This window comes from Sulfitobacter sp. 1A13679, assembly GCF_043557115.1.
Lineage (GTDB): Bacteria > Pseudomonadota > Alphaproteobacteria > Rhodobacterales > Rhodobacteraceae > Sulfitobacter > Sulfitobacter faviae.
This window is the reverse complement of record NZ_JBIFFO010000002.1, coordinates 218,936-269,765: the sequence shown is the minus strand read 5'-3', so window position 1 is coordinate 269,765 and position 50,830 is coordinate 218,936. Positions and strand designations below refer to the sequence as shown.

The window sequence follows — 50,830 nt, the reverse complement described above, 5'->3', positions numbered from 1 at the left end:
GAAGTGGCGCAGCTGCGTCGTGAATTGGCGATGTCGGGCGGGGGCGCGTCTGCGCCCGAAGCGCGCGAGGTGAACGGCGTAAAATTCGTAGGCCAAGTGCTGAGCGGTATCACGGGCAAAGACCTGCCGGGTCTGGTGGATGAACATAAGGCCAAGCTCGGCTCGGGCGCGGTTTTGTTGATCGCCGACACCGGCGGCAAGGCCGCAGTCGCGGGCGGTGTGACGAAGGATTTGACAGATCGCCTCTCGGCGGTCGACATGGTGAAAGCGGCGGTGGCCGAGCTGGGCGGTAAGGGCGGCGGTGGCCGTCCCGACATGGCGCAGGGCGGCGGCGCTTCGGCGGAGAATGCCGAGGCGGCGATTGCCGCGGCTGAGAACGTCTTGAAAGGATAAGGCCCATGGGCGCACTTTGGATTGCACATGTCACCGTCACCGATGAGGAGGCGTATAAGAAATACGCCGCCGGCGCCACCGAGGCCATTGCGGCACATGGCGGTAAGTTCATCGCCCGCGGCGGGCGGTTCGTTCAGCTTGAGGGTAAAGAGCGGCCGCGCAACGTGGTGGCGCGTTTCCCCGATGTCGAAACGGCCGAAAAATGTTATCATTCCGATGCTTATCAAGCGGCGTTGAGCCATGCGCGCGGGGCGTCAGAGCGCGAATTGATGATTGTCGAAACCGACGAATGATCCTAAGACGCCCCGCCTGAACGACAGGCGGGGCGTCTTGCATTGCCGGGGCGGAACCTTCTAACGGTAAGGCGGTTGATCTCTCATGAACTTCGACCGACTATCCGCTTTCGCCCAATGGTGCCGCCGCCATGTGGAGGTGACGACACTGGCCCTGATGGGGCTTTCGATCACAGCCGTTTGGACCTTGGCCGAACTGACCGAAGAGGTCGTCGAAGGCAGCACCAGCAGCCTTGACCGTAACATCCTATTGTTCTTGCGCACGCCCGGCGACCTTTCCGATCCCATCGGCCCGTGGTGGGTGGAGGAAATTGGCCGCGATTTGACGGCGTTGGGCGGGGTCGCGGTGCTAGTACTGACGACCGTCGTCGTCTCGCTCTTTTTCCTGCTGCAACGGCGGTGGTCGACAGCGCTTTACATCCTCGCAACCGTTGGCGGGGGCATCGTGCTGAGCAGCATCGCCAAGGAGTTTTTCGACCGTCCGCGCCCTGACCTCGTGCCGCATGGCTCACTCGTGCATACGGCAAGCTTCCCCTCGGGGCATTCGATGATGGCGGCGGTGGCCTATCTCACCCTTGGCGCGATGGTGGCGCGGGCGCAGAAACGCTGGGCGCTCAAGGTCTATACGCTGGCGGTTGCCGTCCTGCTCACGCTGCTCGTTGGGATCAGCCGGGTCTATATGGGGGTGCATTGGCCGACGGATGTGGCGGCGGGCTGGCTTGGCGGCGGGGCTTGGGCCATCCTTTGCCTGATTGCGGCGCTGAGTTTGGCGAGGCGTGGGCATATCGATCGCGAGGAAAGCGATACTTAACGCCGCGAGGCTTCCGAGGCGCGGATATTAAAACGGCAGCGCATCGTGAAATGCGCTGCCGTTTTGTTTTGATTTGCCGTAGCTTAGCTAGCTTTTGCCATCCGCTTGCGCTCATGCGGATCGAGGTAACGCTTGCGCAGGCGCACGGCGTTCGGGGTCACTTCGACCAGCTCGTCGTCGTCGATATAGGCAATCGCCTCTTCAAGGCTCAGCGTCATCGGCGGGGTCAGGCGCACTGCGTCATCGGTGCCCGAAGCGCGCACGTTGGTCAGCTTCTTGCCCTTCAGCGGGTTCACTTCCAGATCGTTGTCGCGGCTGTGCTCGCCGATGATCATGCCGGTGTAGACGTCCGCCTGCGCGCCGATCATCATCTTGCCCCGCTCTTCGAGGTTCCACAGCGCGTAGGCGACCGAGGTGCCGTTCTCCATGGAGATCAGCACGCCCGCGCGACGGCCCGGGATCGGACCCTTATGCGGCGCCCAGCCGTGGAACACGCGGTTCAACACGCCGGTGCCGCGGGTGTCGGTCAGGAACTCGCCGTGATAGCCGATGAGCCCGCGCGAGGGGACATGGGCGATGATCCGGGTCTTGCCGGCGCCCGCGGGTTTCATCTCGACCAGCTCGCCCTTGCGGGTGCCGGTGATTTTCTCGATCACCGCGCCGGAATATTCGTCATCCACGTCGATGGTGGCTTCTTCGATCGGCTCATGGCGCACGCCGTCGATCTCTTGGAACAGCACCTGCGGGCGGGAGATCGACAGCTCGAACCCCTCACGGCGCATGTTCTCGATCAACACGCCCATCTGCAATTCGCCGCGGCCCGCGACTTCGAAAGCCTCGCCGCCCGGCGTGTCGGAGATTTTGATCGCCACGTTGCTTTCCGCCTCTTTCAGCAGACGCTCGCGGATCACGCGGGATTGCACCTTCTTGCCGTCACGGCCTGCAAGTGGGCTGTCGTTGATGCCGAAGGTGACGGTGATGGTGGGCGGGTCGATCGGCTGCGCCGGGATCGCTTCGTTCACCGAAGGATCGGCCAGCGTATCGGCCACGGTGGCCTTGGCCATGCCCGCGATGGAGACGATGTCACCTGCTTCGGCCACGTCGATGGCGGTCTGCTCTAGCCCGCGGAAGGCGAGGATTTTGGTGGCGCGGAAGGTCTCGATCTGGGTGCCGTCGCGCGACATCGCCTTGACGGTCTGGCCCGCTTTTAGGGTGCCGGTTTCGACACGACCGGTCAGCAGGCGGCCCAGGAACGGGTCGCCGCCGAGCGTGGTGGCCAGCATCGTGAAGGGCTTGTCGGCGTTCTCGATCTGCTTGGGCGCGGGGACGTGATCAAGGATCAGGTCAAACAGCGCAGAGAGGTCTTTGCGCGGCCCGTCAAGTTCGGCATCCGCCCAGCCGGAGCGGCCCGAGGCATACATATGCGGGAATTCGAGCTGTTCGTCGGTGGCGTCGAGGCTGGCGAAAAGGTCGAAACATTCGTCCAGCGCCCGGTCAGGCTCGGCATCCGGCTTGTCGACCTTGTTCAGCACGACGATCGGGCGCAGGCCCAGTTTCAGCGCCTTGGAGGTCACGAATTTGGTCTGAGGCATCGGGCCTTCGGCGGCGTCCACCAGAAGGACCACACCGTCGACCATCGACAGGATGCGCTCAACCTCGCCGCCGAAGTCGGCGTGGCCCGGCGTGTCGACGATGTTGATGCGGGTGTCGTTCCAGACGACGGAGGTTGGCTTGGCGAAGATGGTAATGCCGCGCTCACGTTCCAGATCGTTGCTGTCCATGGCGCGCTCGGTGGTCGCCTGGTTTTCACGGTAGGTGCCGGATTGTTTCAGAAGCTCGTCCACCAGCGTCGTCTTGCCGTGGTCGACGTGGGCGATGATTGCGATGTTGCGCAGGTCCATTAAGTCAGCCTTTGGATAGGGGAGGGACGCGCCAACCTGAAGCTGCGCGTATAATTGCGCCGCCCATACCGCGCCCCGGCTGCAATTGCTAGCCCTAATGCCGTGACGCCCCCCTTACTGCGCGAAGCTGTGCCACTGGTGCAGCCTTAGTGGGTGGCGCTGTTCGAAAAGAGGTGGATGACCAGAATGCCGCTGATAATCAGCACAAGCCCCAGAACCGCGGGCAGATCGAGCCGCTGACCGAAGAGGACGAAGCCGATAATCGCGATCAGCACGATGCCCAGACCGGCCCAAAAGGCATAGACGATCCCAACTGGCATGACCTTCAGCGCCAGCGACATGCAGTAGAAAGAGATCATGTAAAAGACCACCACCGCCACCGAAGGCCAGAGCCGCGTAAACTGGTGTGACGCCTGCACCGCGGTCGTGCCAAGGGTTTCCGCCACCACGGCGATGATAAGCCACAGGTAATGCATCTCGGTCTTCCTTAGAGCGGGAGTTCGGTGGTTTCCTTGATCTCCTCCATCACGAAACTGGCCGAGACATCCGATAGCGGCACCCGGCGGATCAGGTCCTGATAGAGGCGATCATATCCCGCCATATCCCGAACGCGCGCCCGGATCAAATAGTCCAGATCACCGGTCATCCGGTAGACGCCGAGGATCTCGGGCATGGCTTTCGTGGCGCGCGAGAACTTCTCGAGCCAGTCGGGCGCATGGGCGTTGGTGCGGACTTGGATAAAGACGCTGAGACCAAGGTCGAGTTTCGCCGCGTCCAAGAGCGTGACCCGGTTCTTGATCACGCCTGCGTTCTCCAGCGCCCGGATGCGGCGCCAGCAGGCATTGCGCGACAGGTGGACCGCCGCGCCAAGCGCCTCAAGGGATTGGCTGGCATCGCGTTGCAGTTCGACCAATATGCGGCGGTCTATCTCATCAAGTGTTATCATGGCGGTAGTTTGGTGGGAAATCTTCTCACGCACAAGCGGTTGTCGGGCGTGATTTGAGACAACGTCACAAGCAGGCTCGGCTAGGGTGGGGGAAAGGCAGAGACAGGAGTTTCCCATGATCGCACGCATCTTCCTCGACCATCCCGCCAAGGTGGATGAGACGTTTCTGGAGCATATGGCCTTCGCGCTGAAGTTTTCGGGGCTGCTGTTCGCAGCGGCGGGCGCGGCGCTGGTGCATGCGCTGATCCCGTGCCTGTTTGAGAAGACGGCGAGTGGGATTATCGCGAAGCTTTACGCGCGGACGCATAATCGCGGGCAGTGAGGGCCAGCGCGGTTCCAATTTCGCAATGAGGGCCAGCGCCTGCCCGCGGGTGGGCGATCTTACGTGGCCTCGTGCCACTTTATGGTTCAACTGTGGTGTGCGTTTTCATGGTCGCACTTAGCCTCACCAAATCGCCTACCCGGTCGCACCGAAGGTGCGCCCCCTTTATAGCGGCACGCCTCCGGCGTGACGGGCGGGCAGGCGATGGCCCGGCGCCTACGGCTTGATTCCGGGCCGGGTGGCAGGCGTGACCGAAAAATAGAAAAGGGCCGCATCGTGCGGCCCTCTGTCATTCCAAACATCCGACAGGCTTAGCCCGCCAGCGCCTTGTTCAGGTTCTCATCCACCTTCTCCAAGAACCCCATCGTCGTCAGCCAGCCCTGATCCGGCCCCACCAGCAGGGCAAGGTCCTTGGTCATGAAACCTGATTCCACCGTATCCACCACGACCTTCTCCAGCGTCTCGGCGAAGTTGTTCAGCGCGGTGTTCTCGTCCAGCTTGCCCCGGTGCTTCAGCCCGCCGGTCCAAGCGTAGATCGAGGCAATGGAGTTCGTCGACGTCTCCTCGCCCTTCTGGTGCTGGCGGTAGTGGCGCGTCACGGTGCCATGGGCGGCCTCGGCCTCCACGATCTTGCCGTCGGGCGTCATCAGCTGCGAGGTCATCAGCCCCAGCGAGCCGAAACCCTGCGCCACGGTGTCCGACTGCACGTCGCCGTCGTAGTTCTTGCAGGCCCAGACATAGCCGCCCGACCATTTCATCGCCGAGGCGACCATGTCGTCGATCAGGCGGTGCTCGTACCAGATGTTCTTCTTCTTGAAGTCCTCGGCGAATTCCGCGTCGAAGATCTCTTGGAACAGGTCTTTGAAACGCCCGTCATAGGCCTTCAGGATCGTGTTCTTGGTCGAGAGATAGACCGGCCAGCCACGGTTCAGACCGTAGTTGAAAGACGCGCGCGCGAAATCGCGGATCGAATCGTCGAGGTTGTACATCGCCATGGTGACACCGGCGGAGGGCGCGTCGAAGACCTCCTTCTCGATGGTCTCGCCATCATCGCCGACGAATTTGATTGTCAGCTTGCCCTTCCCAGGGAAGCGGAAGTCGGTGGCGCGGTACTGGTCGCCGAAGGCATGGCGGCCAACGACGATCGGCTGCGTCCAGCCCGGCACAAGACGCGGTACGTTGCGGCAGATGATCGGCTCGCGGAAGATCACGCCGCCGAGGATGTTACGGATGGTGCCGTTGGGGCTGCGGTACATGCGTTTGAGGCCGAACTCCTCGACCCGCGCCTCGTCAGGCGTGATGGTGGCGCATTTCACGCCGACGCCATGTTCGCGGATCGCATGGGCCGCGTCGACGGTGATCTGGTCGTCGGTCTCGTCCCGCACTTCGATGCCGAGGTCGTAATACTTCAGGTCAACGTCAAGATAGGGCGTGATTAACTTCTTTTTAATGAAATCCCAGATGATCCGGGTCATCTCATCGCCGTCGAGTTCGACGATGGGGTTTTCTACCTTGATCTTCGACATGACGAATTCCTCTGTTTCAGGGTGCGTTTGGCCGTGCTTTAGCCTATTCGGGGCCAAAGAGAAAGATCGTATACAATGGTATGCCGAAGGCTGCGGTCAGGCGCCGACCCCGGCGAAAAAGCTGCTGATGCGGGCGCGGGCATAGGACCAAAGGGCAGGGGCACCGATGGCGATCTTGCGGCCCACCTTCTCTTCGATTTGCGCCTCTGAGACGTTATAGTCAGTCCAACTGCCGCCGCCGGAGGCGAGGTTCTGCATCGGCGGCTGGAACCGGTCGAGCGATTTGGCAAAACGGGCCGTCGGGCTTTCGGCGGCCTCGAACTCTTCCCAGATGCTGCGCAGATCGTCCCGCAGATCGTCCGGCAATAGGCCAAAGATGCGGTCGGCGGCGATTTGTTCCTGCGCTTCCATCTCAGCGGCGTCGTAATCGCCAAAGATTGGATTGTCGCCCGCGTCGATCTCGACAAGGTCGTGCAGGATCAGCATCTTGATGACGCGGTTGATGTCGACCTCCGGCCCGGCTTGATCGGCCAGCACCAGTGCATAGAGCGTCAGATGCCACGAATGTTCGGCAGAGTTTTCCGCACGGCTGGCATCGCATAGGGTGGTGCCGCGCAGCACGGTTTTCAGCTTGTCGGCCTCATTCAGAAAGGCAATCTGCTTGTCCAGCCGCTCTGTCATGCGCCGCCCTTCCCGCGATGGTCGCGCAGCTTGCGCGCCAGAAAAGCGCGGGCCTTGTCATTGGCCATCCGGGTGCGAACGGCGGTGAGGAAGGCTTCTTCCAGCGTTTGCGACGAGGCACCCAGCACCTCGCCGACTTCCATGAACAAGCGGTCTTCGCCTGTCTCGGCCTGTACGGCGAGACATTCCTCGGCCAATTTATTGGCCAGTTGGGTAACGACCGCGTCCGCCATCAGCGTGTGGATTCCGTCAGGCGGCGTTTGACATAGTCGCTGGTCGAGGTGATCAGCGTGTCCATATGCGGCTCTTCAAAGAAATGCCCGGCGCCTTCGATCTCCTGATGGGTGATCGTGATGCCCTTTTGCTCGTGCAACTTGCTGACGAGGTTCGTGGTATCCGCGGGCGGCGCCACGCGGTCGGCGGTGCCGTTGATCACCAGACCCGAGGCCGGGCAGGGTGCAAGGAAGGAAAAGTCGTACATATTCGCAGGCGGAGAGACCGAGATGAAGCCCGTGATCTCAGGCCGACGCATCAGCAGTTGCATCCCGATCCATGCGCCAAAGGAGAACCCCGCAACCCAGCAGTGCTTGGAGTTGTTGTTCATCGATTGCAGGTAATCGAGCGCAGAGGCCGCATCAGACAATTCGCCGATGCCCTGATCGTATTCGCCCTGGCTGCGGCCCACGCCACGGAAGTTGAAGCGCAACACGGTGAAACCCATGTTGTAGAACGCATAGTGCAGGTTATAGACGACCTTATGATTCATCGTCCCGCCGAACTGCGGATGCGGATGCAGCACGATGGCAATCGGGGCGTCACGTTCTTTTTGGGGGTGGTAGCGGCCTTCAAGGCGGCCTTCGGGTCCGGGAAAAATAACCTCGGGCATGGGTATCCCTGTCTAGGGGTTCAAAGATCGCCGCGAATAGTTGACGAATTCGCTAGGCCACCTTAGAACGGTTCTAATCTGGTTCCGCGCAGTGTCGCGTGGATCAGTCTTTGGACTTAGGCATTTAAGCCGCCCACGTCAATCAAATGGCGCGGCGGGTGAGGGTGAGACGATGAAGCTATCTACCAAAGGGCGCTACGCGATGGTCGCTTTGGCCGATATTGCCCTGCAACCCGAGGGCACCTTGGTGTCTCTGGGCGACATTGCCGAGCGGCAGTCGGTCTCTTTGCCCTATTTGGAGCAGTTGTTCGTCAAGCTGCGCCGGGCCGAATTGGTGACCTCTGTCCGGGGCCCGGGCGGCGGGTATCGTTTGGCGCGTCCGGCGGCGGATATTCGCGTCGTCGATGTGCTGGCGGCGGTGGATGAGACGGTGGATGCGATGCATAAGGGGGCGGGCGCCTCGGGCGGGCTGTCGGGCAGCCGGGCACAATCGCTGACAAACCGGCTCTGGCAGGGGCTGAGCGCGCATGTTTATGTTTTCCTCCACCAGACGCGCCTCTCGGATGTGGTTGAGAATGAGCTGGCCCCCTGTCCGGCGGTGCCCACCCTCTTTGCCGTGGTGGATGAGTCGTGAGGGTGGTTTTGGGCAGCGGGCGCGCTTTGGCGGCTGTGGTCTGCGCGGGTGGTGATGTGGGATTTCGGGGGCGCTGCCCCCGGACCCCCGCGGTATTTGGAAAAGGATGAAGGATGCGGGTCTACCTTGACCATAACGCGACCACGCCGCTGCGGGCGGAGGCGCGCGCGGCGATGATCGCGGCGATGGACCTGCCCGGCAACCCGTCCTCGGTCCATGCTGAGGGCCGTGCGGCCAAGGCTGTGGTCGAACGGGCGCGGGTGCAGGTGGCGGGGCTTGTGGGCTGTGATCCGGTCGATGTGATTTTTACCTCCGGTGCGACTGAAGCGGCGGCGCTTGCGGCGGCGATGGGGGCGCGGGTTGTGACCTCAGCGGTGGAACATGACGCGGTTCTGTCTTGGGGGCAGGCGGCGCGTTTGGGTGTCGACGCGGAGGGTGTTTGGGACGGTGACTTGACCGCCGCGGCGGGGGCCGATGTGGTGGCCCTACAGGCCGCGAACAGCGAGACGGGTGTTTTGCAGCAGACCATGCCTTTGGCGCAGCAATGTTGGGCGATGGAGAGCACGCCCTATGTGCTGGTCGATGTGGTCCAGGCGCTCGGCAAGACCCGATTCAAGATGCCGACCTCGGGCGCGGATTTCATCCTTGTCTCCGCACATAAGCTGGGCGGGCCCAAGGGGATCGGCGCCTTGATCGTCAAACGCGGCATTGATCTGGCCGAACATGCGCTTTTGCGCGGCGGCGGGCAGGAGATGGGCCGCCGTTCGGGGACCGAGAATATCCCTGCCATCGCAGGGTTCGGCGCGGCGGCTGAGGCGGCGGCGGCGGATCTGGCTGCGGGGCGTTGGGAAGAGGTGGCAGAACAGCGTGATTTGCTGGAAGCGACCCTTGCGGATGTCGCAAGTCTGACTATTTTTGTAGGGAAAGGCGCTCAGCGCCTGCCCAACACCTCTTGTATCATCACGCCCGGCTGGAAGGGCGAGACCCAAGTGATGCAGATGGACCTTGCCGGTTTTGCCATTTCGGCGGGGTCGGCTTGTTCCAGCGGCAAGGTGCGCGCCAGTGCCGTATTGCGCGCCATGGGCTTTGATGAAACACAGGCCGCCAGCGCGATCCGGGTGTCGCTGGGCCTCGACACCACCCGGGAAGATATCCTGCGGTTCGCCACAAGCTGGACCGCCAAATTGAAAAAGCACGAAACGCGGACCGCCTGAGCGCCGCGACGGAAAGGAACTGAAACCTTGGAAAATATGACCCTGAAAGAGAATGACGGCGTCAAGGAAGGCGTTGACCAGGAAACCGTGGATGCCGTGCGCGAAGTCGGCGGCAAGTATAAATACGGCTGGTCCACCGATATCGAGATGGAATACGCGCCCAAAGGGCTGACGCCGGAGATCGTGAAGCTGATCTCGGAGAAGAACAACGAGCCTGAGTGGATGACCGAATGGCGGCTTGAGGCTTACAACCGTTGGCTCAGCAAGGAAGAGCCGGATTGGGCGATGGTGGATTATCCTGAAATCGACTTTCAGGAACAATATTACTATGCCCGTCCGAAGAGCATGGCCGAGAAGCCCAAGTCGCTCGACGAGGTCGATCCGAAGCTGCTGGCGACCTATGAAAAGCTCGGCATCCCGCTGAAGGAGCAAATGATCCTTGCCGGTGTCGAAGGGGCTGAGGATGCGCCTGCAGAGGGCCGCAAGGTGGCAGTGGACGCGGTGTTCGATTCAGTCTCCGTCGGCACCACCTTCCAGGAAGAGTTGAAGAAGGCCGGCGTGATCTTTTGCTCGATCTCCGAGGCGATCCGCGAATACCCTGATCTGGTGAAGAAGTACCTCGGCTCGGTCGTGCCAGTGTCGGACAACTTCTACGCGACACTGAACTCCGCGGTCTTCTCTGACGGGTCCTTCGTCTATGTCCCGCCGGGCGTGCGCTGCCCGATGGAACTGTCGACCTATTTCCGCATCAACGCCGAGAACACCGGCCAGTTCGAACGGACGCTGATCATCGCCGACAAGGGCTCCTACGTTAGCTACCTCGAAGGCTGCACCGCGCCGCAGCGTGACGAGAGCCAGCTGCACGCTGCCGTGGTCGAGATCATCATCGAAGAAGATGCCGAAGTGAAATACTCCACCGTTCAGAACTGGTACCCCGGTGATGAGAACGGCAAGGGCGGCATCTACAACTTCGTGACCAAACGCGCCGACTGCCGTGGCGACCGGGCTAAAGTGATGTGGACACAGGTCGAGACCGGCTCTGCCGTGACGTGGAAATATCCCTCCTGCATCCTGCGCGGTGACGACAGTCAGGGCGAGTTCTACTCCATCGCCATCGCCAACAACATGCAGCAGGCCGACACCGGCACCAAGATGGTGCACCTGGGCAAGCGCACCAAGTCGCGCATCGTGTCCAAGGGCATCTCGGCCGGCAAGGCGCAGAACACTTACCGTGGCCTCGTGTCTATGCACCCTAAGGCCAAGGAATCGCGCAACTATACGCAGTGTGACAGCCTGCTGATCGGCTCGGAATGTGGGGCCCATACGGTGCCTTACATCGAGGTGAAGAATAACAGCAGCCGGGTGGAGCATGAGGCGACGACCTCCAAAGTGGACGACGACCAGATGTTCTATTGCCGCTCGCGCGGCATGGACGAGGAGGAGGCCGTGGCGCTGGTGGTGAACGGATTCTGCAAGGACGTGCTGCAAGCGCTGCCGATGGAGTTCGCCATGGAAGCGCAGGCGCTGGTCGCGATCTCGCTGGAAGGTTCCGTCGGCTGATGAGCCTTGACGCGGCGCATATACCGCTCCGCCTGCATTGGTGGAAGGCGCAGCCGAATTTCGGCGATGCGCTGAGCCCGCTGATCCTGAGCCATGTCTCGGGGCGGCGGGTGGAGCATGCGTCGGTCGGTGAGGCGGACGTCTTTGCGCTCGGTTCGCTTTTGCAGATCGTGCGGCGGAACTTCGACAGCCCGCGTGCGGGCGCGAAACCGGTGGTCTGGGGCAGCGGGCTGCTACGGCCCGCCGGGGGGCGTGCGTTCTTGAAGAACATCGAGATCGCGCTGTTGCGGGGGCCGGTCACGGCGGCGCTTCTGGGGATCGAGACCGAGGCCTTCGGCGACCCGGGGCTGCTGGTGAACGAGGTGCTGCCGAGCGATGTGCCACGGGGCGATAAGATCGGCATCGTGCCGCACCACACGCTGGCGGACGACCCGGAACTGTTAGAGATTGCGGCCTCAGACAGCGCATACGTGCTGATCGACCCGCGCGGACCGGTGGAACAGGTTTGCGCCGCCATCGCCTCCTGCGCCCATGTCTTCGCCTCGTCGCTGCATGGGCTGATCACGGCGGATGCTTACGGCGTGGCCAATACTTGGGTCGCGCCCGAGGGGCAGGGACGGCTGAAGTTCCACGACTATGCCGCGTCGGTCGGTCGCGACATGCGCGCGCCGATTGCTTTGGACGAGATCCGCCAAGCGCCGAAACCCGATGCGCCGCTGGCCTATCAGGACGGCATCACCGCCTGCCGCGCAGCGCTGAACGAGAGTTTTCCTGCCGCGCTCTGCGCCCGTCAGGGGGCGGCATGAACTTTAACACGCAGGGGCAAGCCCCTGATGAAAAACTGAAATAATTTGAATTGCGGCGCGAAGGCGTCAGAAGGAGAGCCAAATGCTGAGCATCAAGAACCTGCACGTGAAACTGGAAGAAGAGGACAAGCAGATCCTCAAAGGCGTCGATCTGGAAGTCGAAGCTGGCAAGGTGCACGCCATCATGGGGCCGAACGGCTCGGGCAAGTCGACGCTGAGCTACGTGCTCTCGGGCAAGGACGGCTACGAGGTTACCGAAGGTTCGGCCACGCTCGAAGGCGAAGACATCCTCGAACTGGAGCCCGAAGAGCGCGCCGCGGCCGGCCTCTTCCTTGCCTTCCAGTACCCGGTCGAAATCCCTGGCGTCGGCAATATGACCTTCCTGCGCACCGCCGTGAACGCACAGCGCAAGGCGCGTGGCGAAGAGGAAATCTCGGCCGCTGACTTCCTCAAGGAAATCCGCGCCAAGGCGAAGGACCTCAAGATCGACGCCGAGATGCTGAAGCGCCCGGTGAACATGGGCTTTTCCGGCGGTGAGAAGAAGCGCAACGAAATTCTGCAGATGGCGATGCTCGAGCCCAAGATGTGCATCCTCGACGAGACCGACTCGGGCCTCGACGTGGACGCGATGAAACTGGTGGCCGAAGGCGTGAACGCCCTGCGCACCGAGGGCCGTGGTTTCCTCGTCATCACGCACTACCAGCGTCTTCTTGACCACATCAAACCCGACGTCGTGCACATCATGCATGATGGCCGCATCATCAAGACCGGTGGGCCTGAGCTGGCGCTCGAAGTCGAGAACAACGGTTACGCAGACATCCTTGCCGAGGTGGCATAATGGCTGAAGCACAACTGAAAGAAACCCCGACCGAGGCGATGATCGCAGCGCTCGACATGCCGCAGGGTGGCTGGAGCCGTGCGGCGCGCGAGGATGCGCTGGCGCGGGTGCGCGCCATGGGCCTGCCGCAGCGCCGCGATGAATATTGGAAGTTCACCCGCCCCGACACGCTGACCCAGGCCGAGGCGCAGCCCGCTGCGATCTTTGATCACGGCGATGCGCCGTTGTTCGACGGCACCGAGCGTCTGCGTATCGTCTTCGTCGATGGCGTGTTCGACGCCGACGCCTCGGATGATCTCACGCTCGAAGGCGTCAGCATCGAACGGCTGGCCGCGGCGGACAGCGACCTGCACTGGGCGCGCGATCTTTACGGGACGCTGGAGAAGAACGGCCAGACCCCGGTGCAGCGCCCGCTCGCCGCGCTGAACACCGCCTTTGCGACCGATGGCGTCTTGATCCATGTGACCGGCACGCCGAGCAAGCCAATCAATCTGGTTTATACCCATAAATCAGAGACTTCTGACGCGATGTTGCACCATGTGGTGAAGCTCGACAAAGGTGCCGAAGTCACGCTTTTGGAGAACGGCCCCGCCGCGGCGCGCTTCAACACCGTGATGGAGGTTGAGGTGGCCGACACTGCGCGCTTCCACCATGTGCGCGCACAGGGCCGCGACCACGAGCGCCGTGCCGCGACCCATGTCTTTACCCGTTTGGGCACCGAGTCGCTGTTCAAGAGCTTCACCGTCACCGTGAACGGCGCGCTGACGCGCAACGAATGCGTGATCGAACTCACGGGCGACGATGCCTCGGCTCATGTCGCGGGCGCCTGCGTCGGCGATGGTGATTTCCACCATGACGACACGGTTTTCATCACCCATGATGCCGAGAACTGCGAAAGCCGTCAGGTATTCAAGAAGGTCCTGCGCAACGGCGCGACCGGCGTGTTCCAAGGCAAGATCCTCGTCAAGGAAGGCGCGCAGAAGACCGATGGCTACCAGATCAGCCAGTCGCTTCTTCTGGACGGCGACAGCCAGTTCCTCGCCAAGCCTGAGCTTGAGATCTACGCCGACGACGTGGCCTGTTCGCATGGCTCCACCTCCGGCGCGATCGACGAGGAGGCGCTGTTCTACCTGCGCGCGCGCGGCGTGTCCCATGCCGAGGCGACCGACCTGCTGACGCTCGCCTTCCTCGCCGAAGCAGTGGAGGAGATCGAGGCCGAGGAACTGCGGGAGGAAATCACCGGGCGTCTCAGCTCGTGGTTGGAGCGTCGTAGCGCCTGATGGCTGTTACCAGCGATATCGTTGCGACCTACCGCGGCCCCGGCAAAGTGATGTCGGGGCTGCTTGCGCAGGGCCGCAACGAGGTGCGCGTGCTGATGTTCGCGCTGATGGCGGGGCTGCTGATCTTCGTGGCCCTGTCGCCGTATCAAGCCCGCGCGGCGCATCTCGATCCGGACGGGCCGCTCGCGGTGCGCCAGTATTGGAGCGCGTTTTTCTGGATCTTCGTGATGCCCCTGCTGCTCTATGGCTTGGCCGCGATGGTCTGGGGGATTAGCCGTGTCGCGGGGCAACGGCTCAGCGGTTATGCGGTGCGGCTGACCTTGGTTTGGTCGCTCCTTGCCTCTGCACCGATCCTTCTGTTGCTGGGGCTCGCGCTTGGGTTCATCGGGCCGGGCCTACAGGCGCAGATTGTCGGGGTGATCTGGTTGGCCGTGTTCTTTTGGTTCTGGATCGCGGGCCTTGTCGCCGCGCAGCGGGGCTGAGATGAGCAGCGCCCTGATCCAGCTTGCGCAGACCACCCTGCGCAGCCCCCGCGCGGCAGCGCGCCAGATTGCGGAGCTGCCCTTGGGCAATGATGTCATCTGGACGTCGCTTGCCTTGGTGGCCGCGCTGAACGCGCTCGTCATCTCGGCCACCTTCGTGATCGCGCCGCCCGCCATGGCGCTGCCGAGCTATTTCCAATCGCCATTGGTGCTCTTCGCGCTGCTGGCCGGGTTGATGGTGCTCTATGTGCATGCGCTGACTTGGGTTGGCCGGGCACTGGGCGGGCAGGGCGCGGTGACGCCGCTTTTGGCTGCCGTCGTGTGGCTTCAGGCGCTTCGCCTCTGCGCCCAACTGGGCATTTTGCTGCTGACCTTGGCGCTGCCGCCGGTGGCGCTGTTGGCCTCTTTCGTCGTTACCTTCTGGGGTCTTTGGATCCTTTTGAATTTCGTGGCCGAACTCTTGCATCTGCCGGGGCTATTCCACGCCGCCGCAGTGCTCGCGGGGGCCGCGCTTGGGGTCTTGCTGGGGCTTGGCCTTTTGCTGTCTTTGATCGGGCTGACCGCCCAGGGAGTTTAAGTCATGTTCGACGTTGAAGCCGTCCGGGCGCAGTTTCCGATCCTTGGCCGCGAGGTGAACGGCAAGCCGTTGGTCTATCTCGACAATGGCGCTTCGGCCCAGAAGCCGCAGGTGGTGATCGACGCGATTACCCAAGCCTATGCGAATGAATATTCCAACGTTCACAGGGGCTTGCACTACCTTTCTAATCTAGCGACCGACAAATATGAAAGCGTGCGCGGCACCGTGGCGCGCTTCCTCAACGCCGGGTCGGAAGATGAGATTGTGCTCAACACCGGGGCGACCATGGGGATCAACACCGTGGCCTATGGTTGGGCCATGCCGCGCATGCAGGCGGGCGATGAGATCGTCCTGTCGGTAATGGAGCATCATGCCAATATCGTGCCATGGCATTTCCTGCGCGAACGGCAGGGCGTGGTTCTGAAATGGGTCGATGTGGACGCCACCGGCGCGCTTGACCCGCAGGCGGTGATCGACGCCATCGGGCCGAATACCAAGCTGGTTGCAATATCTCACCTTTCCAACGTCTTGGGCACGAAAGTTGATGTGAAAACCATCACTGAAGCCGCCCATGAGAAGGGCGTTCCTGTCTTGGTCGATGGCTCGCAGGCGGCGGTGCATATGCCTGTCGACGTGCAGGACCTCGGCTGTGATTTCTATGCCGTCACGGGGCATAAACTCTATGGCCCCTCCGGTTCGGGCGCGATCTATATCAAGTCCGAGCGCATGGCCGAAATGCGCCCCTTCATCGGCGGCGGTGACATGATCCGCGAAGTCAGCAAGGACGCGGTGAGCTACAACGACCCGCCGATGATGTTCGAAGCCGGCACCCCCGGGATCGTCGGCACCATTGGCTTGGGCGTGGCGCTGGAGTTCATGATGGATCTGGGGATGGAGAATATCGCCGCCCATGAGGACGATCTGCGCGACTACGCGGTCTCGCGGCTCGGCGGTTTGAATTGGCTCAACCTGCAAGGCACGACGCCGGACAAAGCGGCGATCTTTAGCTTCACACTGGACGGCGCCGCCCATGCGCATGACATCTCGACCGTGCTCGACAAGAAAGGCGTGGCCGTCCGGGCTGGGCATCATTGCGCTGCGCCTTTGATGACGCATCTCGGCGTTTCGGCCACCTGCCGCGCGTCTTTTGGCATGTATAACACCCGGGCCGAGGTCGACACATTGGTCGATGCCCTCGAATTGGCGCATGATCTTTTCGCCTAAGGTGAATTTCGCCGCCCTTGCCCCCGGATTTCCCATTGCAGGGGCGGCGCGCTCTGGCTATACCGCCCCTCAGTGGACCCTTAGCTCAGCTGGATAGAGCGCTGCCCTCCGAAGGCAGAGGCCAGAGGTTCGAATCCTCTAGGGTCCGCCATGAAATCAAGCACTTAGCAATTTGCACTTTTCGCTGTATCTGTTCAGCTAAACCAAAACCCCTCATTTCCGCCCCCTTTCGACCGCCCGCAGCGCCGATTCCTGATACTCCGGCGAGTGGTGGCCATAGGTCTTTTCAATCGTCTCAGGGCTGGTGGCGAAGTACCCGGCAGCGTCCCAGATCGACGCCCCGTTTTGCAGCGTCCATGTGACCGCCGTGTGCTTGAGCGTGTGGGGCGTCACGTTTTCTAGGCCAGCTTCTGCAACGGCTTTGTTGAAGGCGCGCTTGATGTCGCCCACGCGCGCGCCATGATATTCCACCGCCCATGTGCAGCCCTCGGCCTTCCAGCGGCGTAGGTGCGCGGCAAGCTGGCGCGGGATGCGGTTCGGCTTGCGGCGCTTGTTCGTGCTGCGCTCGGCCCGGCTCTTTCGGTACATCACACCCCGGTCGAGGTCGAAGTAACCGCCCACGGTGTTTTCCTCGAACCCCATGCGCAGGATCGCGCTCTTGCGCGTGCCGGTGTAGAGGCCGATCAGGATGAACCGGGCGAGGTGCTTCGACTTGTGCCCCCGGTAGGCGGTCCAGAGCAGGCGGGCCGCCTCGCTGCGCGTAAGCCACCGCTCCTTGCCTTCCGGCTTCTCGGGCAGGGTGACGACAGGCGCGGAGGTCACATAGCCCTCTTTGTGCGCGTAATTCATTGCAGCCTGCAATACGCCGAGCTCGCGGCGCGTTGTGCCGGGGGCTTTGTCGCGCCATTTTGCATAGCGGCGGCAGGTTTCCCCCTTTACATGCGTGAGCTTGAGGTCTGACCAGAAGGGCAGCAGGGCATCGAGTGCGTAGCCGATCCGCTCCGGCGATGCTGCGGTGGGCGCGTGCTCCTCGGCATAAACCGCCAGCACCTCGCCGCAGGTTACGTTTTCGGGCTCATTGGCAGCACCTTGGCGCCCTCGGGTTGCGATATACGCTGCGAGGGCTTTTTCAGCTTCGCCGCGGCTTGTGCAGCCCGTTGACCGCCGGGGCTGGCCGGTGTCGAGGATGTACCAGTTGGGCGAGTGCTTGTATTTGTGGAGCCTTGCTCCTTTGGCTGGTCTCGGCATTTCTTTAGCAACTCCGGCAGGCGGTCACGTTCAAGGCGAATAGCGCGGCCCATCCTCACAAGAAAGCCGTGAGTTTCGGCGGCGGTGCGCAAGCTGGCTTTAGGAACCCCCAGCTCGGCAGCAACTTCTTCGATCTTGCATAGCTGGCTCATGCGTCCTTCCCCTCCTTCTCGGTATCTGCTCCGTTACCTTCACATACCGCGCAAACCTGATCTGGCCCACTTTCGCCTGACCCCGTGCAGAAGCGGCAAATACCCATATCCCCCGTGTGGCGCGGAACTATGATAGCCACATGAGACTTGGCGCATTCGGAGCATAGAACCGCTAAATCAATCGGATCAGACTCCTCGCTGGGGTCCCAGGTCGCGCAATACCTGGGGTCCGATATGTTTGCGTCATAGAATGCCTTGCCTTGGCAATTGTGGCAGAGAGCATAATCACAAAGAGCCATCGTCCTTCCCCTCCTTCATTGCAGCGGCGTCGATCCCAAGCGTTGCCATAACCTGCGCGACGTGCTGGCGCTGTGCGGCGGCTTTGGCGTCCTCTACGGTGTCGAACCTCGGCTTACCGTGCATCCCCCGCATCATGTAAATTGCATTGAAGCTGCGGGCGTCGATCATAAAGCCTTCGCAGTTCCAGCCGATAGGGTGACGAACCCACTCCAACGGCTTCACCATACCCGGCAGGGCCGCGATAATGGCGTCTGCAAGCTGATAGGACATCGTATAGTCCGTATCTTCTATGATTGCCGTTAGCTTTTCCCGTGCGTTACTCATGGCTGTCCTCCGAGATAGCGGGTAGGGCGGGGCTGGCTTCGTCCCAACAAAAGCCTCGTTCACAATCCATATCAACGACCCGGCGTAGATAGCCCTTGCTGCGAAGCGATTGAACCACGTCAGAGCAATGCGCCCGGTCTCCGTCTGTGAACCATGCTTCTTCCCCATCCATGCTGAACGTGATCCGGTCCCCAGCCAAGAGACGCTTGATTGCCTCGGCCTCAGTGACCTCACGCACCTTCGCCACCGCCTGCGCCGCACTAGGGGGCGTCTGCTCGTCGTCTACGCATCCGCAGTCGTCAACATGCTCAGAGCATTCAGCGCAGTGGTTTTCACAGTAGCTGCAAGGCGCGTTGATATGGCACGAACAACAGTCGGCCTCCCGGTAGTCGTCCTCGTCCTTGGGCCAACCCGCCAGTGCGAGGCGGTCATATTCACGTTGCGCCGGGGTCAGTCTGCGCTCAATCGCTTCCAGCTTCGGCTTGCGGCAGTGCCAGCATTCATAATGGCCTGTCACGCACGAACACTTGGGGTCATGCGGCTTTGCTTGTGGAAGGCGGATCATCGCGCCGCCTCCTGCGGTGTCGGGGTAAGGGCGGTGCGGGTGTTCCATTCATCGCGGATTGTCTGGTACATCACCGGGCAGTCATTGCCGTATGAATGGTAATGCTCACGTGACTTGGCCTTGCATTGGCTGCACCGGACGTAGGCAAACCGCCCGCCACCATCGAGGCAGGCTTCGGTTGTCATGTTTGCTTTGCCCCCGCAGAACGGGCATGGCTTTAGATGCTCAGTCATTGGTGTCTCCTTCGATAAGGGCGTCCAACCCGCGTGATACGATCCGGCAGCGCGCCTCCAACTCCTTGATCCGCGCAGCTTGGGCGCGGAGGGTGGCGGCTGCGTCTGCTCGCTCAAGGCAGTTTCGGGGGGATGGACCGGACAGGCTTTTCGCCAACCGCTCCACCGCCTCGCTTGAAATATCCACCTTGCTCATCGCTTCCCCTTCCGTAGCGGGCAGTGACGCCCTTGGTTGCATCTATAGGTGCAGTCACAGGTCGGCTTAAGCATCGCGGCCGCTTGGTGTGCTGCGACGATCAGAAATGCCGCGATGTGCGATAGGGCTTTCATCGCGCACCCTCCAAGGACTGCGTTGCGATTAACTGGCACGACGCCAGCGACGGGTTTCGCTTGATCGCCGCCATGCCGCCGCGCAGGGCTTCAACACGGTCGGCAAGTTGCAGGACAAGCGGGTCGCGGCAGCCAAGGTCGCGGGCCTCGCGGATGAGGTCTTGGTCGGTGGGGTGAGTCATGCGGCGGCACTCCTTGCGGTGAGGTGAGCACAGTTTGCGCGGACCAGTGCCGCAGCGATCGGTGGACATACTGAATTGCCGCAGCAACTGACCTGAACGTTCTTGGTGAAGGGCTGGAATGACCAGTCACCGTCAGTTTCCGTCCAAACACCGTCGATCACGTAATCGGGTGGGAAACCTTGCGCGTTGAATAGTTCGCGCGGTGTCAACATGCGGAGTCCGATGTCGACCACCACGAAAGTTTGACCGTCGATGGTCAGGGTTACGTACTCGCCACCATCCCAAGCATCGTGTGCGCGCAGGAACTCAGCCACCTCCCGGGCCCGGGCGTCGTGCTCCGGCCGGAAGGGCGGGGCTGACAGTTCCGCTTGGGTGTGAGCGAAGCGGTCCTTGACCGTCACAGTGTGCATCGGGTCGACAGCGCGCGCACCGTCACCTGTCCCATAATATTTGGCGAAGAATGCTGTGACGGGGGTCTGGTGGCTGCCGCTGGCCGCTACCGTGCTGATCGGGTCGCGCGGATCGTGGCCAGCATGGCTCTCCATTCTCGGGCCGCCGTTATGCTGGGCGAGGAAGGCGGCCACCGGATACTGTTTTACGCCGCCGGCTACTACCGTGTTCAGCGGGGCCGTGATGTCGAGCGCGCGTGGCCGCTGACCGGCTCGCTCTCCGTTGCCGACATGGATCATTGAGGCCGCGACCAGCGCGCTGTGACCGCCGCCAGCCAGAACGGTAGGGTGCGGGGCGTTGACCGGTACGCTGCGGCGCGCGGTTCCCTTCATAGACATCAGGCTCGGACAGATCGCCGCCTTTTCGCCGCGGTTTGCCCCGGTGATCGTGCGGAAGGGTTCGGCCGCGCCTTCGGCTCGCGCACCGTGGGTGAGGTTCACGAGGAAAGGCTCGTCGGCGTCCAGAACGTACCGCTTCATGCCACGCGCCACCCGTGCCAGCGTGTTGTTCGCCAGCGGACGGATAGCGCGCAAACCGTGCTTTTCCTTGATGACTTCCGATGTGTCGAAGATCGACGGGCAGGGGATCGACCAATCGATGCACTCTGCGGCGGTGCGCCACGGCTTGAGCTTGCCAGCCTTCACCAGCTTTGACTTGGGGTCGCCATGGGTGGGCTTCGGCCATGTGATAGGTAGGCCATCCCTGCGCGCGACAAGAAACCAGCGTTTGCGGATCGTCGGTGCGCCGTAGTCGCAGGCGCGGAGCTCGCGTGACTGAACCTTGTACCCGGCGTTGCGCAAGCGTTTCAGCCATGCCTCGTAGGTGATGCCGGAGAACTCCTTGATCGGCTTGCCGCCTTCGCAGATCGGCCCCCAGGTCACGAACTCTTCGACGTTTTCCATGCAGATCACGTCAGGCTTCACGTCCTCAGCCCACTTCACCACGACCCACGCGAGGTCACGGATATTGCGATCACGCACCGCTCCTCCCTTGGCTTTGGAGAAGTGCTTGCAGTCCGGGCTTGCCCAGAGGAGTGCCACAGGTTTGCCACCGGTGGCGGTCAGCGGATCGACATCCCAGATATTGCTGTCGAGGTGTACGGTGTCGGGGTGGTTCACCGCATGCAGGGCCAAGGCGGGCGCAGAGTGGTTAATCGCGATGTCGGGGCTGCGGCCCAGTGCCATCTCGATTCCGGTGGACGCACCGCCGCCACCAGCAAAGCTGTCGATGATCAGGGGCAAGTCATTCACGTGCGTTCCTCCAGAAATCGGACCAGCGCGCCGTGAAGTTGGTTGTCGCTCTCGTCGTCGCTCTCCATCGCTTCGATCAGCAGGCGCAAACCATCTGCCGCAATGTCGAGGGTGTCGCCTGCACCGGTGTTGGAGTGGGGCTGCACCGCGCCCTCCCGGGCAACTTCGACCAGATCGCTGACAGCGCCTGAAAACTGTCCAGCAGCCGCGAGGAGTTTACTGATCTGGCCGCTCACGCCGCATCCTCCTGAGCCTGTGCGTCAGCAGCAGCGCGTGCTTCTGCCTCGGCAGCTGCCATCTCTTCAGCAGAGGGCTTGGCGCTGGCGAACGGGTCTTCGTCATCAACGTCCTGCACCGCGTCAGCCTCAATGGCCAACTGCTGCAACTCATCCATGATGGTGGCCACGATAGCGCGTTGCGGCTTGTCGAGGCTCTGCCAGTGGGCGGTGAACTTCTCCTTGCCAGTGCGAGCGATGGCGCGCGCCGCGTCGAGCAGTTCCTTCTGTGCCTGCGCGTCACCTTGGCCCTTGGCCCATGTCGCCATGGCACGGCCCGTCTCGACGCCCATGGGGCGGCGCGGGTCGAGCAGTGCTTTGAACTGGTCCGCGACTTTGATCTGGTGGACGGGGCAACCTGGCGCCGCTGGATCAAGAATGATCTGTGTCGTCATTTCGAAGATCAGGGAGGCGTCACCAGCAATATCCCACGGCACATCCTCGCGGCGCAGTTTGGTCGGGCGGGCATTCTTGGCGCTGTTGCCATAGCCGCGCTGCATCACCGGTTTTGCCCTAGTGCAAATGATGATGTTGGTCTTGGCCCGGATGATCCGATCTGTCAGGCGACGGAAGCGCGGCTTCACTTCGGCCCAAGCCAACTGCGAACGCTTGTCGCGCTGGTTTGCATCATCACCGGCCAGACGGTCCAACGTGGTAGCGTGAAGGTCGAGCATACCGCCGACGCCTTCGTGCGAGTGACTGAAGCTGTCGATCACGATCACTGGGAGTTCGGCAGCCTCTGCGGCGTCGATGTATTCGATCCAGCGCTCTGGGCCGAACCCAACGATATCGCCGTTCTCGTCATCGGCACGCATGTCACAGTGAACCATCTCGGGGAATGCGGCCTTGTAGTGCAGCGCGCGTCGGTTCTCGGTGTCGATGAACCCGATCGGCGCGCCCTTGCGGCCTGTTACAACCTCGGCGATGCCGCGGGCGATCAGCAGGGCAGAGTATGTCTTGCCGGTGCCGGAACCGCCCGACAGGCCGATCGCAAGGTTGAGTGGCTCTGTGATCTCAGAAACGGGGGTGAAGCGGATAACGCTCATGGGGTGTCCTTTCGTGAAATTAGTGAGATGCGGTGTAATTGGTGAAGCCTGGTAGCTTTCCGGCCTGCCAAGTTTTGTACCGCTCAGCGATCCAATCGGGAGATTTGAGAACAGACGGTTCGCCGGTCAAAGCTGCCAAAGCAGCTTCTGGATCACCTGCCCGCAGATGGCGTTCAGCCTCGTCGACCTTGGCTTGCAGTCGCTTGGCGTCAGTTGCGCCTTCGCACGTTCCGTCGCAGGGCTCTTCATCTATCCAAACTTCGACATATGGCATGGTGGTGTCCTCTGGGGAGAAAATGGGAGTTCACTCAGCCGCGTAGCCTTCAGGCGCCTGCCAGCGGCCAGCGGCATCCAGCACATCACGCCCGTAGTGGCGCTTGTGGTCGGCCTCGGCGCTCTCGCGCTCCAGCCACTTCGCGTGGTAGAACTCAGGCAGTTCGATGCTGACCACGCCATCCGGGTATCCCGGCCAGTGGTCGGTGCGGATGCAGTTGCCCCAGATTTCGCGGGCTCGGGCGGTCTTCTTCGACGCCATCATCAGGCTCTCGTTGCCCATCTGGACGACGCAGACCTCATAGGGCGCCGACTTCTCCTGGAAGATGAACCTGAACAGCCGCTCTTCGCCCGTCGCAGCTTTCCAGCAATCGAGATAGTGCCGCGCCTGCACATCGTAGCCGTAGTTCATCACCGCCCGGACGCAGGCATCTGGCGAGGCATCGACGCAGGTCTTGAAGTCATAGAGGGGCTGCGATGGGTCAATCGGTGCGTTGTCCACCATGGCGCGGCAAGGGACGCCGCCGATCTCGGCCAGCACCACGGCTTCGGAGTTCTCCGGGTCCAGCGCGATGCCATTGTCGGCCATGCGCTGCGCGGCAATCGCTGCCATCTCGCCGATCTGGTCGACCTCTTCGGCTTTCAGCGGCGTTATGCCGGCGGCGCGGGCCTCTGCGATCCATTCCTTCGCGGCCTTTGTGCTGGCTGCACCGTTGGAGGCGAGCAGATCAGACGGGATCGCCTTATAGTCGCCACCTCGGCCCAGCACCGCCCGGTGAGCCGCGCGGCCAATGTCGAAGGTCTTCTTGTCGGTTGGTTCCCAGTTCGGGTTCAGCTTCGGGTGCTGCACCCATGCGTGAAGCGGCGACTGGTTCAGCAGGACGCGGGCGAGCGTGCTTGATAGGCTAGGCCGGTCGGACGGGTCAGCGTGGTACTGGTCGTCTGACAGGTCGCGGTAGACGCCGGGGGTGAGATTGATCTGGTTCATAGCGTCACTCGGGTGTGAGGCACCTTGCCATCGATCAGAGCATCAGCCAGCGCAAACCAGTTGCCAGCATCGAGCGTTTTTAGCCCCTCGGCGATCTCGTTCCGGATGCGGACCCGATGCGCCTGATCCGCTTCACGCTTGGCGCGGGCTACATCGGCTCGGCGCTGCTCTTCAGCAATGCGGTCGCGCTCACGCTGGGCGGCTGCTTCCTCGCGCTGCTTTGCTTCGGCCATTTCACGGGCGTGGCGTTCTGCGGCTTCCTTCTCGCGGCGCGCGGCATCCTCTTCCGCCTGCTTGCGGGCGCGCTCAGCTGCTTCGGCCTTTTCGCGATCGGCTTGCTCACGGCGATCCGCTTCTGCCTTCTCAGCTTTATCCGCTGCGATGCGGTCAGCTTCCGCTTTTTCAGCGGCCAGACGTTCCTGTTCGGCTTTGGCTTGAGCCTGACGCTCCGCCTCAGCTTTCGCCGCTGCTTCCTCGGCATCCTTCCGAGCACGTTCCTCGGCCTCGGCGCGCAGCCTTGCGAGTTCGGCAGCTTGATCCTCGCGGACCTTCGCAGCCTCATGCCATTGCGTCAGATCGGTAAGCGACTGCTTTTTCTTGGCATCAGCGATCTCTTGATATTCCGCCCAGCTATCATCAACCGAGATTGCCTTGATGCGATCAATCTCGACAGTGATGGTTTCCGTGTCGCGCATCTGTACGGGCGCAGGTGTGAGCGATTGCAGGGCATCCTTGAGGCGCTTGATCCGCGCTTCTTCAGTAGCTTCCCATTCATCAAGGGGCTTGCGAACCTCCGCCTTCAGGGCATCCAGCCGCTCACGGATCTTCCGCCGCTCTGCATCGACCAAAGCAATCTGCTTCCGCGCATCGTCGGTCAGGCTTTTACCCGCGGCGTCGAGCGTAGTTTTGCTGCGAGCGACTGTATGGGCCAGTGAGGCGATAGCCTTGCGACCTTTGGCGGTCGACAGATCAGGCGCGTGGCTGCGAGCCTCAGCTTCAATGCGGCTGATCACGTCATCAACCTTGTCAGGCTTGGCAAACATTGCAGTGAGGTCGGCGCCAGCTGGCAGCGCGAGCGCCGTGCCGGTTTCAATTTGGGTCTGATCGTTCATTGCTTATCCTCTCAGCAGCGCGCAGTTGCGCAGTCAGGGTGGGTTGTCGGGTATTGGCTCAGCGCGGCTGACGCGGCGTCGATAGCAACGGCAGCGCCTAAGCCTGCGATGGTGAGCCATGCGAAGAACCACGCACGGGATTGCTGGCGCTCTTGGCGCTGCACCTCGGGGGATGGGTGGGACTGGGTGATCATCATCCGCACTCCAAATCGAAGGCGATGGCGCGGCGCGTCTCAGCATCCTTCCGCGCCTCACGGTCAGCCCACAGGTCTTCCAGCACATCGCGGAAGTCATCGACGGGTTCTGGCTCTGGCGCGGTCTTGCGGCGGGCGAGGATGTGGTCGAACCACTCGGCGCCGAGGAGGGAGGTGATCTTCATTGCAGCGTCTCCCCGTGTACCAGTTCAATGCGGCGAACCGCCTGTAGCCCAAGCTGGAACAGCGCGCCGATAGTGGAGTAGTGGAACGTCTCGCCGCATTCCTCGACGGTCAGGCCGATCATGGTGGCCTGCGTTTGCCCGTGGTCGGTTGCGTGTTCAAAGAAGGCGGTGACAATCGCGCCTTCTTCGTTCTCAGGGTCGTTCCGCTCGTTCCATGCGTCTGTTACGTCGCATTCACTGTCTGCCAGCGGGGCTTGCTTGAGATACATCGGCGCAGGCTGTGATAGCGGCACCTGTGGGATAGGCTGGTGGAGGGTCATGCTGCGTTCTCCTGTGCGTGTTGCGCCGCGATCTGGCGGCATTCCTGCGCGGTCCCGGTGTGGCCGGTCGTGCCATCGGGAAAGGTCAGGACGTATTCGCTGCCGTGCGGGTCGCTTGCTTCAGCGCGATAGCCACCAGTTCCAAGCCAAATGCCGTCGCCTTGGTGGTGCCACCGAATAGCCGCCACTCTGCCGACATACGCGGCGTTGCGGGCGAGGGTCTCGAAGGTGCTGCGGGTTTGCATGGTCATCTCCATTACCGGGTTGGTATGGAGGATATTTACACTATGTAAAATAGCAGTTCAAGCATAAATTTTACACAGTGTGAATTTTATGCTGCCCGCAGCTGCCACCCCATGCTACAACACCCCCACCAGCCCGGCGGCAGGCAAAGAAAAACCCGCCACTAGGGCGGGTGCTGGTAGGCTAGAGGGGTCGGACTGTACGGCGCTACCCAGTATTCAGCAGCGACTGCAATTTATCCTGATAGGTGAGTAGGGCGGCGATCACTGCTAACGCGGCCAAAACAGCCGACACGATAAACCCCTTGGATGGCAGGTGGTCTACCTTAACCTCCAAACCCTTGAGGCGATCCCTCACATCCTTCATGTCTCCGCGCAGGTCGGTCATGTCCCGCTGAACATGCGTCATTGCTGCCTCGAGCTTTACTGTGCGTTCCATCATGTCTCCGCCGTCCGGTGGTTCGGTGCCGCCCATTCTAGCACGCCCCTCTACCTGTGTCTCGGTGTTGTCGACTTCAAGACGAATTCGGTTAGTCACTGGATACCTCCGAGGGCGCGATGTTGAGTCCTATAACGTCCGAAGAGAAATACGCTGCGTTACCGCAATTCTTGCAGGTGATCCGTACCTTTGGCCCGCTATCAGGCAGGGCTAAATAGTTGGCATTGGGGTCATACGGCTTTTCACCTGACAGCTTGGCCAGAATAATCCAGTCATTCTTTTTGCAAACCCAGCAGCCATCCGTCAGAACTCTTTCCAGATGTCGCCTTACGGTTGCCATTTGCTGTTCGCTTAGGGTCCAGGTGTCTTCTTCTTTTTCTGACGGCATCTCGATCTCCGCGTTTCTGTTAAACCCGCCGCGCCATATCCGCCGGCAGATGCATCCGCACCCGCGCGGCCCATTTGAGCTTAACGTCATGCTGATTATCGGCGCCGGGGTTCAGAGATATTAGATTGAACAGACCCGGCTCTGATCCTGCGCGCACCTGTTTCACCCACCCCATGCCGTTCACGTCCTCGCAGACGCAGCGGTGGCCTATGGCGTCTGTCGGTATGCCGTCAGCGGCATTGCGCGTGTAGAACAGCAGATCGCCAGCGGAGTAGACGGGTTCCATGCTGTCGCCCACGATCTCAACTGCAACGATGCCGTGCGGCGATAGCTGGGGTGGGCATTCGACTTGCGGCCCGTCGCCTTTTTCGTAGGCGTCGAACACCGGGACCATCGCGCCAGCGCCGACAGCGCCCGCTATGGCGACCGTGGGGCGCTCTTCTATGATCAATTCGGAAGGAGATACGCAGAAGATATTTGCCAGACCTTCAAGATAGGTCTCATTCATCCTGCGCTTGCCAGACTCAAGACCATTATAGAGCGAAACCGAAATGCCAAGCATGTCGGAGACTTCCTCTTGCGTCAGGCTTGCGGTCTTCCGCCGCTCACGGATGTTGAATTTCATCCCATGTGTATGCCCGTCCGGCTGTGAGCCGACCATAAACACTATGTAAAATCCCTATTGCAGGTTAAATTCACATAGTGTAAAAAAATAGTATGGATATAACCGAACACATCAACTCGAACGGGTTGTCGCGAGCGGATGTCTGCAAGGCAGCAGGTATCTCCCGCGCTCACCTCAGCCTCATTGAGGCTGGGCAACGGAAGATCGGGGTCTCGAAGGTGAGGGCGCTCGCCGAGGCACTTGGCGTTTCGGTTGGGGATCTCCGACCAGACCTGACCGATGTGTTTGGTGACGCCGCCTAATGCCGCGCCCCTCCCTCCATCTCTGTCAAAACACCCTGTCATGCGCTGAGCCTGCGATGGTTCGCGCTGATATCAAAGGAAACGAGGTTGCCAATGCCTGACCTTCGCAAGCTGGTTAATGCCCAGATGGCCGCACTGATCGACGGAACGTTCGGCTGTCTTGACGCTGCGGCGGAAACCATCAACGCACGCACACACGGCCACGTCAGCAAAGGTACGCTGTCGAAGCGATTGTCAGGGCAGCTGGGCTGGCCGGTTGAGGATGTGGCAGCCCTAGAAGACGCAGCGGGTCGCTACCCGGTCAGCCGGATGCTGGCGCGCCGCATGAACGCTAACGGGCCCACAGCCTCGGCCTGCCTCTACGCGGCATCGGGCGTTGCATCGAAAGAAGCGGGCGAGGCTATCTCCGCCGCTCTGTCCGCTGCTCAGTCTGTTGACGGTGATCTGACCGAGGCGATCCGTGAGGCGATTGAGGCGGAAGCTGCGATGCGTCGCCTGCGTGAAGCGCTAGAGGCAGCGCAGTGACTGTTGCTCGACCCGGCGCGCGGCTGGAATACCGCGGAATATCTTCTTGTCGGACTGTTCCGGTGCCTTCTGCCGCCAATGCGGGCTCTACTTGGTCCGGCAGTTCGAGCGTCAAAGGTCGACCATCCGTCATCGCCTGCGCGCGCCTTAACGGGCCTGCGGTCTATTTGGTCACCGCCGATGCGCGCCTACGTGCGCCCACTGCCCGTTCGGCCGCCGCCCGCGCGCGCCCGCGCGCGCCTAGGTGGCGCTCGCCTGGGTCTGCGATAACCGGCACGCGAACAATCTTTGCAGCGAGGGGACCCTTATGACACCGCAACAAGTCGCAGCAGCAGAGAACCGAGCCACGCGGATCGCATGGGGCGAAAAGCCTGAGCCACGGCGGTTCTCTCAAAAGAACGTGGCAGAAAAGGTGCGTCCATATCTCGGTTCGGGGCTAAGCCGCAGCGAGGTTGCCCGGCGGATTGGATGCACGCGGCCAGCGGTCAGTGATGCTCTTAAGAAGATCGGAGGGCAGCTGTGACCGCCACCGCGCGCAGAGAGGGTGATTACGTCATCCTTACGGTTCCCATCGAGGAGGTCCACGAGCTGCGGGTCGCGCTTCAACCGTGTCCGTGCAAGTCGACCAAATCACACGCCACGACCCGCATTCGGGAGCGGTTTGTGCGCGGCTTGGGGATGGCCGTTGACGGCAAAAAGATAACGCAACCCAAGGGTTAGTGAAAAACTTTCAGGAGAGAAATGAAATGGACAATTCACCTATTGACCAATCCGACAGCCAGCGGGTCGCGGCGAGCGAGTTGCGCCAATTTGTTGAGCGCATTGAGCGCTTGCGCGGCGAGATGGCCGACCTGAAAGAACAGGAGAAAGAGGTCTTCGCGGAACTGAAAAGCCGCGGCTACATGTCACGGCCAATCCGCACACTTATCAAAGAACGGGCGACCGACCCCGACAAGCTGGCGGAAGATCAGGCGGTGCTTGAGATGTATCGGGAGGCTTTGAGCTCCTGATGGCGCGCGTAGGATTTGAAGCGGCGCTGACCGCGCTGAAAAGCGGAGACCGGATCATGGTCACGCTCGTTGACCCGAACAAAGTATCGGACCGGACCCGCTACAACCTTCTGGGGGGGGGGCGCTCTGACAGCGACCACGTTCGAGCGCCTGAGCGATCATATCGAGCCGGTGCGCGATGGGCTGTTTCCGGACGAAGCGCCATCGCAGACCTATCGGCTGGCGGGGCTATCGTAGATCCATGACCGACCGCATCACCGCAGCCGAGTTTCGAAAGCAGCGGTCCGCCAATGGCGGAGCGCGCAAGGGCCGTGTGCGCGGGACAAAGGCGATGGTGGTGGATGGGATCAAATTTCACAGCAAGAAGGAAGCGCGGCGCTACGGCGTTCTCCGCCAGCTTGAGCGTGCGGGCATCATCGAGAACCTGCGTCTGCAAGTGCCTTACGAGTTGCGGGGTCAGGATGGGCCGATCCTGACGCCGACCGGGCGCAAGATGATATACAAGGCCGATTTCGTCTATTTCGACAGGCGCATCGATGCAGAGGTGGTTGAGGACAGCAAGGGCTGGGCGACAGACGTGTTCAAGATCAAGAAGGCGATCTTGGCCGCGCAGGGCGTGGAGGTGGTGGAGACATGAGCCAAGACGCATTCCTCGCCCGTCGCATCGTCCGATTGATCGAGGGCGCAAAGATCAATGTCACTACCGAGGCTGCAAGCCATCAGGCTATCGCGCGCATCCTTCGTGATAGCGGCATAGAGGTTTCGTGCGAGGTTCGGCTATCAGCCAAAGATCGCGTTGACCTTATGGCTGGAACCATCGCCATCGAGGTGAAAACCGGCCATCGGCGCCGGGACATTCTTCGTCAGATACAACGGTACGCCAAGATTGATGGAGTGTCAGAAGTCATTCTGGCCACCGCAATCGCGTTCCCAAAATCCATCACCAATCTGAGCGGCAAGCGGCTGCACATCGCATCATTGAGCAGGGGCTGGCTATGAACCTTGGGAAACTTGATTATGACGGTAACAGCTGGGCTCTGATCGACCTAAAGCCGCATGTGTCTATGCGGTTCAAGGGTATGTTTAAGGGGATACCCGACGGTCAAACGCCACCGTTCATTCTACGGGATCGCCTGGACCGCGCAGCCGATCTTGATTGGTTCATGCAGAGATACCCGTTGGAAGTTACTGACCGCGCGGCGAAGCGTCTAGCGGAAGGTGTGGACGCCTATAACGCGCAGAGGCAGCGTTTAGAGACACTGAAGCGCCCAGACTATCAGCCGGTGATTGATCCTGGCTTTAGAGCCGGTGAGAAGCCCTTTAAATACCAGCTTCGGGCCGCTGAAATGGCGCGCGCAAATGGCGGTTTACTGCTGCTTGACGACGTGGGACTCGGCAAGACGGTTTCCGCGCTGGCCACAGTATCTGACGGATGGGGCCTGCCAGCCGCGGTTGTGGTTCAGCCCCACCTCCAGCGGCAATGGGTGGTCGATTACATCAATCGCTTTACCAACCTGCGCGCTGTCATGGTCAAGGATCGCAATGTGCGCGACCTTGAGCCCGCCGACATCTATCTGTTTCGCTACTCGAACATTGCAGCATGGGGAAACTATGCCGAAACGCTGGGCTGCAAGACGGTCATCTTTGACGAGGTTCAGGAACTACGCCACGGAACCAGCACGAACAAAGGGCGGGGCGCCCAAGCCTTTGCAAATGCTGCAGACGCCGTGATTGGGCTGACCGCCACGCCGATCTATAACTATGGGTCTGAAATTTTCAACGTGATCGAGTTTATCGCTCCCGGTGTTCTTGGAGCTTGGCACGAATTCCTAATCAACTGGTGCGTTTCGCATGGATCGCATTGGGTGGTGAAAGACCCGTCTGCTCTTGGCGCTTATCTGCAGGGCGAGGGCGTCACCCTGCGCCGAACCAACGAGGATGAAGAGGTATCAGCGACACTTCCACCTGCATCCAAGGTCGTCTTTGAGGTCGATTGGAACGAAGGCGACGCGGAATCCAACAAGGAATTGCAGCGTAAGCTGGCGATGCGGGTCTTGGGCGGTGGATGGCATGAGCGCGGGCAAGCTGCTCGAGAGCTCGACCTTTTGCTCCGCCAAGATACTGGCATTGCCAAGGCCCGCGCTGTTGCCGCCTATGCGCGCACGTTGGTTGAAGCTGGTGAGCCAGTTGTCATCGCAGGTTGGCACCGCGAAGTTTACCGCATTTGGAGCGAGGCTTTGGCTGACCTTCATCCGGTCATGTTCACCGGCAGCGAAAGCCAGGCGGCTAAGCAGCGCGCCGTAAAGGCGTTTATGTCTGGTGATACCAAGCTGATGTTCATGTCGCTGCGTTCTGGCGCTGGCCTTGATGGGTTGCAGCACGTTTGCCGTCACATGGTTTTCGGCGAAATGGATTGGTCGCCGCAGGTTCACGCGCAGGTTTCCGGGCGGTTGCGACGGTTTGGTCAAAAGCACCCGGTCACGTCTCACTATCTCTGGACTGATGGCGGCTCCGACCCTGTCCTCATGTCAGTATTGGGCCTCAAAGCATCACAGTCTCACGGCATCCTCGACCCTTACGGAGCCGATACCGAGGCGACACCGGTAGATGAAACTCGCGTAAAGCAGCTAGCTCGCGCTGTTTTGGATCGAGCCGATTTTGGGGGTGTCGCATGAGCGGCTACCAAATCATCTTTGCAGACCCGCCGTGGAAGTTCGCGAGCAACTCCAAGGCCAAGCCGGGTCGTAACGCCATGCGCCATTACGATTGCATGACAGACGCCGAAATATGCGCGCTGCCGGTCAAGGATTGGGCCGCCAAGGAGGCACTGCTGTTCATGTGGACCACAGCCCCCATGATGGCCCGATCCATGCCTGTGCTCAACGCATGGGGCTTCAAGTACGTCAGTCAGCTGGTCTGGGTCAAATCCCGCATCGCGACCGGCTACTGGGCGCGCAATCGGCACGAAATCCTGATCATCGCGAAGCGGGGGAAGTTTCCGTGGCTTGGCACCGACCCGTTCCCGGACTCGGTGGTCGAAGCGCCTACCCGGGAGCACTCTCGCAAGCCTGAGTATTTTCAGGATCAGGTCGACGCGGTTTGGCCTGATCACCGCAAGCTAGAAATGTTCGCCCGGAGGCCGCGCAAGGGCTGGGATGCATGGGGCAACCAGAAAGAGAAGTTCGAGGCAGTATGAGTGAAGGCGTCCCATATATCCGCTTCTACGGCGACGATTGGCTTTCAGGAACGCAAGAGCTTTCCCTTGAGGAGCGCGGTGCGTTGGTGACAATCGTGGCGCTGACATCCGCAACAGGCACGGCCCCAACCGCCGACTACAAGCGCCTGTCACGTCGCTTCGGCTGCACACCGGCAAAGGCGAAAAAGGTGGTCCAGTCCTTGATCGAGATGGGGAAGATTTGGCTCGATGGAGATGCTCTGATTAACCGCCGTGCACAAAAAGAAACCGAAATTTCGCAAAAAAATTCCAAAAAACAATCGGAAAACGCTCACGCCCGCTGGTCAAAATCTGAGAGAAAATCCAATGAAAACAATGGGGGGTGTGATGCCGCCGCATTGCCGCCGGAATGCCAACCAGAACCAGAACCAGAACCATATAAGACTGATGATGATAGTGCGGGCGCGAGTCTGAGCTTTCGAGAGAAGGTCTTGGTTGCCGCAGGCCATGACGCGTCCGGTGTCACAGCAAATGGCAGGGTGATCGCAGGCAGGGCTGAGTTTGCAGAGTTCGACAAGGCCCGAAACGACCTCGGCCTCAGCGAGAGCGAAGCGGTGGAGGTTGTCGCCGAGATTGCGCAGCGCAAGCGCGACGGGCCACCGGGCAGCCTCAGATATTTCACCGACCCGCTCCGCGAGTACGCCGGGGCAAAGAACGCCCCAGCAGTCACAGCGATAGCGCCAACCCAACTCAAGGCAATTGAAGGAGGCCACGATGGCAAACGAGATCACAACCCCGACCGGGTTCAACGCATTGTCGCCGCAGCAGCAGAAGGAACATCGGGCAAAGATTGGGGTTAGGGCGCGGGCCATACTCGGTCAGTTCTGGCAGGACTTCGACACGCACGATGCCGAAAAGGCAATCGAGGTCGAAGGCTGGATGGACGTTCTCGAAAACTGCTCGCACTCCGAAATCCGCTACGCATGGCGTGACTACCAGATCGACCCCAACAATCGTACGGCCCGGGGGCGCTTGGCAAAACCTGATGCCGGGGCGCTGCGGGCGATTATCCTCAGCAAGCGACCACGTCCCGCACTGGTGCGTCAACCACAGCTCGCGCCTGAGCCCGTCAAGGAGCGCTGCGATCCTGCGGTAGCGCAGGCCATCTGCGAAGCGGCCGGCTACACGCCTAAGCGGTTCGGTGGTGATCAATGAGCTTTGAGAGGCATGGCCAGCATTTTGGCGACCGCAGCAGGCTGACGTTCGATCAGCTGCAACTGCTGGAGGATAAGATTTTACCGACCGCGCGCCGGTGGGTTCGGGACATCCCGGGCTTGGCGGATCACGGGCGGCGGACGCTTGCATACTGGGGCGAAATCCCGCCCGAAGGAGAGGATACCCCATGATCGAACCCATCACAGCACCCGACATGCAGGCGGCATACCTTGCAGCGGCACCGACCTTTGCCCAGGCCTTCATCCCTCGCAGCCCGGAGGAATTAGCCGCCGAGTTCGCCCACAGCCGGCAGATCGCTTTGCGTGATTTCTTCGGTCCGACCCGCTGCCACAGCGTCTCGCATCCTCGGCAGGAATGCATGGCGATGCTGGCAAAGCGCGGATTCAGCCTGCCGCGCATCGGGCGGGTGTTCAACCGCGACCACACGACCGTGCACCATGGGATTGAAGCGGTAAAGCGGAGGGCGGGGGTTTGACGTTGGATGAGCTTCGGACGGTGGCGCAGAACAAAAGCTGCTACCTGACTATGCCGCGCAAGACACTGCCAAAAGGAACGAATGTCCGATTGGTTGGGGATAGCGGCCCATTGGGCAGGGTATGCACCGTCAACCAAAGGGAATGCGGATACCAGGTTGTTGCTTGCTTTGATGGCGCCGAGGTCACGCGCTGGCTGGATAAGCAAGAGCGCGCGGAACCAAAAAACACCACCACAGGCACAAAGGGCAGAGCATGACGAAATTGAAGATCGGCGATCCATGGCCCTTTCGGTCCGTTCGTGGCCTCACGGGCAGACCGCTCAGTAAGCCGAAATGGCATGCTCTGGTCGTCGCGCCTCAGCAGGAGGCCAAAGCTGCGGAGATACTAAGGGGGGCGGGGGTTGAGGTGCTCTATCCGACCGTCGAACGGGTGCGCCATATTCGCGGCAAGCGGTATAACTTCACAACTCCCATGATCAGCCAGATCATATATGCGAAGTTTGAGTTCGCGCCACAGTGGGACGTGATGCGCCAGCGTCGGGTAATCACCGGTGTGTTCTCCCTCGGCGGCTATCCGGTCAATGTTCGCGAGGCTGATGTCATGCGCATGATGGGGTTGCCGACCGAGGTTGACCGCCAAGAGGCGGCGCGCATCGCTTCACTCACACCCGATGTTGGTGAGCGCGTGACGCTCAATGGCGGACCGCTCAGCGGGTTCTGCGTCGATGTGGTGAGATCAGAGATGGGCAGGGTATGGTATCGCGGGATCAGTGCAATTGGCCGCATCGAAGGTGAGGCCAGTGTCGAGGCAATACAACGTATTGCGCAATGACACCGCATAGGGTATGTTTAGGGCAACCGCGCACAATGCGGCTGACCCTCCAACCCGCTCTGACGGTAGAGGCGATCCAGCACCCTGCCTCTGCCGCCGGGTGCTACTGCAATTCAAGTAACATTTTACGAGGCGGATATGGCCGAGCGCGAACTGACGCGAAAGCAAGAGGCGTTTGCGCTGGTTTATTTCGAGACCGGCAATGCAGCTGAGGCTTACCGGCGAGCATATGACGTTGAAGAGCCGAGAGACTCCCATGGGGTGCCGAAGGGGTTTTACGTCTACGTTCTGGTGGACCCGTCGTGCGGAACCATTTTCTACGTTGGTAAGGGTAAAGGTGCTCGAATGTATGACCACCTAAAGGACTTCGCCGCTGGAAGGGTGTCTGCGGTAAAGAAATATCGGGGGATTAAATCTGCGATTGAGCGGGGGCGGCAAGTGGAGCCGTTTTGCATTGAGCACGACTTAAGCGAGAATGCTGCACTCAGATTTGAGCGAGCATTAATCCATCGCATCGGACATGAAAATCTCTGGAATTCCCTATCCGGCCAGACCAGCGCCGACGAACGCGCCAAGGCGCAAGCGGAAGCAATGATCGAAAGGTTGGAAGAAGCGTTCCCGCTATATGGGGCCAAAGATTTAACCGCTGCAATGGGTTGCGTTCAAGAGCTTCGTCAGGCGATTGAAGTCGCAGAAGTAAATATGGGGGCATCATGAGCGACAGAGACGAAGCGGGTCGCTTCGCACCCGGCAATCGTTTCTGGGAGGCTCGAAGCTCTCATGGCCCGAAGCCCAAGTTCACGAACCCAAATGACCTATGGGGTGCTTGTGTCGAGTATTTCGAGTGGAACGAAGATAACCCCCTTCAAGAAACGAAGGGCTTTGCTTTTCAGGGGGTGGTGACGAAAGAGACGTTCCCCAAGATGCGGGCGATGACCATCACCGGGCTTTGCCTTTTTCTGGATATCGATCGCACGACTTGGGATGACTGGAAGAAAACCCGTGCCGATTTATCCCACGTCATCACGCGAGCCGAGGCTGTGATCTTCAAGCAGAAGTTTGAGGGCGCATCGGCTGACCTGTTGAACGGCAACATCATTGCCCGCGAATTGGGTCTTGCGGATAAGCAGGACCATCAATCGAGCGATGGCAGCATGACGCCCGCACCTGCCGTGGTTCTCTCCAACCTGTCGGATGAGGAGCTTGCACAGCTTGAACGCCTTACCGACAAAGCACGAGATTCAAAAGGAGTGGGCGAGGCGGAGTAACCTGGGCTTTGCGCGCTACCACTTCCCGGCGCGTGAGGGGATGCCGCTCATTGAGGGGCCGCACCACCGCGTCATCGGCCAAACCCTCGACCGAGTGCACTCTGGCGAAATCAGCCGCCTGATCATCACTCTGCCGCCGGGCTACACCAAGACTGAGATGGCGGTGGTCAACTTCATCGCCCGGGGCTTCATGCTCAACCCGGCCGCGCGGTTCATCCACTGCACTTTCTCGGATGATCTGGCGCGGGAGAACAGCGATAAGATCAAGAGCCTGATTGAGCTCCCGGAGTTCAGCGAGCTTGCCGCGGTGGGGATCAAGTCAGACACCAGCGCAAAGGATCGCTGGAAGACTGTGCAGGGCGGCGGGATGCTCGCTAAGGCCGCTGGTGGCCCGATCACAGGGTTCCGCGCTGGTTACATGGACAAGGATAACTTCACCGGCGCCTTGGTGGTCGATGACCCCTTGAAGCCGGACGATGCTTTCAGCCCGACGAAACGGGCATCGGTCAACAAAAGGGCTACCAACACGTTCCGCAGCCGTTTGGCGCATGATGCCGTGCCTATCGTGGTGATTATGCAGCGGCTGCACAGCGACGACTTCGTGGGCCACCTGCTGACCGGCGGGACCGGCGAAATCTGGGATCATCTCGACCTGCCGGTGATGATCGATCAGTCGGCTGAATACCCGAAAGAATGGACGCACGGACGCCCGGTGGCGCACAACCTCCCGGATGGGCCACTCTGGTCAGAAAAGCACAGTGCCGAAGAGATCGAGGTCATCAAGGCCGACGCCTATACTTTCGCCAGCCAGTACATGCAGCGCCCTGTCTCAGCAGAGGGTGCGCTCTTCGATATGAGCGGGGTTCATTGGTACAAACCCGGTGAGGAGCCGGATATCGACTATTACCGGATGTACGCGGACACAGCCCAGAAGACGGGCGAGCGGAACGACTATTCGGTCATCGAGCTATGGGGCAAAGCCAAGAACGGCCCCGCGGTGCTGATCGATCTGGTGCGGGGCAAGTGGGAAGCGCCCGACCTTGAAAAAAACGCACTGGCCTTCTGGGCAAAGCACAAGGGCAAGATCGTTCGCGGCCTACGGGTTGAGGACAAGGTGTCAGGAACCGGACTAATCCAGTCGCTCAAGCGCAAGGGTATCCCCGTCGACGGTATCCAGCGCGACCGGGATAAGTACACGCGTGGCCTGGACGCCGCCCCGTGGGTCGCAACCGGCCAAGTTTGGCTGCCCAAAGATGCGCCGTTCACCGAAAGCCTGAGGTATGAAATGCAGACATTCGACGGCCTTGGCACAGGGTTTGATGACCAGATCGACCCAATGATGGACGCGATCGCTGATATGCTGGGAGGGTACGGCTCTTTCGTCGGCTTCGGCATCCCGAAAGGGCGCCGCTGATGGCACAACGAACACTGGCCGGGATGTTCCCTGAGCACTTCGCAACGCTGTCAAACGTCAAGCGGGTTCACGCTGACGAATACGGCTGGCCTGAACGCCTGACGTTTCCGGATATTCTGCGCATGTATCGCCGGAACGGTCTGGCGGCAGCCGCGGTCAACGCGTTCAAGTCGAAGACGTGGCAGGACGTTCCTGTCCTACGCATCACCGATAAAGACGATGACCTAAGCAGCACTGAGAAGGCGGTCGCGGCACACCTGGCGCGCATTCGCTTCTGGCAGCAGTTCGCGGAGGCCGATGCGCGATCCATCGTGGGTGACTATGGCGGGCTGGTTCTTCGGTTCGCTGACGACAGGAAGATGAACGAGCCTCTGGATCGGGCGGTGGGCATCACCAAGCTATTCGCGGCAATCCCATGCTGGCAGCACCAGCTGCGCCCATCCGAGTTCGACACCGACACCGCGTCGGAGACCTACGGCGAGCCCACGATGTGGGAGTATGCCGAGAACGCCATGGGCAGCGACAACACATCAGCCGGCCCCCGTCGGCGGTTCAAGGTTCATCCCGACCGAGTGCTGATCCTTTCGCGGGATGGCACGATCAACGACCGCTCACAGCTTGAGGCGGGCTACAATGCCATGCTTGACGCAGAAAAGATCAGCGGCGCTGGAGCGGAAGGCTTCTTTAAGACCGCAAAGAACGCGCCTGTCATCTCGATGGAGGATGGTAACGGGTTCGAGGAAATGGCGCGCGGCATGGGGATTGACCCGGCCGAACTGACGGACAAGCTGAACGAGGTGGTGAAGGCCTGGGCATCCGGCTTTGACGCTTCCCTGCTGCTGTCGAAGATGAAAACCGAGTTTCCGAACATCACGCTGCCGCAACCGGAGGAGTTCTGGAACATCTGCGTGATGACCTTCGCGGCATCGATGCGCATCCCGTTCAAGGTGCTGATCGGCATGATCACTGGCGAGCGGGCCAGCACCGAGGACGCGAAAGACTGGGCGCGGACCAACGAAGCCCGCCGATCTGGCGAGATCGTCCCGGCAATCATGACGCTGATTGAGCGGCTGCAGGGCGCCGGAACGCTGCCGGGAGGCGAGTGGCGGGTCGAGTGGGACTCGCTGCTCGACGACGGTCCCGACGCGATGATGGGGCGGGCAAAAACGATGTCCGAGATCAACACGTCCGAGGCCGGGGAGGTCTTCGACGTGACTGAGATCAGACGTGCAGCAGGATACCCAGCCGGGCTGCCGCTCGACGACAAAGAGGATGATGACGATGAATAAGGCACTGGTTCATGCCCGCAGCAATGCTGTCGGGCCAATTCGGCATGAGGTCCGCAACGGCCACAACGTGATGATCGTCCCATCCTACGTGATCAAAGACGATACCATTCTGAATGGAATTTTCTACGGCAAGGATGAGATTGACAAGTCGTTTGAAGGGCTGAACGGCACCCACGCGCCGTTGGGGCATCCGCAGAAAGACGGCATGTTCCTCAATGCTGCGGATCCGGTGGCCGTGGCTGAAAACGGCGTCTTTGCGTTCAACGAGAACGCCCGCCGGGTAGATGACCGGATCGCGATTGACGTCGTGATCTATAAGGATCGCGCCGCAGAGAACGCTAATGGTCAGCGCCTGCTCGAAGCGATCAACAAGGGTGAGCCGATCCACACGTCAACCGGCCTCTACATGAACATCGAAGATGCACCAGAAGGGCATGCCGCTGAGAAGATCGGCCGCAACTTCGTGTGGGACCATAACGCCCTGCTGCTGGATGAGCCGGGCGCGATCACGCCAGACGAAGGCGTCGGCCTGATGGTCAACAAATCAGGACTCACCGTCATCAACTCACGCGTCGATTGGGCTGAGGATGACCTCGCATGGGCTGCTGAGCATCTGCTCGACAGCGCCGAGCGACTGGACAAGGCGAAGGCGCGTGAAGCGCTGCTGCCGCGTCTGGTTGAAGCCCTTCGGGGCATCATGTCCGGCGGCTCCGCCGAGGCAAACGAAAATGTCCAAGAGGAGAATGTCATGGACGATGCTACCAAGAAGGCCTTCGAGGCCGTCAACAAAAACTTTGAGGCTATGCCGGAGATGATCGCCAACGCGATTGCTACGGCGGTTAAGCCAATTGCCGACGCTCAGGAAGCGCAAGCCAACGCGGCGAAGGAAGCGGAAGAGGCTGAGCGCGAAAGTCTGACGAACACCATCGTCAAAGCGGCGATCCTTGATGAGGATGACTGCAAGGCTCTGCCAGTTGCCAACCTACGCAAGCTGGCCGAAAACGCCAAGCCGGGCAAAGCGGCACCAGTGGGCAATGGCTTGGGTGACCCTGATCCCAACGACACCATCAAGTTCCGCGTTCCCGGCGCAGCAAAGGAGGCCTGATCAATGGCACGCTATAACACGATCTATGCGGGTCCGGTGAGCAACCCGACCCCTCACGCCATGGAGGCGCTGGCAAGCGTGGCACTGACGCCCGGCTCGCTGGTGACCTTCGATGCTGCAAACGGCTTTGCGCTGGCCACCGCAGCCACTACGGCCAAGGTCTGGCTGGTGCAGGATAACTACCTGACCGGTCGCGGCATCGAAACGCAGTGGGCGGCTGATAGCCGTGCGGTGGCGCTCGATATGGTCGAAGGTCAGTTGTTCAATGCGCTGGTCGCGACGGGCAACGACCTGACCGAGGGTGACGCACTCACCCCCGGCGCTGGCGGCGTCCTGATCAAGGCTGCGCTGTCCGACAAAGTGGTCGCGGTCGCCAACGAGACCTTCAACAACAACACTGGCTCAGCTCAGCTTGTCAGCGTCCGCGCTGCGACCGGCTACCTGACCGCAGCGACATAAGGGGATCACCAGATGCGCTATTTTGATAACGACCTGATTACCAATTCCCGCCCGCACCAAGCGTGGTGGGGTGAGGTATCCGGCATCCGCAATCACTGGTATTCGGCTGACCCCGTTGCCAACGCCCAGACGGTTCTGCCGCCTGACTTCTGGTTTGACCTGGACGAACAGACCGTTCGTGTCATGCGTGACGACGGCGGCGAAGAGTTCATGTCCGACCTGATGGGGCTGGCACGCCCGGTCAACATCGGCAAGATGGTTTCCATTGCCCGCACATCCAGCGACATGAGCGACAAGGTGGTGCGCTCCGTTTCTGGTCAGGTTCCGGTGCCGACTGACAAGGTCGAGTACGGCTTCGACGGCGCGCCGATCACCATCTTCGCGAAAGGCTATGGCCGTTCGTGGCGCGAGGTGATGAAGTTCCAAAGCGAGGGGTATGACGCTCTGGCCGACGACAACGAGGCCGCGCTGGACAAGATCGATCGCGATATGGTGGACTATGCACTCGACGGCGACGCGACGATCAACATCGAGGGCTTCGGCGCTTACGGTATCCGTACCGCGCCCAACTCCAAGGCGATCAACCTCGGCACCGGTGCTGGTGGTGCGAACATCGATCTGACAGCACCAACCACCACCCCCGACGAGATCGACGCCTTCTTCGTCGGTCCGTTCGGTGCAATGCTTGATGCGAACTTTATTTCGGCGCCGGTGAACCTCTACATCTCGCCGGAGATCGCTCGCAACTGGGATCGCGCCTACTCCGGTGCCGCTGGCCTCAAGCCGGGGTCCATCATGGATCACGTCGCCAAGAACCGCCGCATCAAGAAGATCGTCGTGACGCACAAGCTCTCGGGCAACGAGTTCTTCGGCTTTGTGCCGAGCTCGCGCTTCATCCGTCCGCTGATCGGCATGGCGGTCAACACCACGCCGCGTGTTCGCCTGAATCCTACCGATGACCATCAGTTCCTCTGCATGGGCGCCATGGGGATTCAGGTGCGCGGCGATGGCAATGGTCGCTCAGGGGTGTTCTTTTCGGAGGTCGTGAACTGATGGCTTATCGCATTCGCATCACGAAAGGGGGGCTCTTCGGTAACACCGGGGAGCTTCCCATCGGTGAGGAGTTCACCCTCGAAGGCAAGCCGCCCGCGGGTTGGGCTGGGCGCTACGAGATGGTCTCGCAGACCGACGACAAGGAGCCGGTCACGGCCAACGGCGACATGAGTGACGACCGCAAGGCGGTGATCCTTGAAGCCATCGGCGGTCTGGACCCCGAGAAAGACTACACCAAGGGCGGCAAACCTGATGTTGACGCGATCAACGCTCTAATGCCTGAGGGCGCTGAAACCGTTACCGCTGCTGAGCGTGACGAAGTGATCAAGGAAGACTGATCATGCTGTCATTCACCGACCCCGCTCTGACAGTTGCCGAGGCTGATACCTATGCTTCGCTGATGGGCTATGCCGCGTGGGTCGGTGATAACACGGCCAAGGCAGCCGCTTTGCAGCGCGGGCAGATGTACATCGCCGCGACCTATAATGGCCGCTGGCTGAACGCCTGGACGAACGCCGCGGCACCCGCTGAGGTCAAGTATGCGATCACTGAGGCTGCAATCCGCGAGATCACGACGCCGGGCTCGCTGGCGCCGGATTACACCCCCGGAAAGGTGGTGAAGCGCGAGCGGGTCAAGGCTGGCCCGGTGGAAAGCGAAGAGGAATACCGGGACGATGGGGCCGCCGCACCTCTGCCCGTGTTCAGTGTGATCGACGGGCTACTGGCCGGATTGCTCAAGCCTGTTTATAGTGGCGCCGGTATGTGGAGTATCGGCTGACCCTTTGGAAAACATCCCACCCACCATCCAGGCCGCGATTGACGCGATGCCGCCTGACTTTCGAGCGTCGTTCCTTAGCGCTATCGAACCGCTAACCAGCCCGGCGCAACTGGCATCCATCGCCCACCACCTTGAACGCGGAAACGCAGCAGCCGCAATGATCGTGGCCCTTGCGCCACCGTCGGTTTATGGCGCGCAGGACGCGCATATTCGCCTCGCCTATGCGTTGGGGCGCTCACAGCGGGGCTGACACCCATGGCACGACGACTGACCGCACAGGAGCGCCGCATTGCCGCGCTGCTGACGAAACATTACCCGACCGTGCGTGACGCCTTCTTGGCAGCGGTGCAGGCGCAGTCGCAGGTCATCGACATTGACTCGTTGGAAGCGGCGCTACGGCGGGGCAACGTCGAGCGCGCGGTCGAGCTTCTGCGCATGAACCAACAGATCCTTTTTCCACTGACTGAGGCGATCCGGGCAACCTACATCGAAGGCGGCGCATCGGTCGCGGCCACACTGCCGCTGACGATCCGAGGGCAGTTCGGTTTCGGCGGCAACCCGCGGGCGGTTGGGGCCATCGAGCGCGTCACCGGGGCACTTTCGGAGATACTGGAAGCCGAGCAGCTGGACATGGCCCGCGATATCTTCCGCAAGGGGATCAGCGAGGGCATCCCACCGCGCAAGCAGGCGCTAGACATGGTTGGGCGCATCACCCCCGGCGGCAAGACACGCAAGGGCGGTTTTCTGGGGCTGGATGGGCCGCGCGCTGCGCAGGCTGACCGAGTGCGGGACATTCTGAGCGACCCTGACCGGGTGGCGGAGTATTTCAAGGGTAACAAGCCACGCTACACCACCACAGACCGCCGGTTTGACGCCACAGTGCGCCGGGCGATCAAAGAGGGCAGGGCGGTGCCGGCGCGGACGCTGGACAAGATCACGGCAGCCCATAAGGCGCGGCTGCTACGAAACCGGGCAGAGACGATCAGCCGGACGGAGACGCTCAACTCCCTGCGCGCGGGACAGCATGACGGGTTCGGCACGCTGATGGATACCGGGCTGGCGTCCGGCATGACGGTGAAGTGGTTGGCAACATCGGACGGGCGCACGCGGGACAGTCACCGGCATCTGAATGGTGAAAGCCGTGATTACGGCGAGTTGTTCACCGGGCTGACCGGCGGGCAGATGGAATTCCCCGGCGATACCAGCCACGGCGCGCCTGCTGAGGAAATTATCCAATGCCGCTGCACGGCGGTCTACCGCATGAAGCGACCGGAGTTTTGACATGGTGACAGTCGCCCAGATCGCCGCCAAGGCCTTCGCCGCCGTTGCGGCCAAGATCACCGATGCGATCCACCCGGCAACGCTTAATTGGGTTGAGCAGGGCAATTACGATCCGATCAGCGGTAGTTATCCTGAAACTTCGCGCAGTGTATCGGGCCGCGTGGTCGAAGACAGCACTAAGCCTGTAGGGGACGTGTTTGAGGGCTACGTCGCCGGACCTGCCGAAGTGCTGGTGCTGATGGAAGGGTTCACGGTTGCGCCGAAAGAGAACTGGACGATCACCTATGCGGGCAAGACACGCACGGTGATGAAGGTGCAGGATATCGTCGCAGCCGGGTCGCTTTTTTATGTGGTGGCGCGATGACCGGCCAAGCAACTCGAGAATTCAAGATCGAGATCGAGCGTGAATGGCTGGCGATGCTGGACAAGATGCGTGAGCTGGTGATCTACATCGCCACCGAGGGGCTGGCCGGGGTGCAGGAAAAGAGCCCGGTAGATATCGGCACATTCCGCGCCAACTGGTTGATCAGCATCGGCACGCCAAGCGACCGCACCACGATGTCATTGGGAGAGTTCGGAGCGATGAACGCGCAGGTGCTGGCGTCCTACGCTGGCAAAGATGGATGGCCGGTGATATATCTACAGAACGCGCTGCCCTACGCTCTTCGCCTAGAGAACGGTTGGTCCAAACAGGCGCCGCAGGGGGTGCTTGCCCTCACGGTCAATGAACTTGAGGCAATCGCAAACAGCCTCGGCAGCCGCATCTAACCGCAACCCGTAATTTCTCACAATTAAGCGAACCAGTTCCATTTTGGAACAAGTTGCCCCGTTCAGCGGGGTCATTCGCGCTGCCGGGAGGCGTCATGAGCTACGAATTAGAGCGCGCCTCAATCGAACGATACTTTGCAGCGCAGTGGCCCGCGCAAACCCCCGTCATATGGGACGGCCAAGGCGGCGAGCCCACCGTCAACAGCGTGCGCCTTACCATCCAATCCGGGGCCGTCCTCCAGGGCAGCATCGGGCGCGACCAGAACCGCATGGATCACGTCGGCATGGTCACGGTCACGATCTATACAGCAGGCGGCGCAGGGTCGAACGCATGGCGCGGATACGCCGAGACGATCACCGACATGTTCCACGGCATCACCCTGGACACCGCAGGCGTCCCGATCACGCAAACGGCTGATGCCTTCGTGCGCTTCAGCCCGCCGCAGCTGGGGGAGCGCCGGCACCCCTACATCGCCGCGTCATTCGCAGACGCACCATTCCACATCACCAACGTCATCGCGCCCTTCGTGCGCTACTCGCTGAAATAAGGAGGCACCTCATGGCAGGCGCAAGCACATCAACCATTCGTTCGGCCTATGTGCCGGAGACAACCGCCGGGACGATCCCCGCCACGCCGGGCTTCACCACGATGCACAGCGCGGCGATGCTCACTTCGGCGCCGCTGATCACATCGGGCCGGTCCCTGATCGCCAAAGGCCAGCGCCACGGCCACTCGGTCAACGGCATTGAGGTCACAGGCACGCTCGAAACACCGCTTGTCTACGGCGCTTTCGATGATTGGCTCGCAACACTGCTGCAAGCATCGTGGGTTGCTGACGTGCTGAAGAACGGCGTTGAGGAAAAGACACTTGCCGTTGAGCAGACGATCCTCGCAGGGGCAGGCGGCACGCCGACCATGCTGCGCTTCCGGGGCGTTGAGGCCACTGGCGGCACCCTGTCGCTTGAGGCACGCAGTGAAGCATCTCTGAACCTCACGCTGCTGGGCCGTGGCTCCGACGACGCCACAACCACAGCGATTACCGGCGCGACTTATGCCGACCCCGCCAACGTCGACCCAATCACCTCCGGCGAGGACGTGGGCAACATCACATTCTCAGGTTACCCGGCGCTGGACTGCATCCAGTCGATGGAGATTGCGTTCACCTTCGAGAAACGCGAGGTGCAACCGCGCATCGGGTCCAATGATCTCTGCGGCGTGACGCGGGGCGACTTCCTGCCCACCATCACTGCCAACATGTACGTCGAGGACGGGTTCCTTGCGCTGTACAATGCGGCGCGCACAGGCGGCGAGCCTACGTTCGCAGTCACGGTCCCGCTGGGGTCTGTCTCTGGCGAGAAATACACACTGGTTTTCCCGGCGTGCCGCTTCGGTTCGTCCAGCATCGACATGAGCGGCAACGCAGTCATGCAGAACGTCGAAATCTTGCCTGAGTGGGATAGCGCGTCCGGTGCGACCCTTACCATTACGCGTGCAGTCGCATGATCGCCGCAAAGAAATTCGAGGGCGTGATCGGCGGCGAGCTGGTCACGTTCCAAAAGGGCGACACGATCACCAAGGATCAAGCCGAAGAGATGGGCCTGCAAGGCAAGCCCGGTCTAGCGAAAAGGGAGGCCAAGAAGAGTGGCTCTTAAACTGAAATCACGCGAGTTGCCCGCGGTCGAATTCCGCGCGGTGCTGCCTGAGTACCTTGGCCCCGGTGGCGAGTGCTTCATTGAAGTGGACGCGCGGGCGGGTGGGCCGATCAATCCGGCGTATATCGAAGGCGGTGAAAATCTGGCCCTTCGTGCCCGCGTGATGGACCGCAAGTCGCGCAAGATTGAAAGCGACGAGGAATTTGTGAAGGCCGACAGCCGAAACGCAGAGGACATTAACCGGGGGCGGTTCGGCATCCTCTATGATGCTTGCGTGATTGAATGGCGGTCCAATATCCAGACCGAAGACGACAAGGGCGAGGTGACAAACATCACCTGTGATCGCGACACGTTCCTCGCGCTCTATGAGCAGCGGGGGGTTCCTGAACTGGCAACCGCAATGATCCGGCTTGAGCGGGAAATCCTCGACGCGGGCAAAGCCATTGCGGAAGACGACGAGGAAACAGCAAAAAACTAAAAGCCGCCGTGTCTTGGTCGCTGAGATACTCGGCTAAGGAGGTTGAGTACCTAGCATCCAAGGGCGCGGCGGAATTAGCAAACGCAGTGGAGCCGGAGAACCTGCTTTACTGGAACGCATTCCTGCATCTGCGCGGGTCACGGCAGCAAGGCATGACTGTAGGGTCGATACCGCTTTCCGAGGTCATGGCCTATGCGGATGGCGTTCTCGGCCTGACGTGTCCGGTCGATCGGGCGCGGCTGGTGCGGATGATCGGTATAATGGACGAGGCTGAGCGGGCGGCGGCAGATAAGGGGTAGGGGCTACTCTGGCTCGTCTTTAGCCAACGCAGCCTCAACCCGAGCCGGAAGCTCATAGGAGTAAACCAGAAATAGGCGCGTGAAGTCGCGGCCACGCTCAACATCTTCGGGGGACGGCGGCTCATCATCATGGGCGCCTTCGTTGCCAAGGAACTTCACGGTGTCGAGAAGCTTGATCAGGGTATCCGGAACCGCTTCCTCTTTCTGCAAGGCGCGTATCCGGGCGTTCAGCATCCCTTTGCCCTCGGGGTTCAGGTCTTTCAGCGTGAGTTCGATCGATTTTCGGTACATCGTTGCCGCGCTCATGTGGCGACCATCTGCGAAATTCGCTTCGGCCTCGTCGAAGACCATTCCGATTTTGTCTGGAAGGTTCGCTACGACGTCTCTGGCAGGAGGGGTGGGAGCAGAATCAATAATTCTGTAATTCTCCCAAAACTGACTACCTGAAAGTTTATGAGCTTCGCCGACGGCCTTTCTATTCTTCCATTCCAGGTAAAGGATAACCCCCTTCTGGCAAACTGGACAGAAGCCAAAAGTACTCCCCTTAACACCTGAAGGTGAGTGAGAATACATTAACTCCAGCCCCACAGTCTTCGTCAGGCAGCCCACGTGCGGGCAATCGAAAGGAACAGTTCCCATGTGTCGTAATCCTCAAGTAGCCGCCCTGAACGCTACCATCAGGACCTGCGGCGATTCCGTGAACCTAACACGGCTGCTGACTGCTCACTATAACCGCCTGAGCACTGTGGAGAGGGACCAGTTTGCAGTGGCGCTGATAATGGAGATCGGTGCTCGCGAAGCTCTACAGAAGGTGAATGTAGTAAAGCAGGGGTGACTTACTTTTCCGTGGGGCGCTTCAACTGGCGGGGTGTCAGTGCACTGTCATATGCGCGGCGAGCAGGTCACATTGAGTTGTGCCTCTCGATATTCAGCAGGTCATTCTCAAGGTCTTTGACCCGCTCTTCCAACTCTTGCGTGGCGTTTGCGACAATCTCCAGAATGAACGCCTCAATTCCGTCCAAGGTGAACTCAACGCCGTTGTTGTCGGCGATCTCCAGCGAGGCCTGGAGGCGAGTGTTTATCTCGGCGGTCAAACTTCTGCCACTGCGCTCAGCAGCCTCCGAAAGCCTATTTTTGAGGGTTATCGGGATGTTGAGTTTGAAGGAGGTATGCGATTCTGAGGTCATGAGGCACGAATGCCCCAAAAAGGGACTTGACGCAATGTCTCTAAATGAGGCACAAATGCCTCATACGAAAGGAGAGCCAATGCAAACGAACACCAGACAATTCAAGCTGAACATGCCGTTGGACTTGATGGACTCGCTCAAAGAGATCGCAGTGCGCGAAAGCCGTTCTGTCACAGCGCAGATTAACCTGATGCTGCGGAAGCAAGTGGAGGCCGATCAAGCCAGCGCACAAAAGTAAAGGCCGCCGGGATTGCACTCCCAACGGCCTTTGAAATGAAAACCTTCGACGGAAATCAAAAGGATATTCGCTCATGAATATGTCACTTCACACACCTAAGATCAATCCCGCTCGTGGAAACGGTGTTTCCCGCCGCTCAATGCTCGGCGTCACCGGCGGCAGTCTCGCAGCCTTCATGCTCGGCGCGGTTCCGGTGAAAGCCGCAACGCACGATCCAATTCCCGGCTGGTTCGCTGAATGGAAGAAATGGCGCCAGGTCGAGGTGGAGTTGTCCGCTCTGCCAGAAGGTGGCGACTTTGACATGCCGGAACAGATTGCGGCATCCGAACGCTGCGAGAAACTCTCTGAGCAGATCGCTCACGCCAAGCCGACCACCGCGGCGGGCGTGGCGGCTCAACTGGAATGGCTGGATATCGACTCCTTCGGGCTGGGCGGCATCGGCGACCTGAACATCTTTGCGCTGCGCAACGCTATCGCGGCGATGCAGGGAGGGCTGGTGTAATGGGGCAGCAAGTCGATATCGGAAACGCCGCCGTAGTTCCTGCCGTGCTTGGCGAGGCGCTCACTATGAGTAGCCGCGAAATCGCGGACGTATGCGAGACCCGTCACAATCAAGTAGTGGAGACTATCGAGCGCTTGATGGAAACCGGAGTTTTGCGGGACAGCCGTAAAACTACTCGGCGGGTGCAACCGAACGGTGGCGGTCGTCCGATCAATGTGTACGACCTTACGAAGCGTGACTCGCTCGTTGTCGTGTCTGGCTATAAAGATGAAGTGCGGGCTCGCATCATTGATCGCTGGATCGAACTGGAAAATGCTCGCGTACCCCAATCAATCGGAGATTGGGCGCGGATCGCGATTGCGCAAGAGGAACGCTTTCAAGCTCTGCAACTAGAAAGCCAACAGAAGGACGCGGCGATTGGCGCGATGAAGCCGGCGGCCGATGCTTATGACGCGTATCTCTCCGAAGAAGGCGTCTGCCGCATCATGGACTTCTGCAATAAGCACGGGGTGAAGAAGAACCATCCCGGCTACGTCCTGCGGGACAGAGGGCTCATGCACCAGAAGAAGGTGCTTGCGACACAGACGGGCCTGAAGTCCGGCATCCTCAAAAATGTACTGGAAAAGAACGGCTTCGAATACATCGACAGCAAAGGGCAATCAGTCGAGTCGCAATTGGCGATGATCGTGCGGCAGCGTGAAGTGTCTTTGCTCAAGATGATCGTGGACGCTTACGGAATGACCGCATTTCGCAATCCGGTTGCGTTCGAGCGAGCCAAGAACCTGATCGGGGGTGCGGCATGACGAACGTGGTCCGCTTCCCCAGTACTGCCTCAGGTCGTGTCAGTCAGGTTTCTGTTCAAATATCGATGTATAGCGAGGAGAATGGCGGCGTCGATCCGGGTGAGAAAACCCTTTATCCGGTAGAGGTCTTGTTCCCAGACGGCACTTGGGAGATCGCCTCGCACTTCTACACGTTGGCCGACGCAAAGCTGGCCGCGTCATTGGAAGCCAAAAAACGGGACGCAGTGCTACTGGAAAAGAGTTTTTGGCCCACGCGTCAGGTTGAATAGGCACCACCACTACCGAAAGGTGTTGCCATCATGGCAATACCTTCGCGGCCTAGCCGCCTTGGACATCCCGTTCGCGGGGTGTCTATTCCTTCAACGATGCACAGAAGGCCTCGATGCTGTCGGAGAGTTCGACTATCTGATCGATGGTTTCCTCATAAGCAGTTGCCGCCCGATCCCGGGCTTGTTCGCTTCCCAATTTTGAACGTCCAATATCAGCCGCCAAATCCAGCATGTGATCTATAGGGTTTGGGCCGGTAACTTCCACATTCTGGTAAGCGTCCATTCGCTCTTTGCAATCCTCCCAATCTGACGCGCTTGCTGTCGTGCACACGCAAGCCACTGCTATCGCAGAAACAATCCTCAACATTCTCAATCTCCCAATCAACCGCGGCCACGCTAGGCAGGCGGCTCCATTTCGGCAAGGGGTATGGTTATGCCAGCACTACGTCTCTCAATCGATCCTAGTGGCATGGAAGACGGTGGCCGGAAGGCCGAGAGCGCCCTTGATCGGGTGACGCGTGAGGCCGCTGAGGCTGAGGGTGCGGTCGACAAGGTTAGCAGCAAAATGAAGACCGCCGGGAAGTCGTCGAAGGATATGGCGTCGGAAGCGACCAAGAGCGCGTCGTCAACCAAGCGCCTCGGCAGCGCCACGCAGGCCGCAGCGTCCAAGGTTGAGGTGCTTTCCTCTGCGCAGGTCCAGGCGGCAGCAACCGCAGGCGAGTTAAGCCGAGCGAACGTCACTGCTGCGGGCAGTGTCAGCAACCTCACATCGCAGTTCAACGATATCGGCGTCATGTTGGCGGCAGGTCAAAGCCCGCTACAGCTTGCATTGCAGCAAGGTACGCAGATCACGCAGGTGATCGGCCCAATGGGCGCGGCTGGCGCGGTTAAATCCCTCGGCTCGGCGCTACTGGGGATGCTGAGCCCGGTCAGCCT

General features: G+C 60.7%; 74 protein-coding genes, 1 tRNA gene and 1 pseudogene (2 of these 76 cut by a window edge). 47 read left to right on the top strand and 29 right to left on the bottom strand.

The window, feature by feature from the left end; genetic code table 11:
- From alaS to ACGYLA_RS03125, 3 genes are all read left to right on the top strand, one after another.
- Positions 1-393, top strand: partial view of an alanine--tRNA ligase gene (alaS, locus tag ACGYLA_RS03135; RefSeq protein WP_394430227.1) — the final stretch only. 2,265 nt of this gene lie to the left of the window's left edge; the window shows 393 of its 2,658 coding nt (coding positions 2,266-2,658); its start codon lies beyond the left edge, outside the window; it ends in the stop codon at positions 391-393.
- 5 nt (positions 394-398) lie between these two features.
- Positions 399-686: a DUF1330 domain-containing protein gene (locus ACGYLA_RS03130; RefSeq protein WP_093741992.1), complete on the top strand. Its 288-nt coding sequence runs from the start codon at positions 399-401 to the stop codon at positions 684-686.
- Between the two features lie 85 nt (positions 687-771).
- The gene (locus tag ACGYLA_RS03125) at positions 772-1,497 is read left to right on the top strand and encodes a phosphatase PAP2 family protein (protein WP_394430225.1); all 726 of its coding nucleotides are present in this window, start codon (positions 772-774) and stop codon (positions 1,495-1,497) included.
- 83 nt (positions 1,498-1,580) lie between these two features.
- Here ACGYLA_RS03125 and typA read toward each other — a convergent pair whose 3' ends face one another.
- The 3 genes from typA to ACGYLA_RS03110 all read right to left on the bottom strand — a co-directional run bounded on the left by typA (position 1,581) and on the right by ACGYLA_RS03110 (position 4,344).
- The gene (typA, locus tag ACGYLA_RS03120) at positions 1,581-3,398 is read right to left on the bottom strand and encodes a translational GTPase TypA (RefSeq protein WP_209218798.1); all 1,818 of its coding nucleotides are present in this window, start codon (positions 3,396-3,398) and stop codon (positions 1,581-1,583) included.
- Between the two features lie 146 nt (positions 3,399-3,544).
- Complete coding sequence (locus tag ACGYLA_RS03115; protein ID WP_067262978.1) at positions 3,545-3,874, bottom strand: multidrug efflux SMR transporter; 330 nt, start codon at positions 3,872-3,874, stop codon at positions 3,545-3,547.
- An 11-nt stretch (positions 3,875-3,885) separates the two neighbouring features.
- Entirely contained in the window at positions 3,886-4,344 is a 459-nt protein-coding gene (locus ACGYLA_RS03110) for an Lrp/AsnC family transcriptional regulator (protein ID WP_394430223.1), read from the bottom strand.
- 115 nt (positions 4,345-4,459) lie between these two features.
- Here ACGYLA_RS03110 and ACGYLA_RS03105 point away from each other — a divergent pair, with 115 nt between their 5' ends.
- Positions 4,460-4,666: a DUF6356 family protein gene (locus ACGYLA_RS03105; protein WP_067262973.1), complete on the top strand. Its 207-nt coding sequence runs from the start codon at positions 4,460-4,462 to the stop codon at positions 4,664-4,666.
- 311 nt (positions 4,667-4,977) lie between these two features.
- Here the strand turns inward: ACGYLA_RS03105 and ACGYLA_RS03100 are convergent, their stop codons facing one another.
- The 4 genes from ACGYLA_RS03100 to ACGYLA_RS03085 all read right to left on the bottom strand — a co-directional run bounded on the left by ACGYLA_RS03100 (position 4,978) and on the right by ACGYLA_RS03085 (position 7,759).
- Positions 4,978-6,192: an NADP-dependent isocitrate dehydrogenase gene (locus tag ACGYLA_RS03100; RefSeq protein ID WP_394430221.1), complete on the bottom strand. Its 1,215-nt coding sequence runs from the start codon at positions 6,190-6,192 to the stop codon at positions 4,978-4,980.
- A 96-nt stretch (positions 6,193-6,288) separates the two neighbouring features.
- Positions 6,289-6,873: an HD family hydrolase gene (locus ACGYLA_RS03095; protein ID WP_394417453.1), complete on the bottom strand. Its 585-nt coding sequence runs from the start codon at positions 6,871-6,873 to the stop codon at positions 6,289-6,291.
- Positions 6,870-7,106: a hypothetical protein gene (locus ACGYLA_RS03090; protein ID WP_209218794.1), complete on the bottom strand. Its 237-nt coding sequence runs from the start codon at positions 7,104-7,106 to the stop codon at positions 6,870-6,872. Before ACGYLA_RS03090 ends, ACGYLA_RS03095 begins: the two co-directional genes overlap by 4 nt.
- Positions 7,106-7,759 carry an alpha/beta hydrolase gene (locus tag ACGYLA_RS03085; RefSeq protein ID WP_067262961.1) on the bottom strand — a complete coding sequence of 218 codons (654 nt, stop codon included), beginning with the start codon at positions 7,757-7,759 and terminating at the stop codon, positions 7,106-7,108. Before ACGYLA_RS03085 ends, ACGYLA_RS03090 begins: the two co-directional genes overlap by 1 nt.
- Positions 7,760-7,931: 172 nt before the next feature.
- On the opposite strand from ACGYLA_RS03085, the gene ACGYLA_RS03080 reads away from it, so the two are divergent.
- The 10 genes from ACGYLA_RS03080 to ACGYLA_RS03035 all read left to right on the top strand — a co-directional run bounded on the left by ACGYLA_RS03080 (position 7,932) and on the right by ACGYLA_RS03035 (position 16,525).
- Positions 7,932-8,393 carry an Rrf2 family transcriptional regulator gene (locus ACGYLA_RS03080; RefSeq protein ID WP_067262959.1) on the top strand — a complete coding sequence of 154 codons (462 nt, stop codon included), beginning with the start codon at positions 7,932-7,934 and terminating at the stop codon, positions 8,391-8,393.
- A 113-nt stretch (positions 8,394-8,506) separates the two neighbouring features.
- Positions 8,507-9,607 (top strand): cysteine desulfurase family protein, encoded by a 1,101-nt coding sequence (locus ACGYLA_RS03075; RefSeq protein WP_394430219.1) that lies wholly within the window; start codon positions 8,507-8,509, stop codon positions 9,605-9,607.
- A gap of 36 nt (positions 9,608-9,643) precedes the next feature.
- Entirely contained in the window at positions 9,644-11,167 is a 1,524-nt protein-coding gene (gene sufB / locus ACGYLA_RS03070) for a Fe-S cluster assembly protein SufB (RefSeq protein ID WP_394430255.1), read from the top strand.
- Positions 11,167-11,973, top strand: a complete 807-nt coding sequence (locus ACGYLA_RS03065) for a polysaccharide pyruvyl transferase family protein (protein ID WP_394430217.1) — start codon at positions 11,167-11,169, stop codon at positions 11,971-11,973. Before sufB ends, ACGYLA_RS03065 begins: the two co-directional genes overlap by 1 nt.
- 82 nt (positions 11,974-12,055) lie before the next feature.
- Positions 12,056-12,811 (top strand): Fe-S cluster assembly ATPase SufC, encoded by a 756-nt coding sequence (sufC, locus tag ACGYLA_RS03060; RefSeq protein ID WP_394430215.1) that lies wholly within the window; start codon positions 12,056-12,058, stop codon positions 12,809-12,811.
- Positions 12,811-14,091 carry a Fe-S cluster assembly protein SufD gene (sufD, locus tag ACGYLA_RS03055; RefSeq protein WP_394430212.1) on the top strand — a complete coding sequence of 427 codons (1,281 nt, stop codon included), beginning with the start codon at positions 12,811-12,813 and terminating at the stop codon, positions 14,089-14,091. Before sufC ends, sufD begins: the two co-directional genes overlap by 1 nt.
- Entirely contained in the window at positions 14,091-14,573 is a 483-nt protein-coding gene (locus tag ACGYLA_RS03050) for a YIP1 family protein (RefSeq protein ID WP_394430209.1), read from the top strand. The genes sufD and ACGYLA_RS03050 overlap by 1 nt, the downstream gene beginning before the upstream one ends.
- A 1-nt stretch (position 14,574) precedes the next feature.
- Positions 14,575-15,150, top strand: coding sequence for a YIP1 family protein (locus ACGYLA_RS03045; protein WP_394422825.1), 576 nt, complete (start codon positions 14,575-14,577; stop codon positions 15,148-15,150).
- 3 nt (positions 15,151-15,153) lie between these two features.
- A complete protein-coding gene (locus ACGYLA_RS03040) occupies positions 15,154-16,374 on the top strand; it encodes a cysteine desulfurase (RefSeq protein WP_394430205.1) in 1,221 nt (406 codons plus the stop codon).
- Between the two features lie 74 nt (positions 16,375-16,448).
- A tRNA-Arg gene (locus ACGYLA_RS03035) sits at positions 16,449-16,525 on the top strand.
- Positions 16,526-16,587: 62 nt separating this feature from the next.
- Here ACGYLA_RS03035 and ACGYLA_RS03030 read toward each other — a convergent pair.
- From ACGYLA_RS03030 to ACGYLA_RS02940, 19 genes are all read right to left on the bottom strand, one after another.
- The gene (locus tag ACGYLA_RS03030; RefSeq protein ID WP_394430203.1) at positions 16,588-17,622 is read right to left on the bottom strand and encodes a tyrosine-type recombinase/integrase; all 1,035 of its coding nucleotides are present in this window, start codon (positions 17,620-17,622) and stop codon (positions 16,588-16,590) included.
- Positions 17,623-18,059: 437 nt separating this feature from the next.
- A complete protein-coding gene (locus tag ACGYLA_RS03025; RefSeq protein ID WP_394430201.1) occupies positions 18,060-18,398 on the bottom strand; it encodes a hypothetical protein in 339 nt (112 codons plus the stop codon).
- A complete protein-coding gene (locus ACGYLA_RS03020) occupies positions 18,391-18,963 on the bottom strand; it encodes a hypothetical protein (protein ID WP_394430198.1) in 573 nt (190 codons plus the stop codon). Before ACGYLA_RS03020 ends, ACGYLA_RS03025 begins: the two co-directional genes overlap by 8 nt.
- Complete coding sequence (locus tag ACGYLA_RS03015; RefSeq protein ID WP_394430196.1) at positions 18,960-19,196, bottom strand: Lar family restriction alleviation protein; 237 nt, start codon at positions 19,194-19,196, stop codon at positions 18,960-18,962. Before ACGYLA_RS03015 ends, ACGYLA_RS03020 begins: the two co-directional genes overlap by 4 nt.
- Positions 19,189-19,392 carry a hypothetical protein gene (locus ACGYLA_RS03010; RefSeq protein ID WP_394430194.1) on the bottom strand — a complete coding sequence of 68 codons (204 nt, stop codon included), beginning with the start codon at positions 19,390-19,392 and terminating at the stop codon, positions 19,189-19,191. Before ACGYLA_RS03010 ends, ACGYLA_RS03015 begins: the two co-directional genes overlap by 8 nt.
- 130 nt (positions 19,393-19,522) lie before the next feature.
- Complete coding sequence (locus tag ACGYLA_RS03005; RefSeq protein WP_394430192.1) at positions 19,523-19,708, bottom strand: hypothetical protein; 186 nt, start codon at positions 19,706-19,708, stop codon at positions 19,523-19,525.
- Complete coding sequence (locus ACGYLA_RS03000) at positions 19,705-21,408, bottom strand: DNA cytosine methyltransferase (RefSeq protein ID WP_394430190.1); 1,704 nt, start codon at positions 21,406-21,408, stop codon at positions 19,705-19,707. The genes ACGYLA_RS03005 and ACGYLA_RS03000 overlap by 4 nt, the downstream gene beginning before the upstream one ends.
- Positions 21,405-21,644, bottom strand: coding sequence for a hypothetical protein (locus ACGYLA_RS02995; protein WP_394430188.1), 240 nt, complete (start codon positions 21,642-21,644; stop codon positions 21,405-21,407). The genes ACGYLA_RS03000 and ACGYLA_RS02995 overlap by 4 nt, the downstream gene beginning before the upstream one ends.
- The gene (locus ACGYLA_RS02990; protein ID WP_394430186.1) at positions 21,641-22,729 is read right to left on the bottom strand and encodes an AAA family ATPase; all 1,089 of its coding nucleotides are present in this window, start codon (positions 22,727-22,729) and stop codon (positions 21,641-21,643) included. Before ACGYLA_RS02990 ends, ACGYLA_RS02995 begins: the two co-directional genes overlap by 4 nt.
- A gap of 19 nt (positions 22,730-22,748) precedes the next feature.
- On the bottom strand, positions 22,749-23,003 hold the full coding sequence (locus tag ACGYLA_RS02985) for a hypothetical protein (protein ID WP_394430184.1): 255 nt from the start codon (positions 23,001-23,003) through the stop codon (positions 22,749-22,751).
- Positions 23,004-23,033: 30 nt separating this feature from the next.
- Complete coding sequence (locus tag ACGYLA_RS02980) at positions 23,034-23,990, bottom strand: PD-(D/E)XK nuclease-like domain-containing protein (RefSeq protein ID WP_394430182.1); 957 nt, start codon at positions 23,988-23,990, stop codon at positions 23,034-23,036.
- Complete coding sequence (locus ACGYLA_RS02975; RefSeq protein ID WP_394430180.1) at positions 23,987-25,102, bottom strand: hypothetical protein; 1,116 nt, start codon at positions 25,100-25,102, stop codon at positions 23,987-23,989. The genes ACGYLA_RS02980 and ACGYLA_RS02975 overlap by 4 nt, the downstream gene beginning before the upstream one ends.
- An 11-nt stretch (positions 25,103-25,113) precedes the next feature.
- Positions 25,114-25,299, bottom strand: coding sequence for a hypothetical protein (locus ACGYLA_RS02970; protein ID WP_394430178.1), 186 nt, complete (start codon positions 25,297-25,299; stop codon positions 25,114-25,116).
- Complete coding sequence (locus ACGYLA_RS02965; RefSeq protein WP_394430176.1) at positions 25,296-25,481, bottom strand: hypothetical protein; 186 nt, start codon at positions 25,479-25,481, stop codon at positions 25,296-25,298. Before ACGYLA_RS02965 ends, ACGYLA_RS02970 begins: the two co-directional genes overlap by 4 nt.
- Positions 25,478-25,801 carry a hypothetical protein gene (locus tag ACGYLA_RS02960; protein ID WP_394430174.1) on the bottom strand — a complete coding sequence of 108 codons (324 nt, stop codon included), beginning with the start codon at positions 25,799-25,801 and terminating at the stop codon, positions 25,478-25,480. Before ACGYLA_RS02960 ends, ACGYLA_RS02965 begins: the two co-directional genes overlap by 4 nt.
- Positions 25,798-26,052 carry a hypothetical protein gene (locus ACGYLA_RS02955; RefSeq protein WP_394430172.1) on the bottom strand — a complete coding sequence of 85 codons (255 nt, stop codon included), beginning with the start codon at positions 26,050-26,052 and terminating at the stop codon, positions 25,798-25,800. The genes ACGYLA_RS02960 and ACGYLA_RS02955 overlap by 4 nt, the downstream gene beginning before the upstream one ends.
- Before the next feature lie 199 nt (positions 26,053-26,251).
- Complete coding sequence (locus ACGYLA_RS02950) at positions 26,252-26,518, bottom strand: hypothetical protein (protein ID WP_394430170.1); 267 nt, start codon at positions 26,516-26,518, stop codon at positions 26,252-26,254.
- 55 nt (positions 26,519-26,573) lie between these two features.
- Positions 26,574-26,870: a hypothetical protein gene (locus tag ACGYLA_RS02945; RefSeq protein WP_394430168.1), complete on the bottom strand. Its 297-nt coding sequence runs from the start codon at positions 26,868-26,870 to the stop codon at positions 26,574-26,576.
- A 19-nt stretch (positions 26,871-26,889) separates the two neighbouring features.
- Complete coding sequence (locus tag ACGYLA_RS02940) at positions 26,890-27,495, bottom strand: XRE family transcriptional regulator (protein WP_394430167.1); 606 nt, start codon at positions 27,493-27,495, stop codon at positions 26,890-26,892.
- Positions 27,496-27,587: 92 nt separating this feature from the next.
- Between ACGYLA_RS02940 and ACGYLA_RS02935 the strand changes: the two genes are divergently transcribed.
- The 28 genes from ACGYLA_RS02935 to ACGYLA_RS02800 all read left to right on the top strand — a co-directional run bounded on the left by ACGYLA_RS02935 (position 27,588) and on the right by ACGYLA_RS02800 (position 46,895).
- Positions 27,588-27,797: a helix-turn-helix domain-containing protein gene (locus tag ACGYLA_RS02935; protein WP_394430165.1), complete on the top strand. Its 210-nt coding sequence runs from the start codon at positions 27,588-27,590 to the stop codon at positions 27,795-27,797.
- Between the two features lie 93 nt (positions 27,798-27,890).
- Positions 27,891-28,322 carry a hypothetical protein gene (locus ACGYLA_RS02930; RefSeq protein WP_394430163.1) on the top strand — a complete coding sequence of 144 codons (432 nt, stop codon included), beginning with the start codon at positions 27,891-27,893 and terminating at the stop codon, positions 28,320-28,322.
- Positions 28,323-29,068: 746 nt separating this feature from the next.
- A complete protein-coding gene (locus tag ACGYLA_RS02925; protein ID WP_394430253.1) occupies positions 29,069-29,332 on the top strand; it encodes a DUF2312 domain-containing protein in 264 nt (87 codons plus the stop codon).
- 241 nt (positions 29,333-29,573) lie between these two features.
- Positions 29,574-29,969: a DUF1064 domain-containing protein gene (locus ACGYLA_RS02920; protein WP_394430161.1), complete on the top strand. Its 396-nt coding sequence runs from the start codon at positions 29,574-29,576 to the stop codon at positions 29,967-29,969.
- Positions 29,966-30,331: a hypothetical protein gene (locus ACGYLA_RS02915; protein WP_394430159.1), complete on the top strand. Its 366-nt coding sequence runs from the start codon at positions 29,966-29,968 to the stop codon at positions 30,329-30,331. The genes ACGYLA_RS02920 and ACGYLA_RS02915 overlap by 4 nt, the downstream gene beginning before the upstream one ends.
- Positions 30,328-32,007 carry an SNF2-related protein gene (locus ACGYLA_RS02910; protein WP_394430157.1) on the top strand — a complete coding sequence of 560 codons (1,680 nt, stop codon included), beginning with the start codon at positions 30,328-30,330 and terminating at the stop codon, positions 32,005-32,007. The genes ACGYLA_RS02915 and ACGYLA_RS02910 overlap by 4 nt, the downstream gene beginning before the upstream one ends.
- A complete protein-coding gene (locus ACGYLA_RS02905) occupies positions 32,004-32,528 on the top strand; it encodes an MT-A70 family methyltransferase (protein ID WP_394430155.1) in 525 nt (174 codons plus the stop codon). The genes ACGYLA_RS02910 and ACGYLA_RS02905 overlap by 4 nt, the downstream gene beginning before the upstream one ends.
- A complete protein-coding gene (locus ACGYLA_RS02900; RefSeq protein WP_394430153.1) occupies positions 32,525-33,367 on the top strand; it encodes a DUF1376 domain-containing protein in 843 nt (280 codons plus the stop codon). The genes ACGYLA_RS02905 and ACGYLA_RS02900 overlap by 4 nt, the downstream gene beginning before the upstream one ends.
- Positions 33,282-33,722, top strand: a complete 441-nt coding sequence (locus ACGYLA_RS02895) for a hypothetical protein (RefSeq protein ID WP_394430151.1) — start codon at positions 33,282-33,284, stop codon at positions 33,720-33,722. The genes ACGYLA_RS02900 and ACGYLA_RS02895 overlap by 86 nt, the downstream gene beginning before the upstream one ends.
- Positions 33,723-33,909: 187 nt before the next feature.
- Positions 33,910-34,218, top strand: coding sequence for a helix-turn-helix domain-containing protein (locus ACGYLA_RS02890; protein WP_394430149.1), 309 nt, complete (start codon positions 33,910-33,912; stop codon positions 34,216-34,218).
- 253 nt (positions 34,219-34,471) lie between these two features.
- Positions 34,472-35,050 (top strand): transcription termination/antitermination protein NusG, encoded by a 579-nt coding sequence (locus ACGYLA_RS02885; protein WP_394430146.1) that lies wholly within the window; start codon positions 34,472-34,474, stop codon positions 35,048-35,050.
- Positions 35,051-35,188: 138 nt separating this feature from the next.
- On the top strand, positions 35,189-35,767 hold the full coding sequence (locus ACGYLA_RS02880; protein ID WP_394430144.1) for an LEM-3-like GIY-YIG domain-containing protein: 579 nt from the start codon (positions 35,189-35,191) through the stop codon (positions 35,765-35,767).
- The gene (locus ACGYLA_RS02875; RefSeq protein WP_394430142.1) at positions 35,764-36,318 is read left to right on the top strand and encodes a DNA-packaging protein; all 555 of its coding nucleotides are present in this window, start codon (positions 35,764-35,766) and stop codon (positions 36,316-36,318) included. The genes ACGYLA_RS02880 and ACGYLA_RS02875 overlap by 4 nt, the downstream gene beginning before the upstream one ends.
- A 40-nt stretch (positions 36,319-36,358) precedes the next feature.
- On the top strand, positions 36,359-37,732 hold the full coding sequence (terL, locus tag ACGYLA_RS02870; protein ID WP_394430140.1) for a phage terminase large subunit: 1,374 nt from the start codon (positions 36,359-36,361) through the stop codon (positions 37,730-37,732).
- On the top strand, positions 37,732-39,021 hold the full coding sequence (locus ACGYLA_RS02865) for an anti-CBASS protein Acb1 family protein (RefSeq protein WP_394430138.1): 1,290 nt from the start codon (positions 37,732-37,734) through the stop codon (positions 39,019-39,021). The genes terL and ACGYLA_RS02865 overlap by 1 nt, the downstream gene beginning before the upstream one ends.
- Complete coding sequence (locus tag ACGYLA_RS02860; RefSeq protein WP_394430136.1) at positions 39,014-40,126, top strand: hypothetical protein; 1,113 nt, start codon at positions 39,014-39,016, stop codon at positions 40,124-40,126. The genes ACGYLA_RS02865 and ACGYLA_RS02860 overlap by 8 nt, the downstream gene beginning before the upstream one ends.
- Before the next feature lie 3 nt (positions 40,127-40,129).
- Positions 40,130-40,585, top strand: a complete 456-nt coding sequence (locus ACGYLA_RS02855) for a hypothetical protein (RefSeq protein WP_394430134.1) — start codon at positions 40,130-40,132, stop codon at positions 40,583-40,585.
- 12 nt (positions 40,586-40,597) lie between these two features.
- Complete coding sequence (locus ACGYLA_RS02850) at positions 40,598-41,638, top strand: major capsid protein (RefSeq protein ID WP_394430132.1); 1,041 nt, start codon at positions 40,598-40,600, stop codon at positions 41,636-41,638.
- Positions 41,638-41,976 (top strand): hypothetical protein, encoded by a 339-nt coding sequence (locus ACGYLA_RS02845; protein ID WP_394430130.1) that lies wholly within the window; start codon positions 41,638-41,640, stop codon positions 41,974-41,976. Before ACGYLA_RS02850 ends, ACGYLA_RS02845 begins: the two co-directional genes overlap by 1 nt.
- Before the next feature lie 2 nt (positions 41,977-41,978).
- Positions 41,979-42,416: a DnaT-like ssDNA-binding protein gene (locus ACGYLA_RS02840; protein ID WP_394430128.1), complete on the top strand. Its 438-nt coding sequence runs from the start codon at positions 41,979-41,981 to the stop codon at positions 42,414-42,416.
- Positions 42,417-42,671: 255 nt separating this feature from the next.
- On the top strand, positions 42,672-43,697 hold the full coding sequence (locus ACGYLA_RS02835; protein WP_394430126.1) for a phage minor head protein: 1,026 nt from the start codon (positions 42,672-42,674) through the stop codon (positions 43,695-43,697).
- Between the two features lies 1 nt (position 43,698).
- On the top strand, positions 43,699-44,061 hold the full coding sequence (locus ACGYLA_RS02830) for a hypothetical protein (protein ID WP_394430124.1): 363 nt from the start codon (positions 43,699-43,701) through the stop codon (positions 44,059-44,061).
- Positions 44,058-44,465, top strand: coding sequence for a hypothetical protein (locus ACGYLA_RS02825; protein ID WP_394430122.1), 408 nt, complete (start codon positions 44,058-44,060; stop codon positions 44,463-44,465). The genes ACGYLA_RS02830 and ACGYLA_RS02825 overlap by 4 nt, the downstream gene beginning before the upstream one ends.
- 95 nt (positions 44,466-44,560) lie before the next feature.
- Positions 44,561-45,013, top strand: a complete 453-nt coding sequence (locus ACGYLA_RS02820; RefSeq protein ID WP_394430120.1) for a hypothetical protein — start codon at positions 44,561-44,563, stop codon at positions 45,011-45,013.
- 11 nt (positions 45,014-45,024) lie between these two features.
- On the top strand, positions 45,025-45,969 hold the full coding sequence (locus ACGYLA_RS02815; RefSeq protein WP_394430118.1) for a phage tail tube protein: 945 nt from the start codon (positions 45,025-45,027) through the stop codon (positions 45,967-45,969).
- On the top strand, positions 45,966-46,118 hold the full coding sequence (locus ACGYLA_RS02810) for a hypothetical protein (protein ID WP_394430116.1): 153 nt from the start codon (positions 45,966-45,968) through the stop codon (positions 46,116-46,118). Before ACGYLA_RS02815 ends, ACGYLA_RS02810 begins: the two co-directional genes overlap by 4 nt.
- Positions 46,108-46,596 (top strand): hypothetical protein, encoded by a 489-nt coding sequence (locus ACGYLA_RS02805; RefSeq protein WP_394430114.1) that lies wholly within the window; start codon positions 46,108-46,110, stop codon positions 46,594-46,596. The genes ACGYLA_RS02810 and ACGYLA_RS02805 overlap by 11 nt, the downstream gene beginning before the upstream one ends.
- An 86-nt stretch (positions 46,597-46,682) precedes the next feature.
- Entirely contained in the window at positions 46,683-46,895 is a 213-nt protein-coding gene (locus ACGYLA_RS02800) for a hypothetical protein (RefSeq protein ID WP_394430112.1), read from the top strand.
- Between the two features lie 3 nt (positions 46,896-46,898).
- Here ACGYLA_RS02800 and ACGYLA_RS02795 read toward each other — a convergent pair whose 3' ends face one another.
- Both ACGYLA_RS02795 and ACGYLA_RS02790 read right to left on the bottom strand, forming a co-directional pair.
- A complete protein-coding gene (locus ACGYLA_RS02795) occupies positions 46,899-47,534 on the bottom strand; it encodes a DUF4145 domain-containing protein (protein WP_394430110.1) in 636 nt (211 codons plus the stop codon).
- A gap of 263 nt (positions 47,535-47,797) precedes the next feature.
- On the bottom strand, positions 47,798-48,082 hold the full coding sequence (locus ACGYLA_RS02790) for a TraY domain-containing protein (protein ID WP_394430108.1): 285 nt from the start codon (positions 48,080-48,082) through the stop codon (positions 47,798-47,800).
- A gap of 79 nt (positions 48,083-48,161) precedes the next feature.
- Between ACGYLA_RS02790 and ACGYLA_RS02785 the strand changes: the two genes are divergently transcribed.
- The 4 genes from ACGYLA_RS02785 (at position 48,162) to ACGYLA_RS02770 (ending at position 49,894) form a co-directional block, all read left to right on the top strand.
- Positions 48,162-48,320 carry a hypothetical protein gene (locus ACGYLA_RS02785; protein WP_394430106.1) on the top strand — a complete coding sequence of 53 codons (159 nt, stop codon included), beginning with the start codon at positions 48,162-48,164 and terminating at the stop codon, positions 48,318-48,320.
- 73 nt (positions 48,321-48,393) lie between these two features.
- The gene (locus tag ACGYLA_RS02780) at positions 48,394-48,822 is read left to right on the top strand and encodes a hypothetical protein (protein WP_394430104.1); all 429 of its coding nucleotides are present in this window, start codon (positions 48,394-48,396) and stop codon (positions 48,820-48,822) included.
- Positions 48,822-49,625 (top strand): Rha family transcriptional regulator, encoded by an 804-nt coding sequence (locus tag ACGYLA_RS02775; protein WP_394430102.1) that lies wholly within the window; start codon positions 48,822-48,824, stop codon positions 49,623-49,625. The genes ACGYLA_RS02780 and ACGYLA_RS02775 overlap by 1 nt, the downstream gene beginning before the upstream one ends.
- On the top strand, positions 49,622-49,894 hold the full coding sequence (locus ACGYLA_RS02770) for a hypothetical protein (RefSeq protein ID WP_394430100.1): 273 nt from the start codon (positions 49,622-49,624) through the stop codon (positions 49,892-49,894). The genes ACGYLA_RS02775 and ACGYLA_RS02770 overlap by 4 nt, the downstream gene beginning before the upstream one ends.
- An 82-nt stretch (positions 49,895-49,976) precedes the next feature.
- Here ACGYLA_RS02770 and ACGYLA_RS02765 read toward each other — a convergent pair whose 3' ends face one another.
- Positions 49,977-50,177 carry a hypothetical protein gene (locus tag ACGYLA_RS02765; protein ID WP_394430098.1) on the bottom strand — a complete coding sequence of 67 codons (201 nt, stop codon included), beginning with the start codon at positions 50,175-50,177 and terminating at the stop codon, positions 49,977-49,979.
- A 144-nt stretch (positions 50,178-50,321) separates the two neighbouring features.
- Here ACGYLA_RS02765 and ACGYLA_RS02760 point away from each other — a divergent pair.
- Positions 50,322-50,830, top strand: a pseudogene (locus ACGYLA_RS02760) (phage tail length tape measure family protein) (its annotated part continues 199 nt past the right edge of the window); the annotation flags it as partial.

Bases quoted from the DNA above. Each gene is read 5' to 3' on its own strand.
- ACGYLA_RS03130 (WP_093741992.1), top strand. From the start codon at position 399: ATGGGCGCACTTTGGATTGCACATGTCACCGTCACCGATGAGGAGGCG.
- ACGYLA_RS03125 (WP_394430225.1), top strand. From the start codon at position 772: ATGAACTTCGACCGACTATCCGCTTTCGCCCAATGGTGCCGCCGCCAT.
- typA (WP_209218798.1), bottom strand. From the start codon at position 3,398: ATGGACCTGCGCAACATCGCAATCATCGCCCACGTCGACCACGGCAAG.
- ACGYLA_RS03115 (WP_067262978.1), bottom strand. From the start codon at position 3,874: ATGCATTACCTGTGGCTTATCATCGCCGTGGTGGCGGAAACCCTTGGC.
- ACGYLA_RS03110 (WP_394430223.1), bottom strand. From the start codon at position 4,344: ATGATAACACTTGATGAGATAGACCGCCGCATATTGGTCGAACTGCAA.
- ACGYLA_RS03105 (WP_067262973.1), top strand. From the start codon at position 4,460: ATGATCGCACGCATCTTCCTCGACCATCCCGCCAAGGTGGATGAGACG.
- ACGYLA_RS03100 (WP_394430221.1), bottom strand. From the start codon at position 6,192: ATGTCGAAGATCAAGGTAGAAAACCCCATCGTCGAACTCGACGGCGAT.
- ACGYLA_RS03095 (WP_394417453.1), bottom strand. From the start codon at position 6,873: ATGACAGAGCGGCTGGACAAGCAGATTGCCTTTCTGAATGAGGCCGAC.
- ACGYLA_RS03090 (WP_209218794.1), bottom strand. From the start codon at position 7,106: ATGGCGGACGCGGTCGTTACCCAACTGGCCAATAAATTGGCCGAGGAA.
- ACGYLA_RS03085 (WP_067262961.1), bottom strand. From the start codon at position 7,759: ATGCCCGAGGTTATTTTTCCCGGACCCGAAGGCCGCCTTGAAGGCCGC.
- ACGYLA_RS03080 (WP_067262959.1), top strand. From the start codon at position 7,932: ATGAAGCTATCTACCAAAGGGCGCTACGCGATGGTCGCTTTGGCCGAT.
- ACGYLA_RS03075 (WP_394430219.1), top strand. From the start codon at position 8,507: ATGCGGGTCTACCTTGACCATAACGCGACCACGCCGCTGCGGGCGGAG.
- sufB (WP_394430255.1), top strand. From the start codon at position 9,644: ATGACCCTGAAAGAGAATGACGGCGTCAAGGAAGGCGTTGACCAGGAA.
- ACGYLA_RS03065 (WP_394430217.1), top strand. From the start codon at position 11,167: ATGAGCCTTGACGCGGCGCATATACCGCTCCGCCTGCATTGGTGGAAG.
- sufC (WP_394430215.1), top strand. From the start codon at position 12,056: ATGCTGAGCATCAAGAACCTGCACGTGAAACTGGAAGAAGAGGACAAG.
- sufD (WP_394430212.1), top strand. From the start codon at position 12,811: ATGGCTGAAGCACAACTGAAAGAAACCCCGACCGAGGCGATGATCGCA.
- ACGYLA_RS03050 (WP_394430209.1), top strand. From the start codon at position 14,091: ATGGCTGTTACCAGCGATATCGTTGCGACCTACCGCGGCCCCGGCAAA.
- ACGYLA_RS03045 (WP_394422825.1), top strand. From the start codon at position 14,575: ATGAGCAGCGCCCTGATCCAGCTTGCGCAGACCACCCTGCGCAGCCCC.
- ACGYLA_RS03040 (WP_394430205.1), top strand. From the start codon at position 15,154: ATGTTCGACGTTGAAGCCGTCCGGGCGCAGTTTCCGATCCTTGGCCGC.
- ACGYLA_RS03030 (WP_394430203.1), bottom strand. From the start codon at position 17,622: ATGCCGAGACCAGCCAAAGGAGCAAGGCTCCACAAATACAAGCACTCG.
- ACGYLA_RS03025 (WP_394430201.1), bottom strand. From the start codon at position 18,398: ATGAGTAACGCACGGGAAAAGCTAACGGCAATCATAGAAGATACGGAC.
- ACGYLA_RS03020 (WP_394430198.1), bottom strand. From the start codon at position 18,963: ATGATCCGCCTTCCACAAGCAAAGCCGCATGACCCCAAGTGTTCGTGC.
- ACGYLA_RS03015 (WP_394430196.1), bottom strand. From the start codon at position 19,196: ATGACTGAGCATCTAAAGCCATGCCCGTTCTGCGGGGGCAAAGCAAAC.
- ACGYLA_RS03010 (WP_394430194.1), bottom strand. From the start codon at position 19,392: ATGAGCAAGGTGGATATTTCAAGCGAGGCGGTGGAGCGGTTGGCGAAA.
- ACGYLA_RS03005 (WP_394430192.1), bottom strand. From the start codon at position 19,708: ATGACTCACCCCACCGACCAAGACCTCATCCGCGAGGCCCGCGACCTT.
- ACGYLA_RS02990 (WP_394430186.1), bottom strand. From the start codon at position 22,729: ATGAGCGTTATCCGCTTCACCCCCGTTTCTGAGATCACAGAGCCACTC.
- ACGYLA_RS02985 (WP_394430184.1), bottom strand. From the start codon at position 23,003: ATGCCATATGTCGAAGTTTGGATAGATGAAGAGCCCTGCGACGGAACG.
- ACGYLA_RS02980 (WP_394430182.1), bottom strand. From the start codon at position 23,990: ATGAACCAGATCAATCTCACCCCCGGCGTCTACCGCGACCTGTCAGAC.
- ACGYLA_RS02975 (WP_394430180.1), bottom strand. From the start codon at position 25,102: ATGAACGATCAGACCCAAATTGAAACCGGCACGGCGCTCGCGCTGCCA.
- ACGYLA_RS02970 (WP_394430178.1), bottom strand. From the start codon at position 25,299: ATGATGATCACCCAGTCCCACCCATCCCCCGAGGTGCAGCGCCAAGAG.
- ACGYLA_RS02965 (WP_394430176.1), bottom strand. From the start codon at position 25,481: ATGAAGATCACCTCCCTCCTCGGCGCCGAGTGGTTCGACCACATCCTC.
- ACGYLA_RS02960 (WP_394430174.1), bottom strand. From the start codon at position 25,801: ATGACCCTCCACCAGCCTATCCCACAGGTGCCGCTATCACAGCCTGCG.
- ACGYLA_RS02955 (WP_394430172.1), bottom strand. From the start codon at position 26,052: ATGACCATGCAAACCCGCAGCACCTTCGAGACCCTCGCCCGCAACGCC.
- ACGYLA_RS02950 (WP_394430170.1), bottom strand. From the start codon at position 26,518: ATGGGCGGCACCGAACCACCGGACGGCGGAGACATGATGGAACGCACA.
- ACGYLA_RS02945 (WP_394430168.1), bottom strand. From the start codon at position 26,870: ATGCCGTCAGAAAAAGAAGAAGACACCTGGACCCTAAGCGAACAGCAA.
- ACGYLA_RS02940 (WP_394430167.1), bottom strand. From the start codon at position 27,495: ATGAAATTCAACATCCGTGAGCGGCGGAAGACCGCAAGCCTGACGCAA.
- ACGYLA_RS02935 (WP_394430165.1), top strand. From the start codon at position 27,588: ATGGATATAACCGAACACATCAACTCGAACGGGTTGTCGCGAGCGGAT.
- ACGYLA_RS02930 (WP_394430163.1), top strand. From the start codon at position 27,891: ATGCCTGACCTTCGCAAGCTGGTTAATGCCCAGATGGCCGCACTGATC.
- ACGYLA_RS02925 (WP_394430253.1), top strand. From the start codon at position 29,069: ATGGACAATTCACCTATTGACCAATCCGACAGCCAGCGGGTCGCGGCG.
- ACGYLA_RS02920 (WP_394430161.1), top strand. From the start codon at position 29,574: ATGACCGACCGCATCACCGCAGCCGAGTTTCGAAAGCAGCGGTCCGCC.
- ACGYLA_RS02915 (WP_394430159.1), top strand. From the start codon at position 29,966: ATGAGCCAAGACGCATTCCTCGCCCGTCGCATCGTCCGATTGATCGAG.
- ACGYLA_RS02910 (WP_394430157.1), top strand. From the start codon at position 30,328: ATGAACCTTGGGAAACTTGATTATGACGGTAACAGCTGGGCTCTGATC.
- ACGYLA_RS02905 (WP_394430155.1), top strand. From the start codon at position 32,004: ATGAGCGGCTACCAAATCATCTTTGCAGACCCGCCGTGGAAGTTCGCG.
- ACGYLA_RS02900 (WP_394430153.1), top strand. From the start codon at position 32,525: ATGAGTGAAGGCGTCCCATATATCCGCTTCTACGGCGACGATTGGCTT.
- ACGYLA_RS02895 (WP_394430151.1), top strand. From the start codon at position 33,282: ATGGCAAACGAGATCACAACCCCGACCGGGTTCAACGCATTGTCGCCG.
- ACGYLA_RS02890 (WP_394430149.1), top strand. From the start codon at position 33,910: ATGATCGAACCCATCACAGCACCCGACATGCAGGCGGCATACCTTGCA.
- ACGYLA_RS02885 (WP_394430146.1), top strand. From the start codon at position 34,472: ATGACGAAATTGAAGATCGGCGATCCATGGCCCTTTCGGTCCGTTCGT.
- ACGYLA_RS02880 (WP_394430144.1), top strand. From the start codon at position 35,189: ATGGCCGAGCGCGAACTGACGCGAAAGCAAGAGGCGTTTGCGCTGGTT.
- ACGYLA_RS02875 (WP_394430142.1), top strand. From the start codon at position 35,764: ATGAGCGACAGAGACGAAGCGGGTCGCTTCGCACCCGGCAATCGTTTC.
- terL (WP_394430140.1), top strand. From the start codon at position 36,359: ATGCCGCTCATTGAGGGGCCGCACCACCGCGTCATCGGCCAAACCCTC.
- ACGYLA_RS02865 (WP_394430138.1), top strand. From the start codon at position 37,732: ATGGCACAACGAACACTGGCCGGGATGTTCCCTGAGCACTTCGCAACG.
- ACGYLA_RS02860 (WP_394430136.1), top strand. From the start codon at position 39,014: ATGAATAAGGCACTGGTTCATGCCCGCAGCAATGCTGTCGGGCCAATT.
- ACGYLA_RS02855 (WP_394430134.1), top strand. From the start codon at position 40,130: ATGGCACGCTATAACACGATCTATGCGGGTCCGGTGAGCAACCCGACC.
- ACGYLA_RS02850 (WP_394430132.1), top strand. From the start codon at position 40,598: ATGCGCTATTTTGATAACGACCTGATTACCAATTCCCGCCCGCACCAA.
- ACGYLA_RS02845 (WP_394430130.1), top strand. From the start codon at position 41,638: ATGGCTTATCGCATTCGCATCACGAAAGGGGGGCTCTTCGGTAACACC.
- ACGYLA_RS02840 (WP_394430128.1), top strand. From the start codon at position 41,979: ATGCTGTCATTCACCGACCCCGCTCTGACAGTTGCCGAGGCTGATACC.
- ACGYLA_RS02835 (WP_394430126.1), top strand. From the start codon at position 42,672: ATGGCACGACGACTGACCGCACAGGAGCGCCGCATTGCCGCGCTGCTG.
- ACGYLA_RS02830 (WP_394430124.1), top strand. From the start codon at position 43,699: ATGGTGACAGTCGCCCAGATCGCCGCCAAGGCCTTCGCCGCCGTTGCG.
- ACGYLA_RS02825 (WP_394430122.1), top strand. From the start codon at position 44,058: ATGACCGGCCAAGCAACTCGAGAATTCAAGATCGAGATCGAGCGTGAA.
- ACGYLA_RS02820 (WP_394430120.1), top strand. From the start codon at position 44,561: ATGAGCTACGAATTAGAGCGCGCCTCAATCGAACGATACTTTGCAGCG.
- ACGYLA_RS02815 (WP_394430118.1), top strand. From the start codon at position 45,025: ATGGCAGGCGCAAGCACATCAACCATTCGTTCGGCCTATGTGCCGGAG.
- ACGYLA_RS02810 (WP_394430116.1), top strand. From the start codon at position 45,966: ATGATCGCCGCAAAGAAATTCGAGGGCGTGATCGGCGGCGAGCTGGTC.
- ACGYLA_RS02795 (WP_394430110.1), bottom strand. From the start codon at position 47,534: ATGGGAACTGTTCCTTTCGATTGCCCGCACGTGGGCTGCCTGACGAAG.
- ACGYLA_RS02790 (WP_394430108.1), bottom strand. From the start codon at position 48,082: ATGACCTCAGAATCGCATACCTCCTTCAAACTCAACATCCCGATAACC.
- ACGYLA_RS02785 (WP_394430106.1), top strand. From the start codon at position 48,162: ATGCAAACGAACACCAGACAATTCAAGCTGAACATGCCGTTGGACTTG.
- ACGYLA_RS02780 (WP_394430104.1), top strand. From the start codon at position 48,394: ATGAATATGTCACTTCACACACCTAAGATCAATCCCGCTCGTGGAAAC.
- ACGYLA_RS02775 (WP_394430102.1), top strand. From the start codon at position 48,822: ATGGGGCAGCAAGTCGATATCGGAAACGCCGCCGTAGTTCCTGCCGTG.
- ACGYLA_RS02770 (WP_394430100.1), top strand. From the start codon at position 49,622: ATGACGAACGTGGTCCGCTTCCCCAGTACTGCCTCAGGTCGTGTCAGT.
- ACGYLA_RS02765 (WP_394430098.1), bottom strand. From the start codon at position 50,177: ATGGACGCTTACCAGAATGTGGAAGTTACCGGCCCAAACCCTATAGAT.